Source organism: Oceanobacillus saliphilus, from assembly GCF_023522835.1.
GTDB lineage: Bacteria > Bacillota > Bacilli > Bacillales > Amphibacillaceae > Oceanobacillus > Oceanobacillus saliphilus.
The window spans coordinates 518125-575795 of record NZ_JALCZU010000002.1 but is presented as its reverse complement, the minus strand read 5'-3'; the positions used below and the strand labels follow the sequence as shown (position 1 = coordinate 575795).

General features: G+C 38.7%; 57 protein-coding genes and 1 other annotated feature (1 of these 58 running past the window's edge). Of the genes, 33 read left to right on the top strand and 24 right to left on the bottom strand.

The window, feature by feature from the left end:
- Together lplA and MN204_RS05925 are read left to right on the top strand one after the other, a co-directional pair.
- A protein-coding gene (gene lplA / locus MN204_RS05930) for a lipoate--protein ligase (RefSeq protein ID WP_249870150.1) crosses the window boundary here: on the top strand, window positions 1-760 show its 3' portion. 236 nt of this gene lie to the left of the window's left edge; only the last 760 of its 996 coding nucleotides appear in the window; the start codon falls outside the window, past its left edge; it ends in the stop codon at window positions 758-760.
- Between the two features lie 254 nt (window positions 761-1014).
- Complete coding sequence (locus tag MN204_RS05925; protein ID WP_249870254.1) at window positions 1015-1536, top strand: competence protein ComK; 522 nt, start codon at window positions 1015-1017, stop codon at window positions 1534-1536.
- Here MN204_RS05925 and MN204_RS05920 read toward each other — a convergent pair.
- Window positions 1481-1873, bottom strand: a complete 393-nt coding sequence (locus MN204_RS05920; protein ID WP_249870149.1) for a YhjD family protein — start codon at window positions 1871-1873, stop codon at window positions 1481-1483. The two genes, MN204_RS05925 and MN204_RS05920, sit on opposite strands and share 56 nt — an antisense overlap.
- A gap of 212 nt (window positions 1874-2085) precedes the next feature.
- Between MN204_RS05920 and MN204_RS05915 the strand changes: the two genes are divergently transcribed.
- The 7 genes from MN204_RS05915 to MN204_RS05885 all read left to right on the top strand — a co-directional run bounded on the left by MN204_RS05915 (window position 2086) and on the right by MN204_RS05885 (window position 14595).
- Entirely contained in the window at window positions 2086-2742 is a 657-nt protein-coding gene (locus MN204_RS05915; protein WP_249870148.1) for a TVP38/TMEM64 family protein, read from the top strand.
- Between the two features lie 55 nt (window positions 2743-2797).
- Window positions 2798-3349: a signal peptidase I gene (gene lepB / locus MN204_RS05910; RefSeq protein WP_249870147.1), complete on the top strand. Its 552-nt coding sequence runs from the start codon at window positions 2798-2800 to the stop codon at window positions 3347-3349.
- A 215-nt stretch (window positions 3350-3564) separates the two neighbouring features.
- Window positions 3565-7059: a helicase-exonuclease AddAB subunit AddB gene (gene addB, locus MN204_RS05905; protein WP_249870146.1), complete on the top strand. Its 3495-nt coding sequence runs from the start codon at window positions 3565-3567 to the stop codon at window positions 7057-7059.
- A complete protein-coding gene (addA, locus tag MN204_RS05900) occupies window positions 7052-10783 on the top strand; it encodes a helicase-exonuclease AddAB subunit AddA (protein WP_249870145.1) in 3732 nt (1243 codons plus the stop codon). The genes addB and addA overlap by 8 nt, the downstream gene beginning before the upstream one ends.
- A 186-nt stretch (window positions 10784-10969) precedes the next feature.
- Window positions 10970-12166 (top strand): DUF418 domain-containing protein, encoded by a 1197-nt coding sequence (locus tag MN204_RS05895; protein WP_249870144.1) that lies wholly within the window; start codon window positions 10970-10972, stop codon window positions 12164-12166.
- Between the two features lie 265 nt (window positions 12167-12431).
- Window positions 12432-12803, top strand: a complete 372-nt coding sequence (locus MN204_RS05890; protein ID WP_249870143.1) for a YisL family protein — start codon at window positions 12432-12434, stop codon at window positions 12801-12803.
- A 295-nt stretch (window positions 12804-13098) separates the two neighbouring features.
- Window positions 13099-14595 (top strand): alpha-amylase family glycosyl hydrolase, encoded by a 1497-nt coding sequence (locus tag MN204_RS05885; RefSeq protein WP_249870142.1) that lies wholly within the window; start codon window positions 13099-13101, stop codon window positions 14593-14595.
- 122 nt (window positions 14596-14717) lie between these two features.
- On the opposite strand, the gene MN204_RS05880 is transcribed toward MN204_RS05885, so the two are convergent.
- The 4 genes from MN204_RS05880 to MN204_RS05865 all read right to left on the bottom strand — a co-directional run bounded on the left by MN204_RS05880 (window position 14718) and on the right by MN204_RS05865 (window position 19359).
- Window positions 14718-15590 carry an SDR family oxidoreductase gene (locus MN204_RS05880; RefSeq protein WP_249870141.1) on the bottom strand — a complete coding sequence of 291 codons (873 nt, stop codon included), beginning with the start codon at window positions 15588-15590 and terminating at the stop codon, window positions 14718-14720.
- 96 nt (window positions 15591-15686) lie between these two features.
- A complete protein-coding gene (gene yppF / locus MN204_RS05875; protein WP_249870140.1) occupies window positions 15687-15884 on the bottom strand; it encodes a YppF family protein in 198 nt (65 codons plus the stop codon).
- A 73-nt stretch (window positions 15885-15957) separates the two neighbouring features.
- Entirely contained in the window at window positions 15958-18210 is a 2253-nt protein-coding gene (locus MN204_RS05870; protein ID WP_249870139.1) for a beta-propeller domain-containing protein, read from the bottom strand.
- Between the two features lie 282 nt (window positions 18211-18492).
- Window positions 18493-19359, bottom strand: a complete 867-nt coding sequence (locus MN204_RS05865; protein WP_249870138.1) for a DegV family protein — start codon at window positions 19357-19359, stop codon at window positions 18493-18495.
- Window positions 19360-19468: 109 nt separating this feature from the next.
- Between MN204_RS05865 and MN204_RS05860 the strand changes: the two genes are divergently transcribed.
- Together MN204_RS05860 and MN204_RS05855 are read left to right on the top strand one after the other, a co-directional pair.
- The gene (locus MN204_RS05860; RefSeq protein WP_249870137.1) at window positions 19469-20311 is read left to right on the top strand and encodes a YitT family protein; all 843 of its coding nucleotides are present in this window, start codon (window positions 19469-19471) and stop codon (window positions 20309-20311) included.
- A gap of 16 nt (window positions 20312-20327) precedes the next feature.
- A complete protein-coding gene (locus MN204_RS05855) occupies window positions 20328-20756 on the top strand; it encodes a hypothetical protein (RefSeq protein ID WP_249870136.1) in 429 nt (142 codons plus the stop codon).
- 153 nt (window positions 20757-20909) lie between these two features.
- Here MN204_RS05855 and MN204_RS05850 read toward each other — a convergent pair whose 3' ends face one another.
- From MN204_RS05850 to MN204_RS05835, 4 genes are all read right to left on the bottom strand, one after another.
- Window positions 20910-21173, bottom strand: a complete 264-nt coding sequence (locus tag MN204_RS05850) for a NifU N-terminal domain-containing protein (protein ID WP_249870135.1) — start codon at window positions 21171-21173, stop codon at window positions 20910-20912.
- Window positions 21174-21341: 168 nt separating this feature from the next.
- A complete protein-coding gene (locus MN204_RS05845) occupies window positions 21342-21536 on the bottom strand; it encodes a DUF3813 family protein (RefSeq protein ID WP_249870134.1) in 195 nt (64 codons plus the stop codon).
- Window positions 21537-21686: a hypothetical protein gene (locus tag MN204_RS05840; protein ID WP_249870133.1), complete on the bottom strand. Its 150-nt coding sequence runs from the start codon at window positions 21684-21686 to the stop codon at window positions 21537-21539.
- A gap of 133 nt (window positions 21687-21819) precedes the next feature.
- On the bottom strand, window positions 21820-22656 hold the full coding sequence (locus tag MN204_RS05835) for a Cof-type HAD-IIB family hydrolase (protein ID WP_249870132.1): 837 nt from the start codon (window positions 22654-22656) through the stop codon (window positions 21820-21822).
- Window positions 22657-22793: 137 nt separating this feature from the next.
- On the opposite strand from MN204_RS05835, the gene yjfP reads away from it, so the two are divergent.
- Window positions 22794-23555, top strand: a complete 762-nt coding sequence (gene yjfP, locus MN204_RS05830) for an esterase (protein WP_249870131.1) — start codon at window positions 22794-22796, stop codon at window positions 23553-23555.
- Between the two features lie 86 nt (window positions 23556-23641).
- Window positions 23642-23953 carry a metal-sulfur cluster assembly factor gene (locus tag MN204_RS05825; RefSeq protein WP_249870130.1) on the top strand — a complete coding sequence of 104 codons (312 nt, stop codon included), beginning with the start codon at window positions 23642-23644 and terminating at the stop codon, window positions 23951-23953.
- A gap of 183 nt (window positions 23954-24136) precedes the next feature.
- Here the strand turns inward: MN204_RS05825 and MN204_RS05820 are convergent, their stop codons facing one another.
- The gene (locus tag MN204_RS05820) at window positions 24137-24964 is read right to left on the bottom strand and encodes an undecaprenyl-diphosphate phosphatase (protein ID WP_249870129.1); all 828 of its coding nucleotides are present in this window, start codon (window positions 24962-24964) and stop codon (window positions 24137-24139) included.
- A 323-nt stretch (window positions 24965-25287) separates the two neighbouring features.
- Between MN204_RS05820 and MN204_RS05815 the strand changes: the two genes are divergently transcribed.
- Window positions 25288-25620, top strand: a complete 333-nt coding sequence (locus MN204_RS05815; protein ID WP_249870128.1) for a hypothetical protein — start codon at window positions 25288-25290, stop codon at window positions 25618-25620.
- Window positions 25621-25666: 46 nt separating this feature from the next.
- On the opposite strand, the gene MN204_RS05810 is transcribed toward MN204_RS05815, so the two are convergent.
- A complete protein-coding gene (locus tag MN204_RS05810; RefSeq protein ID WP_249870127.1) occupies window positions 25667-25846 on the bottom strand; it encodes a DUF2929 family protein in 180 nt (59 codons plus the stop codon).
- Window positions 25847-26033: 187 nt separating this feature from the next.
- Between MN204_RS05810 and MN204_RS05805 the strand changes: the two genes are divergently transcribed.
- The 6 genes from MN204_RS05805 (at window position 26034) to MN204_RS05780 (ending at window position 31310) form a co-directional block, all read left to right on the top strand.
- A complete protein-coding gene (locus MN204_RS05805; RefSeq protein WP_249870126.1) occupies window positions 26034-26684 on the top strand; it encodes a hypothetical protein in 651 nt (216 codons plus the stop codon).
- 95 nt (window positions 26685-26779) lie between these two features.
- Entirely contained in the window at window positions 26780-27736 is a 957-nt protein-coding gene (locus tag MN204_RS05800; protein WP_249870125.1) for a BMP family ABC transporter substrate-binding protein, read from the top strand.
- A 114-nt stretch (window positions 27737-27850) separates the two neighbouring features.
- The gene (locus MN204_RS05795) at window positions 27851-28789 is read left to right on the top strand and encodes a beta-ketoacyl-ACP synthase III (RefSeq protein WP_249870124.1); all 939 of its coding nucleotides are present in this window, start codon (window positions 27851-27853) and stop codon (window positions 28787-28789) included.
- A gap of 30 nt (window positions 28790-28819) precedes the next feature.
- Complete coding sequence (fabF, locus tag MN204_RS05790; RefSeq protein ID WP_249870123.1) at window positions 28820-30058, top strand: beta-ketoacyl-ACP synthase II; 1239 nt, start codon at window positions 28820-28822, stop codon at window positions 30056-30058.
- Window positions 30059-30265: 207 nt separating this feature from the next.
- Window positions 30266-30466, top strand: coding sequence for a YuzI family membrane protein (locus tag MN204_RS05785; RefSeq protein ID WP_249870122.1), 201 nt, complete (start codon window positions 30266-30268; stop codon window positions 30464-30466).
- 82 nt (window positions 30467-30548) lie between these two features.
- Window positions 30549-31310, top strand: a complete 762-nt coding sequence (locus MN204_RS05780; protein WP_249870121.1) for a YjbA family protein — start codon at window positions 30549-30551, stop codon at window positions 31308-31310.
- 233 nt (window positions 31311-31543) lie between these two features.
- Here MN204_RS05780 and trpS read toward each other — a convergent pair whose 3' ends face one another.
- Window positions 31544-32533, bottom strand: a complete 990-nt coding sequence (gene trpS / locus MN204_RS05775; RefSeq protein ID WP_249870120.1) for a tryptophan--tRNA ligase — start codon at window positions 32531-32533, stop codon at window positions 31544-31546.
- A 63-nt stretch (window positions 32534-32596) separates the two neighbouring features.
- Window positions 32597-32775: a binding site (T-box leader), on the bottom strand.
- Between the two features lie 340 nt (window positions 32776-33115).
- Between trpS and MN204_RS05770 the strand changes: the two genes are divergently transcribed.
- The 7 genes from MN204_RS05770 to pepF all read left to right on the top strand — a co-directional run bounded on the left by MN204_RS05770 (window position 33116) and on the right by pepF (window position 41167).
- A complete protein-coding gene (locus MN204_RS05770) occupies window positions 33116-33682 on the top strand; it encodes a Uma2 family endonuclease (RefSeq protein WP_249870119.1) in 567 nt (188 codons plus the stop codon).
- 266 nt (window positions 33683-33948) lie between these two features.
- Window positions 33949-35157 (top strand): putative glycoside hydrolase, encoded by a 1209-nt coding sequence (locus MN204_RS05765; protein ID WP_249870118.1) that lies wholly within the window; start codon window positions 33949-33951, stop codon window positions 35155-35157.
- 138 nt (window positions 35158-35295) lie between these two features.
- Window positions 35296-35895: a GNAT family N-acetyltransferase gene (locus tag MN204_RS05760; RefSeq protein WP_249870117.1), complete on the top strand. Its 600-nt coding sequence runs from the start codon at window positions 35296-35298 to the stop codon at window positions 35893-35895.
- Window positions 35896-36260: 365 nt separating this feature from the next.
- On the top strand, window positions 36261-36656 hold the full coding sequence (gene spxA / locus MN204_RS05755; RefSeq protein WP_249870116.1) for a transcriptional regulator SpxA: 396 nt from the start codon (window positions 36261-36263) through the stop codon (window positions 36654-36656).
- 549 nt (window positions 36657-37205) lie between these two features.
- Window positions 37206-37904: an adaptor protein MecA gene (mecA, locus tag MN204_RS05750; RefSeq protein WP_249870115.1), complete on the top strand. Its 699-nt coding sequence runs from the start codon at window positions 37206-37208 to the stop codon at window positions 37902-37904.
- Between the two features lie 154 nt (window positions 37905-38058).
- Window positions 38059-39252 (top strand): competence protein CoiA, encoded by a 1194-nt coding sequence (locus MN204_RS05745; protein WP_249870114.1) that lies wholly within the window; start codon window positions 38059-38061, stop codon window positions 39250-39252.
- A gap of 103 nt (window positions 39253-39355) precedes the next feature.
- Window positions 39356-41167: an oligoendopeptidase F gene (gene pepF / locus MN204_RS05740; RefSeq protein ID WP_249870113.1), complete on the top strand. Its 1812-nt coding sequence runs from the start codon at window positions 39356-39358 to the stop codon at window positions 41165-41167.
- Window positions 41168-41246: 79 nt separating this feature from the next.
- On the opposite strand, the gene MN204_RS21765 is transcribed toward pepF, so the two are convergent.
- From MN204_RS21765 to MN204_RS05725, 4 genes are all read right to left on the bottom strand, one after another.
- The gene (locus tag MN204_RS21765; RefSeq protein ID WP_498043938.1) at window positions 41247-41390 is read right to left on the bottom strand and encodes a hypothetical protein; all 144 of its coding nucleotides are present in this window, start codon (window positions 41388-41390) and stop codon (window positions 41247-41249) included.
- A 503-nt stretch (window positions 41391-41893) separates the two neighbouring features.
- On the bottom strand, window positions 41894-42787 hold the full coding sequence (locus tag MN204_RS05735; protein ID WP_368858646.1) for a ClpXP adapter SpxH family protein: 894 nt from the start codon (window positions 42785-42787) through the stop codon (window positions 41894-41896).
- 18 nt (window positions 42788-42805) lie between these two features.
- Window positions 42806-43192, bottom strand: a complete 387-nt coding sequence (locus MN204_RS05730) for a globin domain-containing protein (RefSeq protein ID WP_249870112.1) — start codon at window positions 43190-43192, stop codon at window positions 42806-42808.
- Window positions 43193-43608: 416 nt separating this feature from the next.
- Window positions 43609-44181, bottom strand: coding sequence for a CYTH domain-containing protein (locus tag MN204_RS05725; RefSeq protein WP_249870111.1), 573 nt, complete (start codon window positions 44179-44181; stop codon window positions 43609-43611).
- Between the two features lie 139 nt (window positions 44182-44320).
- On the opposite strand from MN204_RS05725, the gene yjbM reads away from it, so the two are divergent.
- From yjbM to MN204_RS05710, 3 genes are read left to right on the top strand one after another with little or no spacing between them, the layout of a single operon-like run.
- Window positions 44321-44929, top strand: a complete 609-nt coding sequence (gene yjbM / locus MN204_RS05720) for a GTP diphosphokinase (protein WP_249870110.1) — start codon at window positions 44321-44323, stop codon at window positions 44927-44929.
- Between the two features lie 51 nt (window positions 44930-44980).
- Entirely contained in the window at window positions 44981-45787 is an 807-nt protein-coding gene (locus tag MN204_RS05715; protein WP_249870109.1) for an NAD kinase, read from the top strand.
- Between the two features lie 19 nt (window positions 45788-45806).
- Complete coding sequence (locus tag MN204_RS05710; protein ID WP_249870108.1) at window positions 45807-46700, top strand: RluA family pseudouridine synthase; 894 nt, start codon at window positions 45807-45809, stop codon at window positions 46698-46700.
- Here the strand turns inward: MN204_RS05710 and prpE are convergent.
- Window positions 46693-47433, bottom strand: a complete 741-nt coding sequence (gene prpE / locus MN204_RS05705) for a bis(5'-nucleosyl)-tetraphosphatase PrpE (protein ID WP_249870107.1) — start codon at window positions 47431-47433, stop codon at window positions 46693-46695. The two genes, MN204_RS05710 and prpE, sit on opposite strands and share 8 nt — an antisense overlap.
- Window positions 47434-47774: 341 nt before the next feature.
- Between prpE and mgtE the strand changes: the two genes are divergently transcribed.
- Window positions 47775-49154: a magnesium transporter gene (mgtE, locus tag MN204_RS05700; RefSeq protein ID WP_249870106.1), complete on the top strand. Its 1380-nt coding sequence runs from the start codon at window positions 47775-47777 to the stop codon at window positions 49152-49154.
- Window positions 49155-49518: 364 nt separating this feature from the next.
- Entirely contained in the window at window positions 49519-50010 is a 492-nt protein-coding gene (locus MN204_RS05695; protein WP_249870105.1) for a CotO family spore coat protein, read from the top strand.
- Between the two features lie 55 nt (window positions 50011-50065).
- Here the strand turns inward: MN204_RS05695 and MN204_RS05690 are convergent, their stop codons facing one another.
- The gene (locus MN204_RS05690) at window positions 50066-50533 is read right to left on the bottom strand and encodes a CotY/CotZ family spore coat protein (protein ID WP_249870104.1); all 468 of its coding nucleotides are present in this window, start codon (window positions 50531-50533) and stop codon (window positions 50066-50068) included.
- 281 nt (window positions 50534-50814) lie between these two features.
- Here MN204_RS05690 and MN204_RS05685 point away from each other — a divergent pair, with 281 nt between their 5' ends.
- Entirely contained in the window at window positions 50815-51066 is a 252-nt protein-coding gene (locus MN204_RS05685; RefSeq protein ID WP_249870103.1) for a hypothetical protein, read from the top strand.
- Window positions 51067-51129: 63 nt separating this feature from the next.
- Here MN204_RS05685 and MN204_RS05680 read toward each other — a convergent pair whose 3' ends face one another.
- The 6 genes from MN204_RS05680 to MN204_RS05655 all read right to left on the bottom strand — a co-directional run bounded on the left by MN204_RS05680 (window position 51130) and on the right by MN204_RS05655 (window position 57541).
- The gene (locus tag MN204_RS05680; protein ID WP_249870102.1) at window positions 51130-51840 is read right to left on the bottom strand and encodes a YetF domain-containing protein; all 711 of its coding nucleotides are present in this window, start codon (window positions 51838-51840) and stop codon (window positions 51130-51132) included.
- 259 nt (window positions 51841-52099) lie between these two features.
- Entirely contained in the window at window positions 52100-52522 is a 423-nt protein-coding gene (locus MN204_RS05675; RefSeq protein WP_249870101.1) for a GNAT family N-acetyltransferase, read from the bottom strand.
- Window positions 52519-53037 (bottom strand): YjcG family protein, encoded by a 519-nt coding sequence (locus MN204_RS05670; RefSeq protein ID WP_249870100.1) that lies wholly within the window; start codon window positions 53035-53037, stop codon window positions 52519-52521. The genes MN204_RS05675 and MN204_RS05670 overlap by 4 nt, the downstream gene beginning before the upstream one ends.
- A gap of 94 nt (window positions 53038-53131) precedes the next feature.
- The gene (locus MN204_RS05665) at window positions 53132-53857 is read right to left on the bottom strand and encodes an alpha/beta hydrolase (RefSeq protein WP_249870099.1); all 726 of its coding nucleotides are present in this window, start codon (window positions 53855-53857) and stop codon (window positions 53132-53134) included.
- 146 nt (window positions 53858-54003) lie between these two features.
- Entirely contained in the window at window positions 54004-55821 is a 1818-nt protein-coding gene (locus MN204_RS05660) for an ABC transporter ATP-binding protein (protein ID WP_249870098.1), read from the bottom strand.
- Window positions 55811-57541 carry an ABC transporter ATP-binding protein gene (locus MN204_RS05655; protein WP_249870097.1) on the bottom strand — a complete coding sequence of 577 codons (1731 nt, stop codon included), beginning with the start codon at window positions 57539-57541 and terminating at the stop codon, window positions 55811-55813. The genes MN204_RS05660 and MN204_RS05655 overlap by 11 nt, the downstream gene beginning before the upstream one ends.
- Window positions 57542-57671: the final 130 nt, after the last annotated feature.

The window sequence follows — 57671 nt, the reverse complement described above, 5'->3', positions numbered from 1 at the left end:
TGAGCAAAATCTTAACTTCAGTTTTATTACAAAAGATGACGGCAACAGCTTCCAGAACTTTGCCAAGTTTACACAGCCTATGGTTGATGCCATGAATAAACTGGGAGTACCTGCCGAGATGCAGGGAAGAAACGATCTTGCTGTTCAAGGACGCAAGATTTCCGGTAATGCAATGTTCTCTACTAAAGGTCGTATGTTCAGCCATGGTACACTGATGTTTAATTCCGAACTGGAAGAACTGACAAAAGCTTTGAAAGTCAAGAAAATCAAGATTGAATCAAAAGGAATTAAATCGATTCGCAGTCGTGTGGCGAATATTTCTGAATTTTTTGAAGAAAAAATTACGATGGAACAGTTTAAAGAAATAATCCTGAAACATGTATTCGATGTGGAGGATTTAAAAGATGTTCCAGAATATGTATTGACAGATGATGACTGGGAGAAAATCCATAAAATTTCTAAAAACCGTTATCAGAATTGGGAATGGAATTTTGGTAAATCGCCAGCATTCAACGTACAGGAAACACATAAATTTGATGCAGGTCTAGTAGATGTTCGGCTAGACGTTAAAAAAGGAATAATCGAGAACTGCAAAATCTATGGTGACTTCTTTGGGATTGGTAATGTTAATGAGCTTGAAAACAGGTTAATAGGTGTCCGTCACCAACGTAAAGCAATTGAAGATGTACTGGAAGATTTTGATGTTTCACATTACCTTGGCAGAATTTCAAAAGAAGATTTTATCAATCTTTTGTATTAACCATCGGGGGCCCACTAGTAGTGGGCTTTTCATTTGGTTAGAAAGTCGCTTGTTGTATCATTTCTGAAAAATAGGATGAAAATCAATCTTAAATCATTGATAGCTGAGGCCAAGCGTTCGCCAAATTAATAATAAACGAAATGTTAATTTTTTCTAAAAATTTTGTTTAAATGTACCATTTTACCTAGTAATGTGCTAAATTTGTACGTAAGCCACTTTCTTTTTGTTTTTCTTTGGGAGGAAGATTAACATTGATGAAAAATTATTATTTTACTTCGCATGAAATAACACCTTTCACAATGGCGGTTATCGCAGATTGTGATGTGAATGGGGATCAGGTAACCCGTGTTCTGGAGGAAGATGCAGAATATGTTCTGGATGGAAACCCAACAAAAGTTATTGATGATGCCTGCCGATTTTTCGGGGCGAGCCTTAAGGGCAGGCAGGATGGAACAAAAGACATCAGCGGTATCACACATAAAGCTCCCATCTCCATTGACCCCTCAAGTGGAATGTACTTTTTTCCAACTACTTCACCAACAAGTCATAAATGTTCCTGGATTGCGCATTCACATATCGATAAAGTCGGAAGAGCACCAGACCAGCAGACAGAAGTTCTATTTAAAAATGGCAGGAGAGTTATCGTTGATATCTCGTATGGCTCCATGCTTAATCAGCTGCAGCGGACGGCACAGTTCCGGTACTTATTAGATAATCGGATTAGGTTTTTGCACCAGCATCTGCCTGTTGATATGGTTGCTGAGCCTTCCACATAAGCTCCTGTACAATGGCTTCCACCTTTTTACGGATAGCAGGATTAAAGTAATTTCGCTTCTCTTCCCTGCCCTGACAGATAAAGAGAAAAGATGAGAAAGAATCATTTTTATTCAATTGGACAATCTGCATGTTTTTTTCCCTCATCTTCCCTTTTAATTCCCTTCGTTCAAAGGACGCTTCCGATGCCATTTTCCCTAAAAGACTCATGTAAGGTTCTTTAATTTTAAATGCACCATTCTGAACATTACTGATATCCTGTCTGATGACGACCATTGCCATGGACAGGAATAGGAACCGTGAAGCCAATTCCAATTCTTCGTCTGTTAGATAGCGCATGATGATCACTCCTTTCGTAATAGAACGTTTGTTCCAGTATTTCTTATTATATGACAAAGTAAATAAAAATACACTAATAAAATATAATTGGAGAACAATAAAAAGAAAGTGGCCACTTAAATTGTTAAAATTATGTTATTTAGACCGATTACTTTAAAATATAAATAATAAGATCATAAAGCCGTTCACATATATGAGGAGAATTCATCTAAATGTATCTACTAAACATCACTTTTTTTAATTGGAGAACCATCCTTGAAGAAGAAGGAATGGAAGAGTTTATTCAGCAGCTATTGAACAAGTATGAAGGGCTCGGACCTTTGCCGGGCATTTTATTACCATTCATAGAAGCATTTCTGCCTTTTTTGCCATTAATCGTATTTGTTTTGGCAAATGCAGCGGCATACGGATTATTGGAAGGGTTTCTTTTTTCCTGGATTGGGGCAAGCAGTGGAGCAATTGTTGTGTTTTTGGTGATCCGTAAACTTGGTAACACAAAAATGCTTAAAAAGGTTCAAGGAAATAAGCAGGTGAAACGTATCACTGTGTGGGTGGAGCGTCATGGGTTTGGCCCTTTATTCCTGCTTCTGTGCTTTCCGTTCTCGCCATCTGCAATTATCAATGTTGTGGCGGGATTATCAAGAGTAAATACGTATCAATTCATTCTAGCCGTTTTGCTAGGTAAAACGGTGATGATTTTTTCGATAGCCTATATAGGGTCAAGCATAATGGAATTCGCAAAGAGTCCGCTTAAAACCATCTTGGTAGGAGTCGGTATCGTCCTTTTTTGGATGTTAGGAAAGTTTCTTGAAAAAAGATTGCAAAAAAAGGTAGTAAATAAGAACTATCCAAATATGAAGAAAGATTAAAACATCTTCCTCCTGGGTATTATAAGAGTAGATAACAGCCCTGGAGGAAGATACAATGAAAAAATATAATTATCGTAGACTTATCCCCATCGTCATACTTGCAGTTGTACTTGCGATAATATTACGCTCAACCATTTTTGCAAGTTATGTTGTTGACGGTGAATCTATGGAACCGACATTATATGATGGTAATTTGCTGATGGTAAATAAAATTGTTTACGATTTAAAAGGTGTCGATCGTTTTGATGTCATCGTTTTTCATGCAAATGAGGAGGATGATTATGTGAAGCGGGTAATCGGATTGCCTGGTGACCGGATTGAATACAAAAATGACCAATTGTATGTGAATGGTGACTATGTGAAGGAGGACTTTCTTGATGCATATGTACAAGCGAGCGATTCCAGGCCATTCACCAATAATTTCACATTGGAAGAAACAACGGGTGAAAATGTGGTGCCAGAAGGTAAGCTCTTTGTAATGGGCGATAACCGCCAAGATAGCCTGGACAGTAGATCATTCGGGTTTATTTCAACAGATCAGCTTGTAGGGAAAGTAGACGTTACGTATTGGCCACTATCACAGACAAAACTGAGTTTTGGCAAATAGCTATCTTTCAAATGGAGGATTTTACCAGACTTTTTGAACATCCTCTCTATAATAGAGCTTCTATCTTTGGTAAAATAGATAGAAGCTCTATTTTTTGGCAAGTAAAAAAATATAAACATTCTTACTTGCATACGTGCAACTAAGGCATCCGCCCAAAAGGCTTAGGTGCATGCCTAGTTTTCTAATAGAACACAAGATATGGGGGCTAAACAACAATGGGACTTCGATTTATTACGGGAAGATCAGGTACAGGAAAAAGTGGGCGAACTCTCGATGAAATAAAAGAAAAATTAATTCAAAACCCTCAAGGTTCACCGATTTTCTATATTGTGCCAGATCAAATGACATTCCAACAGGAATTCGCATTATTTAATGATGAGCATATAAAGGGAAGCATCAGAGCACAGGTGGTTAGTTTTTCTAGACTGGCGTGGAGGATATTGCAGGAGACTGGTGGAGGTACGAGACAGTTTATCAGTTCCGTTGGTATCCAGATGATGCTGCGAAAGATTATCGAAGAAAAGCAGGGAGATTGGCGAGTCTTCCAGAAGGCTGTGGAAAAACAAGGGTTTTTGAATCAGCTGGAGACAATGATGACAGAATTCAAACGTTATCAGGTTACACCTGACGTGCTTCGGTTGCAGATGGAGCATTTGAATCAATCTGTGCATAAATCGCCGGGTGAAACGGCATTGATGAATAAGCTTGATGATTTATTGTATATTTATGAAAAAATGGTGACAGTGCTGAAGGAAAACTACATTGATGCTGAAGATCAGCTTCAGTTGCTTGCAGAAAAAATAGGCGATTCTGCTCTACTGCAGGATGCGGATATTTACTTGGATGGATTTCACAGTTTCACGCCTAAAGAACTCATCGTTGTGGAAGCGCTGATGAATACGTGTCATTCAGTTACTGTGGCACTGACTCTGGACGATCCGGACGAAGAAATCTCGGAACTTGATCTATTTTATCAGACGACTGAAACCTACCATATTCTGAAACAAATTGCTAATGAAAATAGTGTCTCCATCCGTGACACAATTGTTCTTGAACCGGCTAGAGGGAGATTCCGCGATCGCCCATATTTCGCTCATTTGGAACAAAACTTTGATGTGAGACCATCTCCGGAATTTCAAGGGGAAGTACCGATTAAAATCGCTGAGGCGGTCCACCCGCGAGCAGAAGTTGAGGGTGCTGCCCAGGAAATTTTGCGAATGGTTAGAGAAGAACAGTACCGTTTTCAAGATATCGCTATCTTCATTAGGCAGACAGATGTGTATCATGACCTGATCCACACCATTTTTGATGACCATGATATTCCGGTATTTATTGATGAGAAGCGGACAATGCTTAATCATTCATTGATTGAGTTTATTCGGTCTGTATTGGACGTAGTGGAAGGGAACTGGCGCTATGACGCAGTTTTCCGCGTCCTGAAAACTGGTTTTATACCAGAAACAGACGAGATGGATCCTTTGACAAGTGATGCCATTGATGAATTGGAAAATTATGTACTTGAATACGGGGTCCGCTCCCGTGAACGATGGTTTGATGATGAAGAATGGAAGTTTCAAAGATTTAGAGGATTTGAAAATGCAGCCCAAACCAATTCCGAAAGAGAAACGCAGAAACGAATCAATAAATATCGTCGGCAGGTTACGAGAGCGTTAAAACCATTTGATGAGCAAATCAGAAATGCAACAACGATAAAACAATTATGTATCGCCGTGTATACGCTGCTTGAAAATTTGAATGTTCCACAGCGTCTGGAAAAAGTAAGAGAGCTCTATGATGACAACGGACAGGTTGAAAAAGGCAGAGAACAGGATCAAGTATGGAGTGCTGTTATCCAGCTGTTAGATGAAATGGTTGAAATGGCTGGGGAAGAAGAAATGAAATTATCAACTTTTCATTCCACATTGGATGCAGGATTTGAAACACTGAAATTTGCCCATGTCCCGCCGAGTATGGACCATGTCATTGTTGGAACGATTGACCGATCACGAATGAGTGGCGTCAAATGTGCCTTTTTACTTGGGGTCAATGATGGCATTTGGCCAATGAAGCCGCCTGCAGATGGTATGATCAATGAAGAGGAAAGGGAGATTCTCGCAGGAAATGGCATAAGGCTTGCAGACAGCGGGAAACGTCAGCTGCTGGATGATTGGTTTTATATGTACCTAGCATTCACAGTCGCAGAAGACAAATTGAGAATCAGTTATCCATTAAGTGATGAAGAAGGAAAGGCGAAAATGCCTTCACAGCTTATTAAGCGCGTGGAGAACTTATTTCCTGCCTGTAGTGACCATGTATTGCTCCAAGATCCGGATGAGCTTGTGGAAGCAGAGCGGTTCATCACGACACCAGTGAAAACGAGGTCTGCGCTGACCGCTCAATTGGCGAGAATCCGTAAAGGTTATCCGGTGAGAGCGGTTTGGTGGGAAGTATACAACTGGTATGTTGAAAACCAGCCGAAATACAGTACGACCTATACTATATTGCAAAGTCTGTATTATGAAAACAGGCCAATCAATCTGGCAACAAAAACGGTTGAGCAGCTTTATCCGCAACAAGTGAAAGCAAGTGTCAGCCGATTGGAATCCTATTATAAATGTTCGTATCAGCACTTTGCGAAATATAGTCTGAAATTGAATGAACGTCAAACGTATAAGCTTGATGCACCGGATATTGGGCAGCTTTTTCATGAAGCATTAAAAACAATTACAGAATGGATTCAGGTAGAAGGAAAAGATTTTGCACAGCTAAGCAAAAAGGATGCGAGTAACTATGCCCAAAAAGCGGTACATACGCTTGCGCCTGTTCTGCAGCACCAAATATTACGCAGTTCGAACCGATATAAGTATATCCAGCAGAAATTACAAGAGATTATTGCAAGAGCGACATTTATTTTAAGTGAACAGGCAAGGCAAAGCAATTTTTCGCCTGTTGGACTGGAGCTTGGTTTCGGTGAAAATGAACAACTGCCGCCATTAAGCATGCAGCTGCCAAATGGGTATGAGCTTTTATTGCGGGGAAGAATTGACCGCGTGGACAAGGCATTAATTGAGGACGCACTGTACTTGAGAATAATCGATTATAAATCAAGTGCCAGAGGCTTGAACTTAATTGAAGTCTATTACGGATTGGCACTTCAAATGCTGTCATACCTTGATGTAGTATTGACCCACTCAGAGCAATGGCTCGGTTCGAAAGCTTCACCAGCAGGGGTCCTTTATTTCCATGTTCACAACCCGATGATTTCAGGAAAGCGGAAAATGAGTGACGATGAAATCGAAGAGGAGCTTTTCAAAAAATATAAAATGCAAGGTCTCCTGTTATCCAATGAAGAAATCGTAAAAATGATGGATATATCGCTTGATACGGGTACAAGTCAAATTGTTCCAGCAGGACTCAAGAAAAATGGAGGGTTCAACAGCTATTCAAAAGTTGCTGATAATGAAACATTTGCAACACTGCAAAACCACATTCACAAATTAATCACGAATGCAGGTATTGATATGACAAATGGAGGAGTGCAACTGAATCCTTATCAGCATAAGCAGAATAATGCATGCACGTTCTGCCCGTTTCATTCTGTATGTCAGTTTGATCCAGTTTTAGAGGAAAACAACTATCGCAAACTGGCTGATATGAAGGATGATGACATTCTATCGAAACTTAGAGAGGAGGGCAATGCAGATGGTTAATTGGACAAAGGAACAGGAAGATGCGATTTATTCCGATGGCAGCGATATTCTCGTCGCAGCTGCAGCGGGGTCCGGAAAAACCGCAGTACTTGTAGAAAGAATTATCCAAAAGCTGTTATCGAATCAGAAACCGGTCGATATTGACTCATTGCTCGTCGTTACATTTACAAATGCTGCTGCACAGGAAATGCGAAATCGTGTAGGAGTTGCTCTAGAAAAAGCACTCGCAGAAAACCCAGCATCGATGCATTTGAAAAAACAGCTCTCATTATTGCAACGAGCATCGATTTCCACCTTGCACTCCTTCTGTCTTGATATAGTGAGAAAGTATGCATATATGATCGATATAGACCCATCTTTTCGAATTGCCAATGATATGGAAGGCGATTTAATAAAGCAGGAAGTACTAGACGATTTATTTGAAGAATGGTACGGAGATGAGACGGGAAACCAGGAGTCATTTTTTGCAGTAGTGGATCGTTTTTCCAATGATCGAAGTGACCTGGAAGTAGAGAATCTGATTATGGACTTATACACATTTGCAACACAAAATCCGTGGCCCGATCAATGGCTTGATCAGCTTGCTGAAGTGTATCAACTACCGGATGATTGGAAGGATACAGATTTACCATGGCTGACAATGATTAAGCAGGAAGTGAAAAACCAGTTTGAAGCGATCGAACAAGAGATGGAGCTCGCTCTGGCTATAACAAAGGAAAATGATGGTCCATACCATTACGCTGACACGATTGATTCGGATATGCTACTCCTGAGAAATGCACTTTCGCATATCGGCTCTTGGGATGAACTGCAATCTTATATGGTATCCAGTTCGTTTGGGAAACTTTCCGGGAAACGGGTGGATTGTGATGATTTAAAGAAAGAAAAGGTTAAAAACCTGAGGAAAAGTTACAAAGATCGCTGGGATGGCATGAAAAGTAAATGGTTCAACAGGAATTTGACGAGTCACATTGAAGATATGCAGGAAATGGCGCCAATCATTAAAAAACTAACAGAACTCGTTAAACAGTTTAAGGAGCGATTTACCGAGTATAAACGGGAAAAGGCACTTGTAGACTTTTCAGACTTAGAGCATTTGTGCCTGCAATTGCTTGTTGATGAGTCATCAACAAAAGACAATATCATTCCATCACCGGTAGCCATGCAGTTTAAAAAGCAGTTCAGTGAAGTATTGGTTGACGAGTATCAGGATACAAATCTTGTTCAAGAAACGATTCTTACATTAATCAGTGACAGAACAGGTGCAGGAAACATGTTCATGGTAGGGGACGTTAAACAGAGTATTTACCGTTTCCGACATGCAGAACCAACACTTTTCATTGACAAATATAAACGTTTTGCAAATAACGATGAAATTGCAAAACGAATAGATCTCGCGCGTAATTTCCGAAGCAGGGAGCAGGTTCTCACTGGTGCCAATTACATTTTTAGGCAGATTCTCGACGAAGAGCTTGGAGAAATTGACTATGATTCAGATGCTGAGTTGATTTATGGCAATAAGATGTATGATGAGATGCCTTACGATAAGCCATATCCTGAACTTCTCATTATCGATCGGGAAGCAGCCGAGGAGAAGGAAGATACATCCACCGGAGAAGAGAATTTTCAGGATTTGGAAAAAGCACAGCTTGAAGCACGGGCATATGCTGAAAAAATAAAAACATGGATCGGGCTTGGGGAAGGAAACGTTCCAATGAAGATTGTGGACAAGGAAACCCAGGGCCAGCGTGACTTGCAATACCGTGACATTGTCATCCTGATGCGTTCCATGACATGGGCAGCAACGATTGCCGATGAACTGAAAAAACAGGGAATTCCCGTCTATGCCGAGCTTTCAACCGGATATTTTGAAGCAATCGAAGTAAAGGTAATGATCAGTCTTCTTAAGGTGATCGATAATCCTAGACAAGATATTCCACTGGCATCTGTATTAAAATCTCCAATTGTCGGTTTAAATGAGGATGAGCTTGCTTCCATACGTCTGGCAGATAAGCAGCATTCATTTTACGAGGCAGCCGTGACGTATGAACAACTAAATTCAGACAGTACCGCAGAAAAGTTGAAACAGTTTCTTGAACAGCTCGGGCAATTTCGAATGGCATCCAGACAAGGTGCACTATCGGAGTTAATCTGGGATATTTACAGGGAAACAGGCTATTATGATTTTGTCGGTGGAATGCCGGGTGGACGTCAGCGGCAGGCTAATTTGCGTGCCCTCTATGATCGCGCCCGCGGCTATGAGACAACATCGTTTCGGGGACTATTCCGCTTTCTTCGGTTTATTGAAAGAATGGAGGAGCGGGGGGACGATTTAGGTTCTGCGAGAGCGCTAAGTGAGCAGGAAGACGTAGTCCGGATTATGACCATCCATAAAAGTAAAGGACTTGAATTCCCGGTCGTTATTATGGGAGCGATGGATAAGCAATTCAATCAACAGGACCTGAGACAGAAGTATTTGCTGCATAAAGACATGGGCTTTGCCAGTAAATATATTGATCCGATTAAACGTATCACCTATCCGACATTATTTTACCATGCCCTTCAGCAAGAAAAGTTAAGAGAGCTTCTCGCTGAGGAAATGCGGGTATTGTATGTGGCATTGACGAGGGCGAAAGAAAAGCTGATTATGGTTGGAACGGTAGCTTCTTTAGAGAAAAAGCTGCAAAAGTGGCAGAAAATGATTGACCATTCCGAATGGGTTCTTCCCGCTCATTTCCGAATGGAGTCGAAAACATATTTGGATTGGGTTGGCCCTGCGCTTATCCGTCACAAGGAGGCAAAAGGGCTTCGAACGGAAGAAATAGGTGATGCGGTAATGAATGAGATCCAGGCTGACCCATCCAGATGGGAAGTCTCCATTATTCATGCCAGTGAACTTACAAATCTGGAAGAAACAACACAGGAAATGAACATGCAGTTGAAGGAAAAAATTATAAATTGGCAACCGGTGGAAGTGGAAGATGAAGAACTTCAGGAATTCGTTGGAAAACGGTTATCTTACCATTACCCATATAATCAAGCAGCGAGTTCCAGAGCAAAACAGACTGTCACGGAATTAAAGCGTCAGCGTGAAATCAAGGATGAATATAGTGATGACCAACTTGTTCAATCGTTTAAAGCTCCCATTGTCAAGCGGCCTAATTTCATGCAGACAGAGAAAAAGGTTACGCCAGCGGAGAAAGGGACAGCCATGCATACTGTCATGCAGCATTTGCCGATGGATAAACCTTTAACGAAACAGGAAATTGAAGAATACGTGGAAGTTCTTGCAGATAAAGAAATTTTGACGAGAGTGGAAGCAGATATCGTAAACAGTGAAGCGATTGAGCAGTTTTTCCATAGTGATATTGCCAAGTTAATCATGGAGAGTTCCACCATCTATCGTGAAGTACCTTTCAGTTTAACGTTGCCTGCAAGTAAAGTATATGCCAATTGGAAAAGTGAGACAGATGAACAAGTTCTCATTCAAGGTGTAATCGATTGTCTTATACCGAAAGATGATGGGTGGATTATTCTCGACTATAAGACCGATACCATTGCCAAGGACGTTACAGAGAGTGTTCGCACACAACTCGTAACTAGATACGAAACACAAATGTCTCTATACAGACAGGCTTTAGAAGAAATATGGAAACAACCTGTAAAAGAGACCTATCTATATTTCTTCTCCAAACAATTATTGCTTAAAGTTCCGTCAGCCTGATAATATAATGAATAACCAGCTTTCTAATCGAAGAGCTGGTTATTTATTGTCTTAGGGTGTTTTTTACAGTTCACTTCATAATTTTTCTTGTTCTTGTTACTATAGGGAAACAAACTCCAAAAAATAATCACCAAAAATGTAAAATATAACGATATATATTGGCTGATTTTGGGAAGGAGAGAAATCGTGAATATTGAAGTAACACCGACAAATGAGAATAAGAGACTTGTCTGGATTGATGCAGCAAGAGGGTTTGCTGTGTTTGGTATTTTCATTGTTAATATTACAGCTTTTTCAGCTCCTTATTTTATACATGGAGGAGCGTTGGAAGCATGGAATTCCCCTGTTGATCGCTTTACTCAAGCTTTTATGGATATCTTCTTCCAAGCGAGCTTCTATACGCTATTTTCGATATTATTCGGTTTTGGAATTCAACTACTCAAAGACCGGCTTGTCGAACGAAAGATAGATGTTTATTCTTTCTTGGTCAGAAGACTGATCATTCTTATAGGTTTTGGAATGGTACATGCGTTTGTCATCTGGCATGGAGACATTTTATTATCATATGGACTGATTGGTTTGCTATTGCTGCTGTTTCTAAAGCTACGTGATTCGTATCTCCTAATTTGGGGTGCATTGTTTCTCGTGGGAAGTGTTGGCTTGCTGTCTCTTGCAATGTACCACACACGTCATTACTTGGGTGGATATAATGAGGCGATTATTGCACAGGCCATGGAAAATTATCAAAGCACTAGTATGCTCGTCATTTGGTCACAAAATTACAGTGATTGGACGTATGCCAACAGTGGGCTGGGATACTTGTTTCTGACTGCTGTATTGCTTCCTTTATTTTTATTCGGTATGTATATTGCACGTAAACGCTGGCTACATGAGCCTGAAAAACATCAAGCAGTATTAAAGAAAGTTTGGGTGGTTTCTCTTATCGTATTTCTTACTTTTAAATGGGGGCCTTATTTATTTGGCAATCCAATCTGGTTCTCCTATATGCAGGATAATATTGGTGGTACTGCCTCTGCACTTTTTTATATTGTTTCGATTACATTTCTTGCAAAAAGCGGGATGGGATCAAAGCTGATTCGGCCGTTTATCCCTGTAGGAAGAATGGCATTGACGAATTATCTCTTGCAATCTGTTATTAGCTTTATCCTTTTCTATGGCGTTGGTTTTGGTTTGTATGGATCCATCCGACCGGCAACAGGAATTGCTCTTGCAGTAGTTATTTTTACTGTACAGGTATTTTTTAGCAAATGGTGGTTTACCAGATTTCGGTTCGGACCAGTGGAATGGATATGGAGGAGCCTAACATATAACAAGATGCAGCCTTTCCGTAAAAAAACTCTACAAAGGAGTGGGCACGAATGAATGGATGGGGGGAGGAGAGAAATTGTGAAGGGAGGTATCGTTCCTAAGTAAAGTATCCATATATAGTGGTCAGGAATATAGGTAATTTTTTCTTTACATATGGGTGGTTAAGTATGAATAATTTTTTATTACATGTTATGATACGTATAGACAATTTTTAACAGATAGGTCATATATAAAACTTATCTACAACTTAGACTGGCACACTAGCTGGTGTTTCGAAACAAATTATATGAATCATTGAAAAAAAGGGGGGGCTACATAGATGACACATATGCACATAACGGCTTGGGTTTTGGGGTTTATTCTGTTTATAGTTGCAATCGTGATGCAAAGGCAGGGAAAAGCGAAGCCGGCAAAGATCATACATATGATACTGCGTCTTGTTTACTTGTTTACACTTTATACAGGAATAGACTTGCTCTGGGATTACATTCAAAACAGTGGCATGCCGATTCTTGCTGAAGCTATCACAAAAGGTCTTGTAGGTATCTGGATCATTGCTGCTATGGAAATGATTCTTGTCAAAATGGGCAAGGGCAAGCCGACGAAAGGTCTTTGGGTTCAGTTTTGGATTGCGTTAGTTATCGTATTGGTGCTCGGGTTTGTCCGCTTGCCAATGGGTATTCATTTATAATATGGTGATAGGATTGCCTCAGAACACGAGGCAGTCTTTTTTTTTCTAGCCTACGCGTGACGATAGTCCAGGAGGGTTTCAGGCTGAATTATCAGCCAGAGGATAAATAGCAGAAGGGATGTGCCGGCCGAGGTCCGAACCGTACAACATCTCCAATGGATCGTTGCAGTTTTCACTCCTCGGACTTTGCTCAACATGTGAAGTCTTTTCAACAATACGGACTTTGACATTGACTATTCGTGCTAATCGTTAATAATTAAATGAGAGTGATTACATAGATTGGTGGAGGATATATATGAAAAGAACAGCTTTTATGCTTATTGCAATTTTATCGATGGCTTTTACATCGTTTCTTCCTACCGTATCCGCAAACAGTGAGCGGGCACTGAAGGAAGAAATTATATATAATATCATGGTGGATAGGTACAATAATGGAGATTCGCGTATAGATGTGGCAGTAGATACAGATAATCCATATGCATATCATGGTGGCGACATACAAGGTATAATAACCAAGCTTGATTCGTTGCAGGAAATAGGAGTCACAACGATTTCATTATCTCCTTTGATGGCAAATGCTGATAACGGTTACCATGGATACTGGATCGAAGATTTTTATAGTATGGAAGAACAGTTTGGGACAATGGAAGATTTGCATACGTTGGTGGAAGAAGCACATCATCGAGATATGAAAGTAGTGATGGAATTTGTAACCAATTATGTTGCGGATACCCATCCGATAGCTGAAAATCCTGAAACAGAGGACTGGATTATGGAACAGGAAATTACAGATCCGGCATGGACTGAAAATACGGTTCAGTTGAATGTTGATCATCCGGAAGTAGAGGCCTATCTAATAGACGTCGCCCAATACTGGATGAATGAGATCAATTTAGATGGATTCACACTTCACGCCGTGGATCAGTCGACGATTGATTTTCTAAGGAATTTCACTAGCCATATAAAAGGTATCAACCCGGAATTTTACTTGCTTGGAGATTTCCTTGTTACGGATGAAAATAGTGAAGAGCTATTGGCAGAAACAGAATTGGATGCTTTTGAAAGTATGACATTAAGTGAGTCCATGACAGAGGTTTTTGCAGCGCCTGATAATTCTGTATCGGAAATTTATGAAACGTGGTTAACTCTATCCAATCAAAGCGGCTTATTATATATGGATGATTTCTACACACCACGGTTCACTCAGACATACTCCGAAAATCAGAGGAATTCTCTCACTACATGGACCTTGGCATTGACCTACATGTACACGACACCTGGAACACCAGTACTCACACAAGGTTCGGAACTACCGATGTATGGGGCTACCCCTGAGGAAGTCCAGCGGCTTGTACTATTTAATAGTGGTGAACCGGAATTAAAGGAATTCCATAATCGTATTTCATCATTAAGAACGCAATTTCCTGTCTTGCAGCACGGTGATTTTAACTTAGTCGGCTCATCTGGAGCTATGAGTGTATTTAAGCGTACATTGGATGATGAGACGATGTATATTGCCATTAATAATGGAAGTGAGTCAGCCTATGTTGACATTAGCGATATCGAGTCAGGAATGCAGTTGAGAGGCTATCTTGGGGATAATCTTGTAAGGGAAAATGCAAATGGCGATTATAGAATAGGATTACCTCGTGAATCTGCGGAAGTATACACCATACAGGAGGATGGAGGTCTAAACTGGCTCTTTATCGGATTTGTAAGTACTGTCTTCATTCTATTTATCGGTGGAATCATTTACCTGAGTAGGAAACAGAAGGAACGAAATATGCAATAAAACAAGGAGGCTCTCCGACAATCGGAGAGTCTTCTTGTTTTTACAGATAGGAATCCAACATGGCATCGGGGGTTGGACTGTCACCGAAGACTTGGTGACAGACAGCCAATGTTCATAAATGATTATCCATTAACAATAGTTCCTCCATTGACATGGATTACCTGTCCTGTGACATAGCTCGAATCTTCACTGGCAAGATAGACATATGCTGGTCCTAATTCCGCTGGCTGACCAGGTCGTTTCATTGGAGAATTGGCTCCAAATTCATCAACTTTTTCTTTATCGAAAGAAGCTGGAATCAATGGGGTCCAGATTGGTCCTGGTGCTACACCATTAACACGAATTCCTTTTTCCACAAGTTCACCGGAAAGGGATCTTGTAAATGAAGTGATGGCACCTTTCGTGGAAGAATAATCAATTAGCTGTGGATTACCCTTATATGCTGTGATGGAAGTGGTATTTATAATGCTGCTTCCTTCCTTCAAGTTTGGCAATACTGCCTTCGTTAGGTAGAACATGCTGAAAATATTCGTCCGGAATGTCTTTTCCAATTGTTCGCTCGTTATATCCATGAAGCTGTCCTGTGGGTGCTGTTCTCCCGCGTTATTCACGAGAATATCCACTTTTCCAAATGTATCAAGAACTTCTGTAACAGCTGCTTCACAGAAGGGTTGATTTCCGATATCACCATTGATCAAAATGCATTTTCGTCCTTCATTTTCTACAAGCCTCTTCGTCTCATTTGCATCGTCATGTTCATCCAAGTAAAGAATGGCAATGTCAGCACCTTCCTTGGCGAAATGAAGACTGACAGATCTTCCTATTCCACTGTCACCACCAGTAATGATAGCGACTTTATCTGTTAATTTAGCACTGCCCTTATAGCTTTTACGAATATACGTAGGTTCAGGAATCATTTTTGATTCAATTCCAGGCTGTTTATGTTGTGCTTGTGCTGGTGGTGTCTGTGTACCATTGGAATTTTCCATCTCCATAAAATTACCTCCTCGAAGATTGTTTAGTAACAATGTACCCGAATTATAGAAAATCAATCACCGAGGAACAAAAGGCAAAAAAGAAAAAGCCCTCATTCAGGACTTTTCCAATAGAGAAGATTCATGAGCGGACACGGCACCTTTTTCATGAAGACAGCTGTAAATGTTTTGATATGTTTTTATATCGATTTCTCCGTTTATATATTTCTTTTGATAATAATCCAATAGATTGTCAATGGTTTGTGGTGCAAATTTGTGCTCCATTTCAAAGGCGTCCAATAGTTCATTAAGCATAGAAAACCTCCATCATAAGTTTAATAGTAGCTATATAATCATATGATGGAGGAGGAATATTCATTCAATTTTTCTAATAACGATGTTTTTGTGGCGGTAAATCGACTGTCTTTACAATGCTATTGCTATCAAGGTTGTAGATGCTGTATTGATTATTGGAAAACGTATAGATAGAATCTCCAATGGATACAATGCGCTTGATTTCTGATTCGAAATCAGGATAATCCTGTTGACTTGTAGGCTGATGTGAAATGGTGTCATATAGGTTAATCCCGTTTTCGGTCGTAATATCGTAAAGGAAGGCACCTTCATACACAAAGGATTGATCTTCATAGGTGGCATCTCCCTGCGTTACGATTTTAGTTTCGTATAATACAGCCGGAAAACCGAAAAGATTACTGTCAGGATGCTTGAACAATACTTTATGGTTATAGTTCAGTTCACTGTAGGACCCAGCCCTGCCAATTATCTCATTGTCTTTTTCAACTGGGTTTGCAGGATCACTAACATCAAAAAGTGAAATTTTTAATCCGTCAGTACGTACTTGGGGTTCCGTACGATTTCCATTCTGGATGAGTTTCGTATTCTGTCCGAATCCGATAACATGGTTTTCGTCCAGTGGATGTAAATAATTACTGAACCCGGGAATTTTCAATTCTCCTAGCACAGTCGGTTTTTCCGGGTCTTCCAGATCGATGACAAATAATGGATCAATCTGTTCAAAGGTAACCATATATGCGACATTATCCATAAATCGAACGCTGAAAATCTGTTCGCCTTCAGCAAGATTTTCCACAGAACCGAGTGGATGGAGATCTAAATCATAGGTATATAAGTTATTCGTCGAAGGGACATCAGAATTCCACATTCCTCCCTTGGTTGTGGCCACCCGGAATGTTTCGTTTCTTTCGTCCATTGCAAATTGATTGATCAATGAGCCGTTAACAATTACCGATTTATGGTATTCAATATTCCCGTTGTCTATATGAAACTGGAAAATTTCAGTATCCACTTCCATTGGTTCTGCAATCATAATCTCGGCAGAGCCATTCGTACTGTTGGTTGAATGAGAACTGGCCTCGTTATATTTATTCATTGCAAGATATAAATGGTTTGGGGACATATATACATGGTTGGATGCACCTAAATATGTCTTGATGTCGGCTTCTTTTTCCATATCAGTTAGATCGATGGAAGCGAGGATAAGATAATTTGTGTCACTGCTGTCAGGAAAAAAGTACATATCCTCATAGGACACGGATTCTCCTGATTCACTTTTGGCAGTATCCTTCTTAAATGGCCTCATATCCATTTCTGAATCCTCCATAATTCGGTAGTGAGGATATTGATTGGCAATCAAATAAAGATGATTTCCAAACAGTCTGGAAGCAGTCAAATCACCTTCGATCGATACTTCCCTGATTTTTACCGGCTTCGTTTTGTCAGAAAGATCATAGATTCTTGCCGATAGGTTCTGCGAAATAGGAGGGTAAATCTCAATATCCAACCCTTCAGCCTCGTCTGAGTCGCTGGACTGTTCCATCTCTCTTAGGGTTTCATAGCTATAGCCTAAACTGATAAGAAGATTATCCTTCAAATAAATTTCCATTGTGTGAAAATTATCTTCTTCAATTTTACCAATCACCTGACTATTCGGTTCCTGGGAAGAAACGATGATAATATCATTGTCGCGCGAAAAGTATATAAACTCTCCATCCGTTTTTATTGTATTTCCTTCATCAATGCCTGACACTTGATTGTTCGTACCTGAAAAGCCATTGCTGCCCTCACCAACAGCTGAATCTGATGTAGTTAAAGACATATCGGATGATTCTTCTTGGACGTCGAACAGGCGGAATGATTTGTCTGTAGTTTCTGTACGTTCCTTCATTAACGTAAGCAGCTGTTCATGGTTTTCGATGCGTTGCAAATCAGAGACAGCGACGAAAGAATGGCTGAATGGATTGGAAAGATGTTTTCCATTTTTCGTCTGGACGTTTTCTGATATGTTAATGCTGTATTTCTCATTTGCGTTATAACCGTTTTCAGGAGCTTTTATCGTCAAAATCGTATTGGTTTCATTCCAAACCATGGCTGCAGCAATGGTTTTTCCATTCTCATCAACTACGGATACATTCGCTGCTGTAAACGAATGGGGATCCATTTCTTCCGGGAAATGAACTGTCCATTCCTTAAATGTGGAAGCATAGCTGGAAGCAGACATTATTTCAGGTTTCAGATTATTTGCTACTGATATCGTTACCAAAGTACTTAAGGATAATAAAACGACGATTGCAATCCAAATAAAAATTAATCTTTTTTTCAATACGTACACCTCACTTCAAAATATAATTGTTTAATCACTTAGACGAGAATGAAATGAAATTGTTACACATTTGAAATGAAAATGTTGGAAAAAATAAAAAGGTTATGGAGTTCATGTTTCGGGGAACCGAATATCGTACTGGATTTATCACGATCAGGATTAATTGCAATAGAAAAATTGGTTGTCACAAGTCTTAAGATGAAAGCCTTAGTTGTACTTATTGTTTTCTTAACTACTAAAAAAAGCCTGTCCCATATGAAGTAGGATAACAGGCTTAAATTATTATTTTATTGGTTTATTCGAGAAGAATAAAGCAATCGTTCCGGGACCAGCATGGGAGCCTACAGTTGCCCCGACCATATCAATGATGATATCATCCTGATTGACACCAAATTTCTCGCTAATCATGGAAGCAAGAAGTTCTGCTTTTTCGGGAGCATCACCATGACTGATCCCAATCGTCTGATTTTTAAAATCAGTGCCGCGTTCTTCCATAACCTCAACCATACGCTGTAATACTTTCTTTGCGCCGCGTATTTTTTCCAGTGGAATCAGTTTGCCGTCCTCCACATGGAGCAAAGGTTTAATTTTCAGCAATGTACCAACAAATGCCGCTGTTTTGCTGACGCGTCCTCCACGATATAAGTATTCGAGGTCATCAACGGTAAAAATATGTTCCATATGCGCTGCCTGATAGGTGGCTGCTTCCATGACTTCCTCAACAGATGCCCCATTTTTGGCAAGTTTTGCAGCGTGAATGGCAACAAGACCACAACCAATGGATGCGCATTTTGAGTCGATAATATGAATGGGGGCATCAGGATAAGTCTCTAAAACATCCTGTAACATCATTTTGGCAGTCTGGTATGTTCCTGAAAGTTCTGATGAAAAAGCAATGTAAATGAGCGGTTCGTTTGCTTTTGCATATTTAGTGAAAACAGCTTCAAATAGTTGAGGAGATACTTGAGACGTTTTCGGTGACTGACCATCTCTCATGGAATCGTACACTGTTTTTGGATCGATTGTTTGTCCATCCTGATAGTCTTTACCATCCAAACGAACAGTTAATGGTACCATTTCAATGTTATATTCGTTATAATATTTCTTTGACAAATCACTTGCACTATCAGCAAGAATTTTAATAGTCATTTTATCACCTGCATTCTAATTTACTTTATTATATTCAGTTTAAAGGTAATTAGAATTTTAGTCAAAGTAATAGTTAGAATAGTAAAAATGTGTAAAGGAGGTATTTTCCATGTTTATGATGGAAGCAAAACGAATCATCGTTGTCATTCTGGGTGCGTTGTTAAATGCAATTTCCCTTAATTTCTTTCTGATTGGGGCGAATGTGTATGCCAGTGGTTTCACAGGGGCAGCACAGCTTATGGCCAGTGTGTTCAACGACTTCATCGGATTTAATATTAGTACAGGAATATTATTGCTCCTGCTGAATATTCCTGTTTTATTAATAGGTTGGTACAAAGTAGGGAAAGGTTTTACGATATACAGTATTATTTCCGTATTCTTCACTTCACTATTTTTGCAAATTATTCCGGTAATAGCTCTTTCAAATGATATTATGCTTAATGCTGTGTTTGGTGGGGTAATCGCTGGAGTGGCTGTAGGACTGTCACTGAAAATCGGTGCATCCACAGGGGGGATGGATATTGTGGCTATGATTTTATCCCGTCTTAATGATAAGCCAATTGGGAACTACTTTTTAATTATGAATGCAGTGATCATCGTGCTTGCCGGTGTCTTTTATGAACCGGAAAATGCGCTCTATACGATGCTAACGCTGTATGTATCGACCCGTGTGATTGATGCCATTCATACAAGACATGAGAAAGTTACTGCCATGATTGTTACATTAAAAGCAGATGAATTACAACAAGCTATTCACAAAAAAATGGTGCGTGGAATAACAATTCTGCCTGCGAAGGGAGCATATACGAAAGCGGATAAGAACTTAATGTATCTTGTTATTACGCGCTACGAACTTTATGATTTGGAGAAAATCATCCATGAAATTGATCCGAATGCATTCACCAATATAATTGAGACAGCTGGTGTATATGGATTTTTCAGACGTGACTGATAAGGAGAGAAAACAAATGAAATATATGATGATGATAGTAGTGCTACTATTCATGCTCGCTGCCTGTGGAGATAACGATAGGAACAACAACAGTCCTGCAGTAGATAATAACGATAATGTAGGTACAGAGAATGCTGCTTCGGTTATGTTTCAGAACATTGATGTAAAGGTGGAGGGCGCAGAATTCCTTTTAACTGGTGAAGCATCCACTACTACAGATCAGTTTTTTTATGTGATCGATCAAGGTGACGATGTTTTAATGGAAGAAAAGAATATCCCACTGAATGAAGTGGCACCAGGAGGCTGGGTGAAATTTGAAATTAATGAAAAACTGCCAGTCATTATCGAAGGGAAAGAAGATACCCCAATCATCACGCTCTATGGAAAAGATGAAAATAATCAAATGGTAAACCCAAATTATATACCAATCGATATCGGCGAATAGGTGCCTGTCACTCCCTGATTTTTGTCGAAAAAGGTTATAAAAAAAGGGACAGAATGAATTTTCCATTCTGTCCCTTTTTAAGATGCCTTCAGAACGTGAAGTAGTCCTCCCAAGAGGTGTGCGATTCGTCATCACCTACTACTTATATAAAAATTAATATCCGTGTTGCTCAAATACTTCTAATACTTTAGGGCTTAGTGTATCCCATTCTGCATCAAACTGTTTATTGACAGTGATGAAGTTTTGATATCCAAAAACATTATCAACTTCTTCAATTTTCATTAAATCGTTCATGATTGCATATTCACTTGTATCGCCGGGCATAACGGAAACACTGCTTGTACCTTCGAAGATTACTTTATCTGTTGTAAATTTCATTGCATTCGGGTTAGGTGTTGCTTCCACGCGGATTCCCATTTATATTCCTCCTCATCCTACATACTTATCTATATAGTATCAGAAAAGCTTATTTTTAAAAAGCAAAAAAATGATCTCCCATCGCATAATATGACGAGAGAAGATCATTTTTTTGGCAAACCCTTTTCATCTTAACGATGATCCAGCGATCGCATGAAACATTCCAGGTTATTGTAATTGGTTATGCTGTTTCAACTGTTGTTCAAGTTGTTGCAATTGATTTCGTTCTTCAGGCGTAGCATCTTGATATGCTGACTGGATCGCATTCTGTGCAGCCTGCTGATCCTGTTGGCTGGCTTGGCCTTGCATATTCATCATATTTGTTACGGCATCTCTGGCTCTTTCGAATAGGTTATTTTGCAATTAAAACCCTCCTACAGTATGATTATCAGCTTCACCTTGTTTGCGTTCCGCTTCAGCTAATGTGGAACGGTAGGTGAAAATCTCTGCGTGCTTTTTTACCGCAGTGGCACCTTGATGACTAAAACGCTTTGATTTACTCCGCTTGCCCAAGACGAAAACCTCCCTGGAGAATAAGAATTCCTCAAACAGTTGCTGAAGTAAAGCAAAACAAAAGTGAACGTGGGTTACGTTCACTAATAGTATGAAACAGATTTCTTTTTTTATTGCAGGTAACAAATGGTGATTATACCGTTTTTACCTTGATATTCAAATACTCCTCGAGGAAAATTCCAATGCCATCCTCCTGATTTGTAAGGGTTTGATGCTTGGAAATGGATTTAAGTTCACTGATTGCATTTCCCATTGCTACACCTACTCCGGCATAATCAATCATTTCAAGATCATTGTCCTCATCACCAAAAGCAATGACTCTATTCTGTGGAATGTTATAATAGTCAGCAATCTTCTTAAGTCCAACAGCTTTATTCATTCCTTTTTTAATTATCTCAATGATATTCCAAGGAGCTCCCCATTTACGGTGCTCGATGATTTCAGCATGAAAATCATTCAAATGACTTCTTAATTCGTGAATATGATCTTCTTTTGGATGGATAAGTACAGAGGTAGGGTCCTCTGTCAATTTTTGTTTCAAATCTCCAATAATGAAGGGAGGTTCATTTTTTGTCTGCTGGAAAATATCAATAATATCCCTGTCAAAAGTATCAAGGTATACGTCGTCCATGACTTCTGCAAGTATATTATTTACATTCAGTTCATAACAGGCGTCGATAATGGTATGTGCGGTTTTAACTGGCATTGGAGTATGCATGGCGAAATCCCATGTCCGATCACTTGGATGGTGAATTAATGCGCCATTGAAATTGACCATCGGTGTATTAAGTCCAAGTTCCTTATAATAGTCGATACTTGCCCGATGAGGTCTGCCAGTTGCAATTACTACAACATGTCCTTCCTTCATTGCAGTTAAAACGGTCTGCTTTGTCCGATTGCTAATTTCTTTATTATCTGTTAATAATGTACCGTCTAAATCTAATGCGATTAAATGTTTTTCATTTTTCATAAATTCACCCCATCTTTGTTTAGTTTATTAATTATTGTTGTATATGTAAAGCAATATATAACTACATTGTTTGCAGTCAGCCGACAAGACATTTAAAATAGAAGGTAACATGTACAGTTGAGGAGATGACTAACTGAATGATTGGAATATATAAGGAAAAAATACAGTCTATACCTTGCTTAATCATCTTAGATAATGATAAAAAAGATCAAGCCCTTCCTACAGTTACTTTTTATCATGGTTTCACTAGTGCGAAAGAACATAACCTGCCCTTAGCATATTTGTTAGCGGAGAAAGGTTACCGCGTGATTTTGCCGGACAGTATGTATCATGGTGAAAGAGAGCCGGACGTTCCCACGTTAAAAAAACAGATTTCCTTTTGGGAAATAGTGATGCAAAACGTACAAGAACTGCAAATGATTAAAAACTATCTCGATGAGAACCAATTACTTCTGGATGAACGATTTGCAGTGGCGGGAACCAGTATGGGAGGAATTACAACATCTGCAGCTCTTACACAGTACCCATGGATTAAAACTGCAGCAATCCTGATGGGTTCCCCAAAAATAACTACATTTGCTAAAACATTAGTCGAAAGCTTTAAGAAGATGGGTAATCTTCCTGTAACCGATGAAATGATTGAAAGCATGTATGAACGTCTGGAAGAAATGGATTTATCATTACAACCGGAAAAACTTCATGAGCGGCCTTTACTATTTTGGCATGGTGAAAATGATTCCGTTGTCCCATTTGATCATTCCTACACTTTTTTCGAAGAGGCAATAGAACTGTATACGAATAAAGAAAACATTCGCTTTATTAAAGAACCAAACACCGACCATAAAGTGACCCGCTATGCTGTACTTGAAACAGTAAAGTGGTTTGACACACATTTATAATAACTTATGTAAATTGAATACAAATTATTTAATAAAAGTATAATTTATGTTTAAATAGAAGTAGGACATGATAGGAGGTAAATAATATGGAAGAATCTCAAAAAGAATACCTGATGGGAGCCCTTGAAAATGTTATTGACCCCGAACTGGGGATTGATATTGTCAACCTGGGATTAATATATGATGTAGATTTGAACGATGAAGGAGTCTGTGATGTAACGATGACTCTTACAGCAATGGGATGTCCATTATCCGCTCATATTGAAGCAGATATTAAACATGCACTTGCTGATATTCCTGAAGTAAAAGAAACAAATGTAAATATAGTATGGAGTCCACCATGGGGCAAAGAAAGAATGTCTCGCTATGCAAAAATTGCATTAGGAATTCCGGATTGACCATTTAATCCAAAGCTTTTCTTAGAAGGGTGATTAACTTTTGAGAAAAGCTTTTTTGTTTGCTTACTAGAAGTAGTATAAAACATCTCTATCTGCATAAGTTCCTAATTATCTAGTTAACAACATGATTGAATCACTAACAAAAAGGCTACCTTCATTCCTAAGGCAGCCTTTAATGATATCTTACAGGAAGAAAATTACTAATAAACCAACTACCAAACAATAATAAGCGAAATATTTTAAGTTTCCTTTTGCCATGATATTCATGAACCATCTTAGTGCAAAGTAAGAAGCGATAAACGCTGTGATAAATGCAACTACATAAGGAATCCATAATGTACTGAATGACGGATCATTTACAATTGCAGGTATTTCAAGAATTGCAGTTCCAAGACTGACTGGAATATACAGAAGGAAAGAGAAACGAAGTGCTGTTTCCTGTCTCATTCCAACAAGCATCGATGCAACGATGGTTGCTCCAGATCTGCTGATACCTGGTGTAACTGCAATTGCTTGGGAAAACCCAACAATTAATGCATCTTTCATTGACAGATCACCATCATTTTTCTTACCACGAAGGTTACGAATCATCCATACAGCAGCTGCTGTGATCAGCAAAGTAACCCCGACTACATTCATCGCATTTTCATTGATAACTGCTCCAATAGCGTCCCCGAACAGTACACCAATGACTCCGACAGGGATGGTTGCAACAATCAGGTAGATGATGAATCGGAAATCGCTTTTTGCGGCTTCTTCTTTTTTAGTGATGTAGAGCCAACCATTTTTTATTAAACGGATAATATCCTCTCGATAAATAACCAATATGGCAAGTAACGATGCAAAATTGACGAATATTTCAAAGGATAGTCCCGGCGTATCTATCCCAAAAAGTTCTCTGAAAATCATAATATGACCACTGGAAGAAATCGGAATTGGTTCTGTGACCCCTTGTACTAGCCCTAATATAAAGTATTGTATGATTGTCCATAATTCACTTAAGAAATCCATTGTATTCTCTCCTTAATTCTTTTACTCTCTACATCCATATACGTTGCAATAACGTCGTATTGTCAGCTTAAATCTGTATAACCAAAAATCAACAGGAAGCAAAAATGTTAGTAAATCACTTTTAGTGGTTTATGTCCCACTTAAAAAGTTCGTGAACTTGATAAAGTTTAGGAGGGGGATGAAAAAATTCTAATGATTGGGTTCTTCCTTTGTTAACGGATTAACGAACAATTTACCCCCAAAGTGAAAATTCGCATTATCCGCTATACAAGTCACCAACCTATAGCCCACTGAATAGGCTGATGGTGAGGAGGGTGAGAAAAATGAATCATGATACAAAACATATGTATGAACTTTGTAAAAACCATATGCATTCTTATGTTCTTGCACAAACGACAGATGGTGAGCAATTTGATGGAATTATTACAGGATTGGATGATGAGTACGTTTATTTTGCTGTGCCTTTGGATAGCCCCGAATCGGGTGAACAGGATTATGGTGATATGAGGGCTTTCGGTTATCCCGGCTACGGTTATCCAGGTTACGGCTTTCCTGGCTATGGTTATCCGCCCTTTGGCAGACCACGCCGCCGATTCCGACGATTGGTACTTCCCCTGGCGGCACTCGCAGCATTAAGTATTCTGCCTTGGTATTAAAAATGAAAACCCTTGCCATCTTTGCTGAAAAGGCAAGGGTTTTTCTTTAATTATTTTTTTCTGGTTTCAAAATGACTTCGCCCGTAATGATCGCTGTTAATGTGAAGAGAACAGCAAGCACCAATGCGTCTCCCATTACGAAAGGTTCGCCAGCCATACTTGTTAAAACGTAGGATATTGCTGAAGCTATTAATACTGACCAGATAAATGTCATTATGTAACGCATGTCAAAACACCTCACCTTTTTATTTCTATTATAACTGATTGAAAATGAATACTTGTCTCATTTAATTGTAACATTATTTTCTTGTCAGAACGATTCTTATCTACCCATCTTTACTATCTTACCAAAATCTTTTTAGAATTAAAAGGCATGTCATAAAATAAAAAATGTAAATGAAGGAGAATTCTAAATGTCTGTTCTCGTTGTTAATTGTAACCAATGGCTAGGTTACCATGTTGTAAATGTACTCCTCGAAAATGACTATAACGTTCGAGGAATAGCCGGAAATGAAAAAGGACATTCTCAAGATAACGAAAGTATGCTGATGGAGGATGACCTCAGTTTATTCTTTGGAAGAAACAGTTCCTTTACAATGATCGCTCCGGATGAAAATAAAACATATGATATTGGAATTATAGCAGGTGATTATGAGCATAAACTAAATCAAAAGGTAGGAAAGCTGTTCGTCATTAATCCCAGAACAGAGCAAATCAGATTGATAAAACACGGTAGTTGTACAATAATTAAGGTTCCTTTACTTTTTGGTGAATGGATGCCTATGAACGAGGAAGGAATTTTCCTATTAAATGAATTTATTCCTTTTACTTCAGATTATTTCAAAGAAACAGCAGTTTATGCAGGAGATTTCGTGAGAGCACTCATACAATGGCTAGAGATTCCGGCATTACCATCCGTTTTACATGTTTATTCCAGTAAATATGAACGAAATACAGACACAATACTTGATAAAGCAATCTATCTACGGGACAATATGCCTATAAGTGAGAAAGTGAAATCTGTAGTGAACCATTATCGTTCATTTAGAAAGCTTAATAATTGACACAAACTTTTAAGAAGTCCATTATTTACCAATAATTATTATACAGTTAAAATAGGAGAGAGGCAGTTTTGATATTGCAGAATGGAGTGTCTACCATGAAGAAAATCATCAACGTACTATTATATACAACACTTATATTTATTCTCTCTGGTTGTTCTTATTTTGAAACAGGTCAAATTCAGAATGCAGGTTTATTGATTGACACTTCCATTGATGATAGCGCCTGGAGTAAAAAAGGATATAAAGGATTACTTCAAATTGAGAAAGAACTTGAAATAGAGGTTTTTTATAAAGAAGAAGTCGTTACCAAAGCGGACATAAACAATGCGGTTGCAGAGCTTGTGCAGGATGGTGTCAATCTAATTTTTGGCCACAGCAATATGTACGGAAGCCATTTTATGGAAATAGCAGATTTATACCCTGATGTTCACTTTGTATATTTTAATGGAGGGAACTATGCCGAAAATGTTACAAGCTTAAATTTCAGTGCACATGCCATGGGATTTTTTGCGGGAATGGTAGCAGGTGAAATGACTACGACAGATTCAGTTGGTATTATTGCAGCATATTTATGGCAACCTGAAATTGAAGGATTTTTTGAAGGAGCTAAATATCAGAATCCAAGTGCTGAAATTGAATTCGATTATATGAGTAATTGGAATGATACAGACACTGCTTTGAATATTTATGACTCGATGCGTCAACGAGAAGTAGACGTTATTTATCCAATTGGTGATACGTTCAGTGATGCCATCCTAAAAAAGGCTGAAGAAGACGGGATTTATTCTATCGGATATATATCCGATCAGCTGGATATGGCGCCGAAAACAGTTCTGACAAGCACGATTCAGCATGTGGACAAGCTGTACACATACACAGCCGAACAGTTTAATGATAATAATTTAGAAGGATCTATCATGACTTTTGATTTTCAGGAAGGTTATATTTCACTAGGTGAATTTAATGACAGTGTTCCAGAATCGTTCCAACAAGAGATGGCAGGACACGTTGAAAAATATATTGAAACAGGATTACTCCCTAATGAAAGGTAAATATCGGATTGGAAATAATCAATTCCTCTTGCTAAATAAATAAATTTACATTAAAATTAGTACCAAGTCATAATAATTGATAATAACGATTGATATATAAGGGAGCGATCAAACATGGGTGTTGGTATATTAGGTACAGGTCATTACCTTCCGACAAATGTAGTTACAAATAAAGATTTGGAAAAAATCGTAGACACTAACGATGAATGGATAAGAACAAGAACTGGTATTGAAGAAAGAAGATTAGCAACGGATGATATCAATACTTCGGATATGGCCTATCATGCAACGCTTGGTGCACTTGAGGAGGCAAATGTGGACGCAGCTGATATTGATTTAATTTTAGTGGCCACGGTGACTCCCGATACGCCTTTTCCATCTGTAGCTTGCATGGTGCAGGAACGTATTGGCGCAACAAAAGCTGCAGCAATGGATATAAGTGCAGCATGTTCAGGCTTTATGTACGGATTGGTTACAGCAAAACAATTTATCGAAACAGGTGCCTACAAAAAAATTCTTGTCGTTGGTTCCGAAAAACTGTCTAAAATCACAAACTGGGAAGATAGAGGTACATGTGTCCTTCTAGGTGATGGTGCTGGTGCTGCAGTAGTTGGTGAAGTAGCAGAAGGTAAAGGGATTTTATCATTTGAATTAGGTGCAAACGGTACTGGTGGCAAGGATTTATACCAAAACGAGGATAATCATCTAGTGATGAATGGTCGTGAAGTATATAAATTTGCAGTTAGACAAATGCCGGAATCAACGGTTAATGTCATCGAGGAAATAGGATACAGCAAGGAAGATGTTGATTATCTTGTTCCGCATCAGGCTAATATTCGAATCATGGAAGCTGCACGTCAGCGTCTCGGTATCTCAGAGGATAAAATGGCAACCACGATTAAAAAGTATGGTAACAATTCTTCAGCATCGATACCTATGGCTTTGTCAGAGTCAGTAAAAGAAGGTAAAATAAAAGATAACGATTTAATCGTTTTGGTAGGTTTTGGCGGTGGCCTTACATGGGGCGCAGTTGCTATGCGCTGGGGAAGATAAGTCATTTAGTTGCGGAAGGAGGAAAAATAGATGGAAAAGAGAAGAGTAGTCATTACGGGATTAGGTGCTATAACGCCTTTAGGTAATGATGTAAATACAATGTGGGAAAATCTCTTAGCCGGAAAGTCCGGAATTGATTTTGTAACAAAAGTTGATAAAGATAATTATCCAGCCAAAGTAGCCGCAGAGGTGAAAGACTTCGATCCAACCCATTTTATGGACAAAAAAGATGCTCGTAAAATGGACCCTTTTACGCAATACGCGGTAGCTGCATCTAAAATGGCTGTTGAAGATGCTAAGCTTACGATTGACGACAGCAATGCACATCGTGTGGGGGTATGGATAGGCTCAGGTATTGGTGGAATGAAGACATGGGAAGAACAGCATACTAAGCTATTGGAAAAAGGTCCTAAAAGGGTCAGCCCTTTCTTTGTACCGATGATGATACCGGACATGGCTGCCGGTCAAGTATCCATTCAACTAGGTGCAAAAGGGATTAATTCATGTACGGTAACAGCTTGTGCATCTGGTGCCAATTCAATTGGTGATGCATACAAAGCAGTTGAACGTGGAGATGTTGATTATATTATTGCAGGAGGAACGGAGGCCCCGATTTCTGATATGGCTTTCGCGGGATTCTCTTCGGCAAAGGCATTATCAACGAATAATGATCCAAGCAAAGCATGTCGTCCATTTGATGAAAATAGAGATGGATTTGTAATGGGTGAGGGTGCTGGAATTTTGATTCTGGAAAATTTAGATTCTGCACTGGAACGCGGAGCACATATTTACGGTGAAATAGCCGGATATGGTGCAACAGGTGACGCTTATCATATTACAGCTCCGGCCGAAAATGGGGAGGGAGCAGCACGCGCTATGCAACATGCGCTTAAAGATGCAGGAATCTCTCCAGAGGAAGTCGATTATATTAATGCACACGGTACAAGTACAGAACTCAATGATAAATATGAAACCGCAGCAATTAAAACAGTTTTCGGTGACCATGCCAAAAAACTGGCAGTATCTTCTACAAAGTCGATGACTGGACATTTGCTGGGAGCTGCAGGTGGTTTAGAGGCAGTCATTTCGATCAAGGCAATTAAGGATGGCGTCATCCCTGCAACTACCAATTATGAAACTCCTGACCCAGACTGTGATTTGGACTATGTTCCAAATGAAGCAAGAAAGCAGGATGTAAATGTGGTCGTCAGCAATTCACTTGGTTTCGGTGGTCATAATGTAGCACTTGTATTTAAGAAATATCAATAACAACATAGAAGCTGCTCAGCTAATTGCTGAGCAGCTTTTTATATGGATGGGGAAATTTTCTCTACTACCTGCATACGTGTAATTAAGAAAATTATCAACCAAAATCAAGCCTTCGCACCTGAATAATCAATTTTCCTGACATTCTTTCCGCAGGCCAATCATAAAATATATAAAGTAAGTGGACAAGCACAAATGAGGGGATCTTAAATGGGCCATGTGTTTTTATTTTTAATCGGATTTGGACTAGCTGTTACAGGTGGAGTTACGATTATTGCCTATATGAACTTCCTGCCTGCAGGCTTGTCCTGGCATGATTACTTTATATTTATAAGCGGACGGTTGGAATGTTATTTTTTCCCATTGGGTATTTTAATTATGGGTGCCATCTTACATCGTTATCAGAATTAAATTTCATACAACTTCTCGAATATTTTTCTCCGTGATGGTCATAATGTATTCTAAATCGGAAAATGAAAAGTGAGGGTTGTTTATGTTATATTTACACGATGTTTGGGTGAATTGGTTTGAAGGTGAAGAGAATGGCTACAGTGTTTGTCATTTCCATGAGTGGAGAAAAGAAGACAGCATAGAGCTAATGGATCAAGTGCCTTTATTATACATAACAGAAACACTATACAACTACATTGAGAATGATATGCATGATCTTCCGAGAGCTTTGCTTGATTCGATATATAAACGGGCCTACACACGCAAGGGGCAAAAAAGATCTGTTGTGGAATATGCTTGTATTGTTACGGATGGAAATGATATTCTCGCAATTGATACGATCGGCTACTCAATCCCTATACGAAAAAGCAGATTAATCCCACGTCAGGAGCAGCTTGTATTTGACATGATAGAGAATACAAAAGCCCAATCCTTTAAATTTGATGACAGTGAATATCAAAAAGAATATCATATGCTATCCATGCCTCCAGAATTTGTGTTCGGACTTACAAGGAAGGAAAGGCAACTGAAGCAATTGCTCATGATAGGACTTGATCAACTGAAAACAACGAATAATAGGGAAGAATTGCGCTACTGGCTAACAGAGTGGGATCCCAAGCAATATCCTGCAATTCGATATATGGACGAAGATAGAGTGTGGGAAACGTTATATAATGGAGTGAAAGCGGGCTGGAGTGAAGCTCATGAAGATTTATGCGCAAAACTAGTACGCGGTCAACCTTTTTTGGAAAAGATGTGGGAAGCAGAGATTGGGCCGGAGCATAATACATCGAATCAGAAATGAGAAGTTGGAAATACCGAAGTTCACAGAGAAAATGCTGAAGTTCACATGAAAAATGCCGAAGTTTATGTCAAACAGGCCAAAGTTCACAAAGGAAATGCCGTTGTTCACAAATACAGGCGGAAATCACTTAGCTGATCAACCTCATTTTGACTGAAAAGGCTCTTAATCAAATAGCACGATTCAAATAGAAATGCGCCTGAACGATACCGTCTGGCGCATTTCGTTGTATACCTTTATTTTTTTACTCTGCCAAGGCCCATCGCTTTTTTCGCTTTAGCAACCGTTTTGTTGGCAGTAAAGGAAGCTTTTTCTGCACCTTGATCCAAAATATGATCTAGTTCTTCCGAGTTAATCAGCTCTGCATATTTATCCTGAATTGGTTTTAGAACGCTGATGACAGCATCGGCGACACCTTGCTTGAACTCACCATAACCTTTTCCTTCATATTTGTCTTCAAGAGACTTGATCGATTCTCCCGTACAGCTGGAATAAATCGTAAGCAGATTTGAAACACCTGGTTTATTTTGCTTGTCGTACTTTACAATTCCGTCTGAATCGGTCACGGCACTTTTAATCTTCTTTTCAATTTTCTTTGGTTCGTCAAGCATGGAAATGAACCCTTTTTCATTTTCATCTGACTTACTCATTTTCTTCGTTGGTTCCTGCAGAGACATAATACGTGCTCCGACTTTTGGTATACGTATCTCTGGGACTGTAAAGATATCATTAAAGCGGTTATTGAAGCGCTGTGCGAGATCTCTTGTTAATTCAAGATGCTGTTTCTGGTCATCCCCGACTGGTACGACGTTTGTATTATATAGCAAAATATCAGCAGCCATAAGGGAAGGATAGGTCAATAGAGCAGATGATACAGCATCTTTTCCTTCCGATTTATCTTTGTACTGTGTCATCCGCTCCAACTCACCGACATAGCTGATTGATTGTAGCATCCAGCCTAGCTGGGTATGTGCAGGTACTTCTGACTGTACAAAAAGGGTAGAGGCTTTTGGGTCGATCCCAGAAGCAAGATATAATGCCGCAAGTGAGCGGATGTTATTTCTTAATTTAAGACGTTCCTGGGGTACTGTAATCGCATGCTCATCGACGATACAGAAGTAACAGTCATAATCCTTCTGCACTTCAACAAACTGCTGGATTGCTCCAAGGTAATTCCCGATGGTTAACGTACCACTGGGCTGAATTCCGGAAAAAATTGTTTCCATGTCTTTTCACTCCATTTTATATAAATAATTTTAAACATTAAAAAAAGCCCATTCTTCCTCATACAAAGGGACGAATGAACCGCGGTGCCACCCTAATTACCCTGCAAATGCTGCAGAATCACTTTAATCGTTAATTAGCTCGAAAGTCCAATTCCTTTTTACCTTGATGCTTGTTTCCACTAACCACAAGCTCTCTAAAAATCAGTGGGCAAAAAGTACTATATCTTTGTCATTGCTAATGATATTGATTTTTTATTATTATATATAGTCTTTTAGGGAAATGCAAGGAGGACACCTATTATATCCAGTACATCAACAAAAAAAGTTCTATTGTCGAATTTGGATAGATAAGCTAGGAGTGATTGAAAGGAACTATTTTTAATCTAACTATTTATCCAACACATAACGGGCAGTATGTCTCCTACTTCAAGACTATGAGACAAAGTCAAAGACGATAAATGGGGGATGAAATAAAACCTCCACTGAAGGCGTTTCACTTTATGACTGAATAGTAAGATGTAGAAGCAAATAATACATGGTAAAATAATAGTACCAATACCGTGTGAAGAAAGGAGAAATGAGATGAATCAATTTGGTGATGATTCTGTGTCAGTGGAAGAGTATTTTCAAATACGTGAAAGCTCTGATGCATTACTTGAATATATAGACGGATTTGTTTATATGTCACCTTCACCATCGACGAAGCATCAACGTATATCCAGTAGGCTACAGATTAAATTTGGGAATTTTCTTGAAGGGACGTCTTGTGAGGTGTTTTCTGCACCGTACGATATTGAATTGGAAGACGATACAATTGAAGGTACAAAAATTGTTATCCCAGATATTAGCATCATTTGTGATAAAAGTGGTTTTACCGATGCTAGATATGTTGGTGTTCCAAAACTCGTTGTTGAAATATTAAGCCCTTCGAATCAATCGCATGACTTGATTACAAAACTTAATCTCTATATGAGTTATGGCGTAAAGGAATATTGGATTGTTAATCCCATGCTGAATACGGTAACGGTATATGCCTTAAATGATGAGAAAATGTATGAACAATATGACATGAAAACAGATACAGGAGAAATAACTTCTAAAGTCTTTGACGGTTTTCGTATTGATTTAAAGCATATTTTTGAGGAATGATTTTAGCAATTTCTAAACGTGTAAATACCAACTTAAAAAGCGGGATAATCACCTGCTTTTTGAGTTTATTATAATCTATTTTTATGTCCGGTGTCGCACTCTATATCTACTGTTATACTGAAAAACATCAACACTGACGAAAAGAGCTATTACTTCATATATAAATTAATAAAGGGACAAGTTTTTGACTCTGGTTACTTTTTACCATTTAAATAATGAAGTTTTTCCTTTATACTTAGATTATTAACTAACGGGAGATTGATTATATGCAAAAATGGCAGCACATGGTGATCGCACTCATAGGAATTTTCCTTCTCGTTACACTTTTACCAGTATACTCAAGTGGGGAAGAAACAAAAACAGCAAACTTACATAAAGAAAGACAAACGAATATTGAACTTATTGAACCTTTAACTTACATGGCACGTTTTACATATGATTCAGGTTATGATTTTGAATATCCTGACGCAGTAAGAGGGATTTATGTTACGGGAAACTCAGCTGGTTCGAGTCGCTGGGAAACACTTCTTGAGCTTGTCGATAGTACCGATTTAAACGCAATGGTAATAGATGTTAAGGAGGATCATGGACACTTGACATTCAACCCGGAAGAAGGTTCTCCGTATGAAGAGATTGCAACGAGTTTTATATCTGACCCAAAAGGGATGATGGATACGCTTGAAGAAAAGCAAATCTATCCGATTGCTAGAGTGGTAGTATTTAAGGATTCCGTACTTGCTGAAAACAGGCCGGATTTATCTTTTACGCAAAATGGCGAAGTATGGCTAAACAATAAAGGGGAAGCGTTTGTGAACCCTTTTGAAAAGGAAGTATGGGAATACAATGTCGAAATAGCCAAGATGGCAGCTGAAATGGGATTCCAGGAAATCCAGTTCGATTATGTGCGTTTTCCTGAAGGATTTGAAACAAAAGACGAAGAACTGGACTATTCACAAGGTGACTATAAAGATCTCGACATATCCAATGTGAAGAAGCGGGTCGAAGCTGTTACAAACTTTGTGGAATATGCAAGAGAAGAATTATCGCCTTATGGTGTCGATGTCTCCGTAGATATCTTTGGATACGCTGCAACGATTGAGGAGACACCAGGAATTGGCCAAAACTTTTCGAGAATAGCGGACAATGTCGATGTTATTTCTTCTATGATTTATCCGAGCCACTGGACATCGTATTTTGGTATTGAAAAACCTGATGAGCATCCATATGAATTGGTTACGGAATATGCAAAAGTTGAGAATGCGGTATTGGGAGCACTCGATATTCCACCAGTATCCAGACCATGGCTTCAGGATTTTGAAGCTCCGTGGTTATATAGTGGACCGACCAAACAATACGGCAAGGCTGAGATCGAAGCGCAAATTAGGGCCCTGTATGAAAATGGTATCGATGAGTTTTTGCTCTGGAATGCGGGCAACACCTATACTGAAAATGTTGATTATATGATTGGAAAGTAACGTATAGTTCTGGAATAAACTGCACCCGAATTGGTAAATATCTAATTTGGGTGCAGTTTTTTGTCGTCTATACCTTATTTAACAAATGAACGTTTTTTCGTTATACTTAAAAAAATGAATGCAAAGAGGAGCAGAAAAATGAATTGGTATGAGAAATTGAATGAGTATTTTCCAGTTGAAGAAATGAAATCGAAAAAACATATTGATATACTGCTTGATGAAAAAGGCGATGTCTATTTTAAAGATGAAAGTCCAAACCATGTCTTAATGTACGCTGAGTTTGATACGTTTTTATTTATTGATTATCTTTGGGTATCATCCGAAACAAGAGGACAGGGAATCGGGCATCAATTAATTGAAAAACTAAAGTCTAAAGAGAAGCCAATTATTTTGGAAGTAGAACCTGTTGATTATGAAGATACAGATACTGAAAAAAGACTCCATTTTTATCATCGGGAAGGCTTTACACACGCAAAAGCCATTGGATATAATCGCCGCTCTTTGGCTACAAATGAAAAGACCCCTATGGAAATATTATATTGGTCACCAAGTGATGATTCGGAAGAAGTGATTTTCGAACAGATGAAAAAAATGTATGTTGATATTCATACATATAAAGATACAGAAATATATGGTAAATCTTATCAGCCGGCAGATGAGGTATTAAGCTATGATGAAAATCGCGAGTCGGAAAACATTCTTGAAGGTTTAAACAAGCCTAAAACGGAAAAAGCATAAAAATAACTTGTCAGCAGTTATGCTGACTAAGTAAAATCACGAAACTTATCGTTGTCAGAAAAAGAAATAAAATTGTAGTAGCGCAACGTGTCAAAAAGTCTTCAACAGAAATAAAAACTAAATTGATATTTTTTTCAATTAGAAGGTTTAATTGAAATTGAAGTGGGGTATGTTATGTAATAAATGCGGATAACAGTTAAAAAACATTATTAATTACCTTATATTTCTTGAATATCCTCTACCTTTTGGTTGACAATTGTAGTATAATTATACATATAGGTAATTTAAACTTATTTTAATTTAATAAGTGAAATAATGTTCTCTATTATCAACATAACATACTTAAAAATGAGGAGTGAAGTTTCATGGTAACACTTTATACCTCACCAAGTTGTACTTCTTGCAGGAAAGCAAAAGCATGGCTGGAAGAGCATGACATACCGTTTACAGAGCGTAATATCTTCTCGGAACCACTGACACTTGATGAAATTAAAGAAATATTGCGCATGACTGAAGATGGCACGGATGAGATTATTTCCACGCGTTCAAAAGTATTCCAAAAGCTGGATGTAAATATCGAACAATTGCCGATGAAAGATCTATTCAATTTGATCCAAAAAAATCCTGGATTATTGAGACGACCAATTATATTGGATGAAAAACGTCTGCAGGTTGGATATAACGAAGATGAGATTCGCAGATTTTTGCCGAGAACTGTCCGTACTTTTCAGTTGCGTGAAGCACAAAGGATGGTTAACTAGTCCTTTTTGAAAACGTATATAACATTTATATATTGAAGACGCACGTTCCTTTTGGAACTGCGTCTTTTGCTTTGACAGGTAAAAAATAAATTTGCCTGTCTACAGAAGTGTAACAAAGTCATTCGTCCAGCGACTTAATCATTTGCTTTCGTTTTCTAAACTTCTACGCCCAATCTGTCAGATTTTAAAATAAAACAGTTTGTCTAAATTAATGGTGACAAAACTGTAAAAATAGTTTAAAATATCATACTAACTATCCTATTTGTTTCCTTGGAATTCAGCAGTTTTTTTAATTGCTTTTTATAGGCATATTAATTTCCAAGATGCAGTAAACTATCATACAATAGTAGTAAGTATACGAGTAGAGATGGTTAAAGTTGTAATTTAAAGGGTAATAAAATTTATATGCAGACAGAACGTTCATGATTATAATTAATGGTGAAGTTGTCTCTTCCATTTAAACTGTTTTTCCTTAAAAGTGACCTCAGGGAGATTCTCTAGAAGGATGAAACAGCTACTATTTTTTTTAATCTGAAGGGAGAGAAAGAAATGGAAATAGAAAGAATTAATGAAAATACAATAAAATTTTATATTTCTTATATTGATATTGAAGATCTTGGGTTTGAACGTGAAGAAATCTGGTACAACCGCGAACGTAGTGAACAGCTTTTTTGGCAAATGATGGAGGAAGTAAATTATAAAGAAGACTTTAGTCCTGATGGGCCATTATGGATTCAGGTTCAGGCTATGGAAAAAGGGCTTGAAATAGTAGTTACGAAAGCGAAAGTTTCCAAAAATGGACAAAATCTGGAACTGGAAACAGAAGAAGGTAATAGTCTTGAGCTTCCAGTTGACGAGAAAATTGAAAGTTTACTTGAGGACAAATTCGGCAAAAATGTTAGTTCAATCCGTTCAGAGGAAGAAACGGATGATTTGATTGATGAGAACTTATGGATTATTGTGGAATTTGATGATTTTGAAGATTTAATCCAATTAAGTCATTATTTCAGCGAATTGGCCGATTTTGGCGAAGAAACGCTTTACCATTATAACGACACGTACTATTTGTATATGGAATTTTCTCACGATGTGCTTGATGATCAGAAGCAGGAAGACGTAATCAGCCAGGTACTCGAATTTGCCAACGATTCGGATATTTCGGTACATCTGTTGGATGAGTATGGTAAGAAAATCTTTGAAACAGATACATTTTCACAAGTGAGATCCTATTTCCCTGTTGAAGTGTAGGCATTCTAAAAAAAGAATGTCTCTTTTTTTTGTATATAAGTACTTGCATACGTGCAGTTAAGGCATTTGCTTAGAATTTTTGGCGAATGTCAAGATTTCTAAGCAGGATTTTACCCATCTTTGTCGAATTATAACCGGAGAAAGAGGTGGTTTTATGCTGCAGGCAAAAAATAAAAATGGAAGTGTTCTTACACTTGCTTCATTGAAACGTGAAGCTATTGAAAAAATAAGAGGGGAAGGGGAGACGTTTTATTGTCCGGTTTGTGAAAATCCTGTCATTATGAAAGCAGGAAATAAAATGGTACCGCATTTTGCCCATCAATCCAGTTCAGATTGCCCCTCACGTGAAGGGGGAGAAGGAATTTATCACGAGCAGGGTAAACTTTTGCTATACCATTGGTTCAAGAAATATAAAATGGAAGTCACATTAGAAGCCTATTTGTCAGAAATCCAGCAGCGGCCGGACATTCTGCTATCCGTAAACAGTAAGAAAATTGCCGTTGAATTTCAATGTGCACGCATATCAACAGAAGAAATAAGGCAGCGTAATGAAGGATATAAAGCGGCTGGAATTTTCCCAATCTGGATCGTCGGCGCCAATAATTTTACGCGTTACGGTGCAAATAGTTTCAGGATTGACCAATTTACATGTCAGTTCATCCATCAACACACTTCTGAATCACCGCAAATCGTATACTACTTTCATCCCCACACTTCACAAATTGCCATTATCAGTCATATTTTGATAGCCAGAAATTCAAAAGCTATTGGTAAAATAAATGTTAAAGCACTTGAACAGATGAAGTTCCAGGAAATGTTTCAACTGAATTTCTTCTCCCAAAAGGAAATGTTAGATCAGTGGATAAAAGAGAAACGGAATTTTAGATTAAGGCCAGTAAAGAGGTTGTATGGAAATGAATTGACCTGGCGCAAATGGCTATACGATAAAGGCTTTCATACGCAGAACCTTCCATCCGTAATTTTCCTTCCGGTAAACTCCCAGCATCGAATGAAAACTCCCTTATGGAACTGGCAAAGTAAGATTTGTATGGAAATAATCGATCCAGTACCGATCGGTGGAACCTTCAGTATCCAAAACTGTAAACACATTTTTAAAAATCAAATTTTAAAACCTTCGCTATTTCCGCTCATTTCATCCATTGAAAATCCGATCGATCAATATCTTCATCTATTAGAACAATTGAATTACATCCAGAAAATTTCCGCAACGACTTTTAAAAAAATCCAGCACTTACAACGATATAAAACTATAGAAGAAGCAATGAATGGCGATCAATTACTTTTACAACAATTATTTTCCCATAACTTGGACAAAATACGAGCATGAATCAATCATGTTTCGTTATACTAACTAATATACGGCTTTTTGAAGGTATTTTTAAGAAAGTCTAGAAATAATAGTATATAGAGTGCTAAAGGAGGAATTATGCATGGCCAAATCTACAAAAGAATTGCCTAAGCGCAGTGAAGTACCATTAGATTCTACATGGAGACTAGAAGATATCTTTACAACAGATGAACAATGGCAGGCAGAATTAAAAGAATTACAACAAGAAATTCCAAAAGTAGAGCAATACAAAGGGAAATTGTCCGAATCTGCTGATACATTATATGATTTGCTTAAACTGCAGGATGCGCTATCTGAACGCCTTGGCAAATTATATACATATTCGCACATGCGGTATGACCAGGATACAACCAATTCATTTTATCAAGGAATGAATTCACAGGCAGAAACTGTCCTTACATTTGCATCAAGTGCAATGAGCTATATTGTACCTGAAGTGCTTAAAATGGATGAGGAAAAAATTAATCGTTTTTTGGAAGAAAAAGAAGAACTGAAATTATACAAAAAAGTATTGGATGAAATCAATCGTCAACGTCCACATGTTTTGAGTGAAAGGGAAGAGGCTTTACTAGCGGAAGCTTCAGAACCTATGTCGAGTTCAGCTACAACATTTGGCATGCTGAATAACGCGGACCTGACTTTTCCGGCAATCAAAAATGAGGACGGGGAAGAGGTGGATGTTACACATGGTAGATATTCCACATTCCTGGAGTCAAAAGATCGCCGCGTAAGAGAAGATGCCTTCAAAGCGGTATATGATACGTATGGGAAATTTAAAAATACCTTTGCATCAACATTGAGTGGGAATGTAAAAACGCATAATTTCTCAGCGAAGATCAGAAATTATGAATCTGCCCGCCAATCGGCATTGGATAATAATAATATTCCGGAGCAGGTATACGATAATCTGGTGGAAGCTGTTCATGAAAAATTACCGCTGCTCCATCGTTATACAGAGTTGCGTAAAAAAGTATTGGGTGTTGATGAACTTCATATGTATGATCTGTATACCCCACTTGTAAAAGACGTGGAAATGAAGGTTTCCTATGAGCAGGCAAAAGACTATGTTTTAAATGGACTAAATCCATTGGGTAGCGATTATGCAGCCATCCTGAAAGAAGGCTTTGAAAACCGCTGGATCGATGTGGAAGAGAATAAAGGTAAACGCAGTGGCGCATATTCCTCTGGAGCATATGGCACAAACCCTTATATTTTGATGAACTGGCAGGATGATGTAAACAATACATTTACCCTTGCCCATGAATTAGGTCACTCCGTTCATAGCTATTTAACAAGAAAGAACCAGCCGTATCGATATGGGAATTATTCGATCTTTGTAGCTGAGGTTGCCTCCACGACAAATGAAGCCTTGCTGAATGATTATCTGTTGAAAAATCTTGAAGATGAGAAGCAAAAGCTATATATTTTGAATCATTTTCTCGAAGGATTCCGTGGAACTGTTTTCCGTCAGACCATGTTTGCTGAATTTGAACATGATATACATGTAAGAGCACAAAATGGGGAAGCATTGACTGCAGATAAACTGACTGAAATTTACTATGAGCTTAATAAAAAATATTATGGTGAAGCAGTTGTTTCCGATGAAGAAATCGGTTTGGAATGGGCGAGAATCCCTCACTTTTATTACAATTACTATGTATATCAATATGCAACAGGATATTCTGCTGCAACGGCCCTTGCAAGCAATATTCTAGAAGGCACAGATGGATCGGTCGATCGCTATCTTGATTTCCTTAAAGCAGGAAGCAGTGATTATCCAATTGAAGTACTGAAAAAAGCAGGCGTTGATATGACATCCAAACAACCAATATTGGATGCACTTGATGTATTTGAAGAAAAACTGAATGAAATGGAGAAATTGCTGTTAGGTTAAGAAGGTAGGGTGAGTTATTGCATCTGAATCAATTTTAACAGTTAAAAATAGGGGAGCCAGCTCATTGTAGCCGGTTCCCCTATCTTGATCTTCTGTAAACGTTTCGATGTGACATGGAGTACAAAGTTAGATAAATCGATAAGAAAAATAAAGGCAATGTGAAATAAAGCGGAATGAGGTTCATAAGTCCAAGTAAGTTCAGGAAGAAAGCAAAAACAGACAAAAACAAAAAGAATACAGGAAAAAAATCGCGCAATGAAACCCCTCCCTATCTATAGATAGATAATATGCTTTCAAAAATCAATCAGGCTACAGTTTTCAATTGGAGATTTCCGCAAGACGTCCCTTAATGGACCCCCGCGCTTTTGTTCTTAGACTTATCCACATTCCGCTCTTTAGATGTATATGTTAATAAAATGTGTAATAGAAGTGAACTTTTTGTGAATGTATGCACATAACTGTTGAAAAAGAAAACACTTCTTGCTATTATAAGAATGTAAGTTAAATACAAACAAATACCCCTTTTGTTTGATCATGAAACTTTCTCCCATCCCCCTTTGTATATATACAAAGACGGAATAAGGATATACGCTGCCCCGTATATCCTTTATTTTTTTGCTTTTTTTAGCAAGTTCCTGTTAGCTAATGGACTCACGGAATTAGGAAGTCCGGATTCAGCGCTTTTGTTCTCAAGAAAAAAAAGCCCTATAACAAGGCTTTCTAAAATTAGCTAATATATTTCCAGAAAGAGCCGTATTTTGCAGGGATTCTTTCGACGACTTGTCTGAACTGAAGTTTTTTCATTTCTTTTTCGGTCTTGGACAGCGACCAGTCATACACAACGGAGATCTCCTTGGAACCAACAACGCCATAATACTCCATGAAGTACTCCAAAGGTGGTTTTACAGACGGTATGGGGGTGCGCTGCAGCATCTCTATTAAAACAAGTTCATAAATATCATACGGATAAAGTCCTGAAATCTTAATGCCTTCTTCTTCGATAACTTGATTAAAAAATACAATGGTTGGAATATAGTCCACTTCCATTTCCCTTGTTAATTTCAAGTCACATTGGAATGCTTTTTGTGCGGAAGCAGAAAAGAGATCTTTTTCAAATTCCTCAATATCCAGGTTGGCTTCCTTAGCACATTGGATGAGTACTACTTCATTTGAGATATCCTGCTTTTTCAAGAATAAGTTCTCCTGTAGTTTACGATAAAAGAGCTTTCCAGCTTTTTTCCCCTGAAGTTCGGCAGCTTTGATGGCCAGCGATGCAATCCAAGGATATGTGACAGGATTGTCTTCCCATAAATCTCCATCACAGCTCATTCCGGTCCGTTTTGCAGTTTTCTCCCAAATCTCTTTTAATCTTCTCGGTTTATCAAAAGTATCTGAATTTAATGAAGTTAAGTGTCCGCTGACAATTTGGCGAATCGTGAAGAACCTCCCATATTCAACAGACAGCTTTTTAAGATAAGGTTCCAGCGACCAGCACTCTGCACAAAGTGGGTCGATAAATACATATATCTCTATCGGTTTTTGGACATAATCAAAATAGCTATAATTGGCCGATGTGTTTGTGTGATTAGAGCTTGTCAGCCCAGTTTGATTCCAACTCACATCGAATTCTCCTTTCTCTTATTCCGGCGTGTTCATCATGTGGTTTGCAGTAAGGGTCAATTTTTCAAAAATAGCTGTACGATATGGTTCTTTGATTTCTGCTTCGTCTAATGCCTCTGCCATACATGCAAGCCAGGCGTCTCTTCTTGAAGGTGTGATTTCAAATGGCAAATGCCGCCTTCTCATCATTGGATGGCCCCGCTCTTCTTCATAAAGTCTTGGACCCCCGAAAAATTGTGTTAAGAAAAGACTTTGTTTCCTGGCGGTTTCCGTTAAATCTTCTGGGAAAATGGGAATTAATTTAGGATGCTTTGCTACTCGTTTATAAAAGGCATTCACTAACGTTTCGATTGTTTCGAATCCGCCAATGGCTTCGTAAATGTTGCGCTGTTGAATCTGCTCCATAACAACTCTCCTTAGTAAATAAGAGGGTATGACAATTTGGCTATCGTTTTATCCTGCTGAAACAGCGTCTTCCAGCAATCAGGAACGTCTAGGCTTCCTGTAACCTTTGTTCGATAAGACAAGCGGCTCAAATGCGAAGGGCGAATAGGAACAGCTCTTGCGCATAACACGGGCAATCTCTATGGAGGCATGTTTTATTCCCTCCAAAGCATAAGATTCTCGGTGGCTAACACCTCGTTCATCTTAATCTTGGTAGATGTTCGGTTAACATCATCGCGCTTGTACGGCAACATTCGAACCATTTTCACCCCTAACCCGCGTATTCGTTTTATTTCATTTTGTTTTGTCTTTGTATATATTCTAGCAACGGATGATTGGATGAGCAACAAAATTGATTTAGGAATAGTTAAATATACCTATTTTCCAATAGAATGGAAAAATCTTTCAATCTTGTTTGGCGTATTTTTTTTCTCAATAGCATGTTGTTCAAGAACTTGCTGAAATATTCGGATTCCACTTTCCTTTGACGTAGCTTCCAGTTCGAATTCATAGTCTTCCATTTCAAGATACGTACTGTAATCAAGCACAAGCAAGACATCGTGGTAGGCGATTTCTCTTCTTAATGTTGTCAGATTTCCACAATATTGGAGTTTTTCAAGTTGCATATTTTTTTTCAGTAACTGTTTTTCTGTATGTTCTTTCGGAATGATATTTCCTTCAAGCCAGCTTTTAGCCTCTTGATCTGTCAGCCAATCGTGCGTTTCAAGCAGTCCCTCTGGATGCGGTTCTTTCAATGTTAATTGAAATTTTCCATCTTTTTCTCTTATTCGAAGTGCACAACCAAAACGTTTCAGTGCGAAATCCTCTGTTTCAAAGTAGTGATTGATTTGCTTTTTTCCTTCTTCTGGAAAGGGGAGGCTGTGAAGTAACCGCTCGTATTCCTCCTTCGTCAATAAGTTCTTATATTCAATTTCTATTTCCTGTGTCATGAATTATGTCCCCCAGTATTAAATAAGTAGGTAGATTTATTATGGCTAAAGAATAACGTCAATGCAAAGATTAGCCATTTTCAGTCTGTATGGTAAAATAGATATGGCTATTATTTGAAATAATGTAAGGGTGATTTTAATGAATTGGGAAGCTATCCTTGCTCCTTATAAACAGGTTATCGAGGAATTAAAAGTAAAACTTAAAGGAATGCGGTCACAATTTGAACATGAAGAAAGTCATTCTCCGATTGAATTTGTGACGGCGCGAGTCAAGCCGGTTCCCAGTATTCTCGAAAAGGCGGAATTAAGAAACATCCCCCTTCAGGATATCGAAAAAGAGATTCAGGATATTGCAGGTGTTCGTGTTGTTTGTCAATTCGTGGATGATATATATACAATCGTTAACATGCTGAGAAGCCGCAATGATTTTAAAATTGTGGAAGAAAAAGATTATATCGCAAATAAGAAAGACAGTGGGTATCGTTCTTACCATATGATTATAGAATATCCAGTGGAAACGATTCATGGTCAAAAGATGGTTCTCGCAGAAATTCAAATCCGTACACTGGCCATGAACTTTTGGGCTACCAATGAGCATTCCTTAAACTATAAATATGAAAGCAATTTGCCAAAAGAGGTACAATCCAGATTACAGCGTGCAGCAGAGGCTGCATTTAAGCTGGATGAAGAAATGTCCAAGATCAGAAGTGAAATACAGGAAGCACAGCGGATTTTTCATCGGAAATAGATAACACATAGGACAATTGGAAGAGAAACGCCATATAAGGGGAGATTATAGATGAAATTTAAAATTGTATCAAAAGGTGATGAACGTTCTAATAAGCTTAAAGCAACGATAAAGCAGTACTTGTCTGATTTTGATTTGGAATATGATAAAATTGAACCAGATCTAGTTATATCTGTCGGTGGAGATGGAACATTTTTGGAGGCTTTTCACAGATATTCGCATCGTTTGGAATCAACAGCTTTTATTGGCGTACATACAGGACATTTAGGTTTCTATACCGACTGGACGCCTGACGAGGTGGAAAAATTAATTATCGAAATCGCAAAAACCCCTTACCAGACAGTGGAATATCCTTTGCTGGAAGTGATCATCCGTGGAAAAACTGGCGGAAAAGAAGATCGCTTTCTCGCCTTGAATGAAGCAATGATTAAGACCGCTGATGGTTCTTCCGTTGTTTTTGATGTAGAGATCAAAGGCGAGCATTTTGAAACATTCCGGGGAGATGGTATCTGCATTTCTACACCATCGGGAAGTACGGCCTATAATAAGGCGCTGGGCGGAGCAATTCTCCACCCATCTCTGGAAGCAATTCAAATAACGGAAAACGCATCCATCAATAATCGCATCTTCCGTACAATTGGTTCTCCGTTAATTTTGCCAAAACACCATACATGCTTTCTAAAGCCGATGGTAAATAGCAGTTTTTTGATTCAAATCGACCATTTCACAAAAAATTACCAAAATGTAAAATCGATTCAATGCCGCGTGGCAAAAGAAAGAATCCGTTTCGCAAGGTTCAGGCAGTTTCCTTTCTGGAACAGGGTACGTGACTCATTTGTATCGGATGATGTTAATTAGATTGCGAGGCTGAAATAGAATGAAGTGGATAATCGAAAAGCAACATCACGGAATGATTATCCGGGATTATTTGCAAACAATTCAACGGTTTTCCAGACGAATTATCATCGCTATAAAACACGACGGTGGTAACATTAAGGTGAATGGCTTAACGAAAACGGTCCGATACGAATTAGCTCAAGGGGATATTTTAGAAATTGATTTTCCGAAAGAAAAAGTGAGTCAGGCATTGAAACCTGAAAAACTAAATTTGAATATCGTTTATGAAGATGACGCTGTTATGGTGCTTAATAAACCTGCCCGTATGGCTGTAATGCCATCACCGAATCATTTGTCAGGAACGATGGCCAATGGACTGCTCGGTTATTATCAGGAACAGAACAGAAATGATTTTACAGTGCATGTTGTGACAAGGCTGGATTCGGATACTTCCGGACTGGTTCTTATCGCAAAAGACAGGTACAGCCATTCGCTGCTTTCTGCTCAACAGCAATCAGGCAATGTGAAACGTAAGTATATGGCAATTGTCCAAGGTATTCTTGAAAACGAAGCGGCAACGATTGATGCCCCTATTGCCCGGGCACCACACTCGATTATTGAACGGGAAGTAAATGAGAAAGGGAAACAGGCGATTACCCACTATAAAAAAGTAAAAAATCTCGTTGACCATACGCTAGTGGAAGTTGAATTGGAAACAGGCAGAACACATCAAATCAGGGTCCATTTTTCTCATCTGGGCCATCCGCTGGCAGGAGACGATCTGTATGGCGGATCATTACAGATAATTGGAAGACAAGCCTTGCATTGCTGCCTCGTAAGCTTCGAACATCCGATTACAAAGCAAAACATCCAGCTGCAATCCAATCTTCCGCAAGACATGGAACACATGGCAACAAGGTTAAATCTTAATTGAAGGCTTTAAATTTTTCTTCAAGCAGTGGCTGTTTTGATGGGACGGCCACTGTTTTTTCTTCCGGTAAACGGTATGCAGTTAATTTATTTCCGAAAACACATCCCGTATCAATATTAATCGTTCTATTGATGATTCTTGGTTCTTTTACAGGTGTATGCCCATAGACGATTAATGTTTGACCGTAATAATCTTTTGCCCAGTCTCTGCGAATGGGCCTTCCATCAGGATGAAACTCACCAGAGATATCTCCATACAATACAAAAGTTTCCGCTTTTTTATCCGTACGGCCGATGAGACTTTCCTTGATGCCAGCATGTGCTACGATAACGTTCAATTCAGGGAGTTCGAGATAAAGAGGTGCATGCTCATAAAGTGTTATAAATTGTTTGCGGATAAGCTTCTGCTGCCGATTATTAAGAGCGCGGTATTCCGCAGCGGTAGTTTCAAGCCCGTGTTTTTCCTGAACTTGATTGCCAAGGAAAAACCGATATAACTTATTACAGTGATTTCCCGGGACATAATGTGCCTTTTGCTGTTCCACGACCATTTGGTAAACAAGTTTAATCACAGCTAATGAGTCAGGGCCACGGTCTGTGATGTCCCCTACAAACACCGGGATTCTTCCTTCAGGATGAAGATAGCTATCGTTTTGGAAAACATATCCCAATTTTAAAAAGAGTGCATGCAGCTCATCCATACAGCCATGAACGTCTCCTATTACATCAATTTTCATAAAAAAACCCCTTTTAATAGTTGCATTATTAGAAAATAGTATTTATCATAATTCAGTTAGAGGATCACAGAATAACCTTTTCTCCTCTATATGGTTATTCTTATCCAGTTTACAGGATATTATTTTATATTGGTAGTTGAGAAAGCAGCAAAACGTTCTTACTACTTACGTGGGAAAGGTTTGGTGTCTATGGATGTAAAAAAGTACAAACTTTTCCTCGGCAACTAATTTTCTCACATTTTCAAAACGAGAGGAAAACGATTCTGTTTGAAAAAAATGAGGAAGGGAAACTATTTAGAGCAATTGCCGTTTAGAACAGGGAAGGAAAAGAGGGAAAAAGGATGAGTCAAGACAGGTATGAGAAACAATACGAGGAAAAATATAAAGAACATTTTCAGTTAATACAAACCTCTTTGACTGATGAAAATATGGAATCATTCCGTCTGGATTTCTTGGAAATGCATCCATATGACCAGGCGATGTTTTTTATGGAGCAGCATAAGACAGGCCGGTTAACTATTTATACGTATTTATCTCCGCAAGAACTGGCCGAAGTGATGATCAATATTGAATTGGAAGATGTGACAGCGTTCTTTCCGGAAATGGATCCGCGATATGCAGCGATGGTCTTTTCGGAAATGCCTGCCGATGATGCGGTTGATATTTTAAATGAACTTGATAAAGAAGAGGTTGTCAGCTTTCTGACAATCATGGATAAAGAATCGGCAAACGAAATAAAACAACTGCTCCATTATGAGGAAAAAACTGCCGGTAGTATTATGACTACCGAATATGTTGCCATCTATAAAAATCAAACAGCTAAAGAGACGATGCAGCTGCTTAAAACAGAAGCACCGAACGCTGAAACAATTTACTACTTATTCGTACTGGATGAGGATAAACGTCTCGTCGGAGTTATCTCCATCAGGGATTTGATTATTGCAGAGGATAATATAGTCATAGAGGAAATAATGAGTACGAAAGTAGTTGCTGTGTCTGTTGCGAAAAACCAGGAAGAAGTCGCACTGATGTTCAGAGACTATGATTTCCTTGCATTACCTGTTGTTGATTTTCAGAATCATCTGCTGGGGATTATAACGGTCGATGATATCCTGGATGTTATGGAAGAAGAGGCAAGTGAAGATTATACGAGAATGGCTGCCATTTCAGATACGGAGCGGAAAGATGATACGGCATTCACATCTGCAAAAAAGAGGCTCCCGTGGCTTATTATACTATTGTTTCTCGGCCTTTTTACTGCCAGCCTGATTGGGAGATTCGAGGCAACCCTTAACCAGGTAGCTGTGCTCGCCATCTTTATTCCTTTAATTGCAGGGATGGCTGGGAACACGGGTACACAGGCTCTTGCAGTTGCGGTCCGTGGGATTGCGACAGGGGAATATGGCAATCAGAGCAAAATGCGGCTGATCATGAGGGAAGCTTACACTGGATTAATTACAGGTACAGTATGTGGAATATTGATTACAATCGTCATTTATGTTTGGCAGGGAAATCTGTATCTTGGGTTACTGGTCGGTTTTTCCATCCTAGCTTCATTAGTCGTTGCCACACTGGCCGGATCATTAATACCAATGATTATGCACAGATTTAATATCGATCCAGCAGTAGCCTCCGGGCCTTTTATTACAACGATCAATGATATTATCTCCATACTGATTTATTTTGGAATGGCAACCACATTTATGGGCTATTTAATATAAGTAGCAATTGAGCATCATCCGATATAGGGAGGATGCTTTTTGTTTCGCCTCATTCGACAAAATTGGGGGAGTGACAGTCTAAAAAAGTGGAGGCGACCGTTCAGAAGCTAATAGACTGGACTGCACCGCAGGAGATATAGGAAACACCATGAGCTAAAGCGAATGGATGTTGACTTATCGTACGGAGGTGTCAGGAAGTCTGCCAGCTTCTGGGAGCCGGAACTAGCCGCACCTCGTATGCTTTCACTACTTTCAAATTCATTCGACAAAATTCGGAGAGTGACAGTGAACCATAAGTAATCATAACATTTTTCTGGGTGGGTTCATATAATGGGTTGAGGAAAGAGGAAGGAGAGATTGTTACATGGCTGAGAAGAAATTCGCCAATAATCCGTTGCTCTATATTCATCAACCGGATATTGGAACTACGCAGGCCCCTATGCAGCACAAATATATGAGCAATAGGAGAAAAGCTAAGGAAGAGAATGCCGATGGAGAGACGAAAGCCGTTCAGAAAAGAGTCAACAGACGTACATCGTCGTTTCAGCAGGAACTGGGTACAGAAAATACAACAGTAGTTGAAGAAGAACAAGTGGATCATGTTTCAGAGGATACGGATACAGATAAACGCAAAAATTTCAAGGAAATGGATATACCGGAGAAAATCGATTATTTTACGAGCAGGCCAGAATTTGCACCCCAGGTCAGATGTGAAATAAAAACAAAGGGGAAAATCTATCGAGGTGTCATCACAGGTTTTGAGGAGAATACGGTATACATGAAAGTCTCAAACAGAAAAACTCCAGTTCCAATTTCAATAGAAGATATAAACGATATTCAATTACTTGGATTTTAAAGAAAAACACCATTAAGGAGAATGACTCCTAATGGTGTTTTTAACGAAGCAAGCATTAGTTGAATGCACTAATAGCTGGAAGGCAAGTTACATGACAGAAGCAATCCAAATCAACTGTGATGCAAATACCGGTTGCTTCCAAGTTTTTGGTGCTTTGGTCTGTAGGATCCTTAAGATGGTCATGCCCGCATGTTTCGCCGTCTTTCAATAGTAGCTCAAGCACAGCACAATTTTTATCGTCTACTTTTTTCACTCGGAAAATGAAGCTGGCCACGATATCACCGATTTTACGATTTTCTCTTGGTGCTCCAAACCCTTTAAACGGTTTACAGTCTTTGCAATATAAAATTACTGGTACTGTATCTAAACCATTAACCGCGTCAGTCTCACCAAGTAAGTCACTGATTGACTGCTCACAGCTCGTGTCACAGCAATTTTCCACGATATCATTTTGTGCTTCTACGATGTCTTTTAAAATATCGGCTACACAGTTACCTGTATCGAATTTTTTTCCACAACCCATGAAAAATAACTCCTTTCGCTAAATGAATTTACTTTCCTTATAGGATATGTGTCATGTCTTGGATGGTGTGGGCATATGTATAATTTTAGCCCGGTATGACTGCAGGAGGAAACGTAATGACCAATGCATATAATAAAGGAGAACGAATACTATTTAGCTGATGAAAACGTTTCGTATTCATTGAAAAAGGGTATAGATGAATAGAGATGTATGATAACACCCATAAAAAGAACCATTATTGCGAATTTATATTGTAATTTTAGCTGATAAGGGGTGAGAGTATGGGATATATATTACCGATTGACCATTATCAATACCAAGATTATCATAAGCGGGTTGCACCACAAAAAGATAACAAGCATTATATTGAAGGCCCATTTAAAGTAATACTCAATAATCAGCATGAAGAAATTTCAAACAAGTATGACGCATTCAATAGAACATTAAATCAAAAATTAAAGCCGCGCAATGCCTCGGAACAATTATTTGGTAAGTTGACAGGTAAGGGGAGGCACTTTAGTGATCAGGCATAACAAGTTTAATTCTAAATAAAAACACTCACTATTAACGAATAGTGAGTGTTTTTACGTATATGCTTATTTAGAGTCATACTTTTGATGATTTCTATTTGTCATGGGGTGTACGATAAGTTCGCTGTCTTTTGAATATTCCACGTAAAATATATCCTCTATATCGTTATAACCCTGTTCCCTTAATTTACCTTTCAACCAAACCTCAGTTAGATTTTTCTCTTTCAGATTATCGTAAATAATTTCCCCATCATTAACTAAGGTTATAGGTATATTAACTTCCTGTGGAGAAAGCTTCATATCTTTTCTAGTTGGTGTCTGATAATCCGATTTCTTTAAAACAGATATCGTGCCATTTGCTTCTAAAATTCCAACCTCGACTTCATCTAAGGTGAATATATCTTTTGCACGGAGTAGATGTTGCAGCTGGTTAAGGTCGAGCTTATTTTCTTTCATCGTATCACGAATAAGCTTTCCGTTATAAATAACAATGGAAGGACTTCCTTCAATTAAGTTTCGAGTTCCTTTATACTTCTGGGTAACAATTTCTGTAATATACATTAATACAGCATAAAGGCCTACCACAAAAGCAATTTCCGGGATGCCGGCATTAGGGTCGAATAGCGCATTACCAACGAGTTCTCCTAGCAATACAGCGGCAATAAAATCAAAAGGTGTAATCTGGTTAATTTGTGATTTTCCGAGAAATTTTGTCACTAAAAATAAAATAAAAAAACCAAATGTTAATTCAAAAAACATGGAAGAAAAGCCAGACATGGTTACCAATCCCTTTACAAGAACATTCACGTTTTAGATTAACCATAATGGGTTTAAATATGTATGGAAATAAGTTCTGGAGAGAGGAAGTCGGCTTTTGCCTTTGCTGGAAGTGGCTGTATATATGTAGGAATTCATGCCTGATAATAATTATACTGTCTACACATTAAAAAACACTTGCAAATTATTCGCAAGTGTTTTTGGATTTATTTATAGGTAGTAGTTCATATATTAGTTAAACGCAACCACTGTTTCTGCATTACAACTCTTTTATCATGGTGACATGCGGGATTCCAGCATCTAGAAATTCACCAGAGACGGTTTCATAACCTAACTTTTTGTAGAACGCTTCAGCATGTGTCTGTGCGTTGAGTTTGGCTTTTTTATAGCCTTTATCTGTAATAACTTTTTCCATTTCAAGAATCATATACTTTCCATGGGAATGTCCACGGTATTCTTTCAGCACGCAAATACGCTCGAGCTTTCCGTATTCTTCAACAAACCGGAGTCGACTGGCAGCTATTGGTTTTTCGTTATCATATGCGACGAAATGGATTGCTGTAGCGTCATGCTCATCCAGTTCTTCCTCGGCCGGTACATGTTGCTCGTCCACGAATACGTTCATTCTCACTTGATAAGCATGCTCAAGTTCTTCTCTTTTATTAGCTATCTTTACGTTCATACCTTTTCCTTTCCAAATACAAATGTTTCATATACTGTCCATGATTCATTCTCAAGTTGATATAGTAGCTGGAAGCGATCGATTGTATCTTCAAAATGAAATTCTTCCATTTCCAATCGGCCAACGACATCTGAAAATTCATCATGCATGAGGTCCTGCGCAATTGTAATATGCGGTACAAATGGATGTTCCGAATTGTCCTTGAACTTACCCGTATGCATTTTCTCCTGCATATCCATTAATGCCTGGATTGGTTCTACTTTAAAATAGATTGTATTTGTTACCGGTGCAAATGTTCTAACCTTGTCGATATTGATTGTAAATGGTTTCGTTTCATTTGCGATAATTTTTAGTTCTGTAATTAATTCATTGATTTTCTCATCATCTGCTCCAAAAGATTCTTTCAGAGTAATATGTGGTGGAATCAATGAATAGTGAGGGTCATAGCGCTTCCTGAATGCGTTTGCCTGATCCTGAATCGGTTTTGACGGAAATATAGCAATCCCATAATTCATAAGAAAACCTCCTGCATCATGATTTTATTAATGATGGCTTATCAATTAATATATGGTTTTATACAGTATAGCAAAAAAAATCAGATAACAAAAATTAATTAAACATCGTTGTTAAAACCCGTGTCATGTCTTTTTGCCAATATTTCCATGTATGCTTACCGGATTCAATTTCATGGTAATAATAGGTGGAACCTTTTAATTCCAGCAGCTTATTCAATTCGCGGTTTGGCTCAAGGAAGTCTGCTTTATTTCCATCTGTCATAGTTACGGCGGTTTCTTTGTCGCCAATCGTATGATAAATATCGATGGCGTGAAGATTTTCAGCATTTTTTACAGTATCCAATACGTTGTCATCAACGTAAGGGGATTGCATCATGACTTTACCGAACGTATTGGGATATTTAATGGCAGTCATCAGTGCCAGTGTTCCTGCCAGTGAATCGCCCATTAGAGCCCTTGATTGACCCATATGATATGTTGGGATTAATTCATCCAAGAATGGCACGACTTCATTAATAAGGAATTTTGTGTACGCTTCATTTTGTTCGCCGCTTGGATGATATTTTTCCCTGCGGTCATGTTTATCCTGATAATGGATGCCCGCAAATACGGTATTCGTTATTTCATGGCTGTCATGGAGTTTGTCACTTAACGTGGCAACTCTGCCCATTTGAAAGTAATCATCCCCATCCTGCATGATACAGATATTATATTTATAAAGAGGGGAAAATGACTCCGGCTGGTAAACTTTTATCTTCATTGTCTCATTTAAAAAGCGGCTTTCGATTTCTTTTTCTACCATCTTTCCTTTTCTTCCCAAGAATAAACACCTCAATCATCTAGTCTAGTTATCCATGCCTGCGTTTACTATTAGTCTATCACTATAGAGTAATATCTGTCACGCCCAGTAAAATTCTCGGGAAGCAATGCCCATTCGACAAAAACCGGGGAGTGACAGGCACCATCTTACTTCAGTTGGCCTTTATATAGGTCGTAATAGTGTCCTTTTAGGTTGATTAGTTCGTCATGGCTTCCTTTTTCAATAATTTCCCCATGTTCAAGCATTATAATCGTATCCGCGTCCTGGATGGTGTTGAGGCGATGTGCGATGACAAAGCTTGTTCGCCCTTCCATCAGTCGTTCTAATGCATCTTGAATCTTCAATTCGGTAATCGTATCAATATTACTTGTGGCTTCATCTAGTATGAGAATGGAAGGCTCTGCAAGCAATGCTCTGGCAATTGTAAGCAATTGTTTCTGCCCCTGGCTAATACCGCTACCGTCCTGGTCAAGAATCGTGTCATAGCCATCAGGGAGCCCTATAATGAAATCATGTGCATTGGCATCCTTTGCAGCATGTTCCACTTCTATATCCGATGCCTCCAACCGGCCATAACGAATATTATCCCGGATGGTACCGTGGAACAGGAAGGCATCCTGCAAAACAAACGCCATATGTTTGCGGAGACTGCTCCGTTTAATATTTTTCAAATCCACCCCATCGAGCGTGATCTTGCCACTATCATAATTATAAAATCTGGAAATCAAATTAATAATCGTTGTCTTTCCAGCACCGGTATGACCAACAAAGGCAACCGTATCACCTGTTCGTGCTTCAAAACTAATTTCCTTCAGTATAGGCGTATTCTCATAACCGAAAGAAACGTTATCAAATTTTACATTACCCTTTGTCCCAGAAATGTCAATAGCCTCTGATTCGTCCATCTCTTCCTGTGTTTCATCCATGATACTGAAAACCCGCTCGGCACCGGCAATGGCTGACAGCAGTAAATTGAATTGGTTGGAAAGTTCATTAAGCGGTCGGGTGAACTGCCGTGCATATTCTGTGAAAATAACAATGATACCAACAGTTACAAGCTGCTGATCGGTAACAATAACAAGAATACCGCCAATCAATGCAATGAGCCCGAAGCTCAGGAAGTTCAGCATATTCATGATTTTCGGGATAAACCCAGCAATCGTAAGTGCCCAGAATCCGGTTTTCTTCAGTTCATTATTTCTCTCTTCAAATTGACGAATTACCTTGGCCTCCTGTGAGTAGGTTTTAACGACATGCTGACCGGATACAATCTCTTCCACATAACCATTTACTTCACCAAGGTTTTTTTGCTGCAATTTATAGAGTGGACCTGTTCGTTTCGTAATCCATTTCATCGAAAAAAACATGGCAGGGATCACTGACATCGTCACGACAGTCAATATCGGACTCAAATAAAGCATGACCGCAATCGTCCCGACGAGGGTCAATACACTGGAAAAAATCTGAATAACGGATGTATTTAACGTGTTATTTACGTTATCGATGTCATTCGTCAACCGGCTCATTAATTCACCGTGCTGCCGCTTATCAAAGAAGGAAATCGGTAGGCGATGGAATTGCTTAAAAAGATCTTTGCGCAACGTATAGACCGTATTTTGCGCAATGCCTATCATCCAGAAATTCTGCAAAAAGATGGCTAGGGAATGAAATAAATAAACGATGATTAGTGCAATCAACAGCATGCCGAGCCCTGAAGTTTCCTGGGTCACAATAAAATTATCTATTGCCATACCAACAAGAAACGGTCCGAGAAGCGCTAATCCAGAGCTTACGAAAACCGCTAGAATAACGAGTGAAAGCTTGAATTTTTCAACCGCTAAATAATCCCATACTCTCTTTAAAGTAGCTCCCATATTTTTGGCCTTTTTCTTATTGTCTACAGTGACGTTATCCAACGGGATTTTCTCATACTGGAAAGGAGCCTTTAATGATCTACTTGACATGTGCATACTCCTTTCCAAATTGAGATTCTACAATAGCTTGATAAAGGTCAGATGATTTTAAAAGCTCATCATGTGTTCCAATATCGAGCGTTTTTCCTTCATCGATAAGTAAAATACGGTCCGCAACGCTTGCCGTGGAAACTTTTTGAGTAATGATAAAAATCGTGCAGTTATACTTTTCGAGAGCAAGGAGCAATCGTGATTCTGTCGCCAGGTCGAGTGCACTCGTACTGTCATCGAGCATTAATATTTTCGGTTTTCGGATCAGTGCACGGGCAATCGATATCCGCTGCTTCTGACCGCCGGATAAATTAACCCCTTTTTGACCGACCCTTGTTTCATATTGATCCGGAAGCTCCATAATGGTGTCATGAATCTGAGCATCCTTTGCAGCCTGAACAATATCTTCAGTAGTGGCATCTTTTTTACCCCATGCGATATTATCTGTTATGCTCCCTGTAAAAAGGAGGGGACTTTGTGGTACATAACCAATGCTTCCCCGAATCTGGTCAAATGAATAGGAGGTAATCGGTTTATCATCCACGAGTATTTCACCGTCATCTACGTCATATAGGCGTGGCATAAGTTGAAATAATGATGTTTTACCTGCACCGGTTGCTCCGATAACTGCAAGCTTTTCACCACTATTTACAGTGAATGACATATCTTTTAGAGTCGGTCTATCTGCTCCAGGGTAACTGAATGAAACCCGTTTATACTCAACTTTTCCATTCGTAACTGCCATCGACCGATCTGCTTCTAGATTGTCCAACAGGTCCACATCGAGGGAAAGGACTTCATCCACACGCTGTGCAGAAGCTTTTGTTCTGGACAGTGCCATAATAATAAAGGAGAACATCGAGATGGCCATCGCTACACGCAACGCATAGTTCACCATTGTAACAACCTCCCCGACATTCGCCTGACCGGCAATGGTTTGAGAGTTGCCATACCAGATAATAAAAATAATACTCATGTTCATCACAAAAAGCAGAACCGGCATCGAGGATTCAACAAAACGGAATGTCTTACGAGTGGAATCAGCCAAACCGGTATTCGCTTCGGTAAATCTCGCTTCTTCATAATCACGTTTCGTAAAAGCTTTAATCAAACGCATTCCAGCAAGGTTTTCCTGCATAACTCGGTTTACACCATCCACATTGCCCTGCACTTTGGAGAACATGTTACTCGCAATTTTTAAAACCCATAATAGGAAAAATATAAGCACGGGAACAGTAATAAGAAACACGATCGCAAGCTTTGCATTTACAACAAATGCCATGATGACACCACCGAGTACGGTTAATGGTGCTTTTGCCATAATGCGGAGGGCCATAAATATGGTATTCTGAATTTGCCTGATATCATTTGTAAACCGGGTCACAAGTCCTGATGTTGGATACTGAGTCAGGTTGGCAAAGGAAAATTCCTGGATTTTCTCAAATAATTTCTGGCGAATATCATAACCAAAAGCAAAACTAACATGAGAAGAAAAAAATGAATTTGTTATACCTGCAACTAATGAAAGGAAGGCCATCCCAATCATAATACTGCCCCACATGACAATATTATTGATATCCTGGTTCATAACGCCTTGATCGATCATCTTTCCAAGAAATAATGGAAGCAGCAGCTCCACGGCCAGTTCAATGAGCATCAGCAAAAATGCTATAACAGCTTGGAGTTTATAGGGCTTTAAATAGGAAAGCACATTTCTCAAAAGTGATTCACCCTCAATCTCAGATAAAAAGCAATTTTTTAACTATTATAAGGGGAATATGGGATATTATCCAGTATCTTATTTCGAGTTTCGAAATTATTCTATGCATATAATTTGTGAAAGCTAGGCG

Excerpts from the sequence above, each read along its gene's own strand:
- MN204_RS05925 (WP_249870254.1), top strand. The coding sequence starts at position 1,015 with ATGAAAAATTATTATTTTACTTCGCATGAAATAACACCTTTCACAATG.
- MN204_RS05920 (WP_249870149.1), bottom strand. The coding sequence starts at position 1,873 with ATGCGCTATCTAACAGACGAAGAATTGGAATTGGCTTCACGGTTCCTA.
- MN204_RS05915 (WP_249870148.1), top strand. The coding sequence starts at position 2,086 with ATGTATCTACTAAACATCACTTTTTTTAATTGGAGAACCATCCTTGAA.
- lepB (WP_249870147.1), top strand. The coding sequence starts at position 2,798 with ATGAAAAAATATAATTATCGTAGACTTATCCCCATCGTCATACTTGCA.
- addB (WP_249870146.1), top strand. The coding sequence starts at position 3,565 with ATGGGACTTCGATTTATTACGGGAAGATCAGGTACAGGAAAAAGTGGG.
- addA (WP_249870145.1), top strand. The coding sequence starts at position 7,052 with ATGGTTAATTGGACAAAGGAACAGGAAGATGCGATTTATTCCGATGGC.
- MN204_RS05890 (WP_249870143.1), top strand. The coding sequence starts at position 12,432 with ATGACACATATGCACATAACGGCTTGGGTTTTGGGGTTTATTCTGTTT.
- MN204_RS05885 (WP_249870142.1), top strand. The coding sequence starts at position 13,099 with ATGAAAAGAACAGCTTTTATGCTTATTGCAATTTTATCGATGGCTTTT.
- MN204_RS05880 (WP_249870141.1), bottom strand. The coding sequence starts at position 15,590 with ATGGAGATGGAAAATTCCAATGGTACACAGACACCACCAGCACAAGCA.
- yppF (WP_249870140.1), bottom strand. The coding sequence starts at position 15,884 with ATGCTTAATGAACTATTGGACGCCTTTGAAATGGAGCACAAATTTGCA.
- MN204_RS05865 (WP_249870138.1), bottom strand. The coding sequence starts at position 19,359 with ATGACTATTAAAATTCTTGCTGATAGTGCAAGTGATTTGTCAAAGAAA.
- MN204_RS05860 (WP_249870137.1), top strand. The coding sequence starts at position 19,469 with ATGTTTATGATGGAAGCAAAACGAATCATCGTTGTCATTCTGGGTGCG.
- MN204_RS05855 (WP_249870136.1), top strand. The coding sequence starts at position 20,328 with ATGAAATATATGATGATGATAGTAGTGCTACTATTCATGCTCGCTGCC.
- MN204_RS05850 (WP_249870135.1), bottom strand. The coding sequence starts at position 21,173 with ATGGGAATCCGCGTGGAAGCAACACCTAACCCGAATGCAATGAAATTT.
- MN204_RS05835 (WP_249870132.1), bottom strand. The coding sequence starts at position 22,656 with ATGAAAAATGAAAAACATTTAATCGCATTAGATTTAGACGGTACATTA.
- yjfP (WP_249870131.1), top strand. The coding sequence starts at position 22,794 with ATGATTGGAATATATAAGGAAAAAATACAGTCTATACCTTGCTTAATC.
- MN204_RS05825 (WP_249870130.1), top strand. The coding sequence starts at position 23,642 with ATGGAAGAATCTCAAAAAGAATACCTGATGGGAGCCCTTGAAAATGTT.
- MN204_RS05820 (WP_249870129.1), bottom strand. The coding sequence starts at position 24,964 with ATGGATTTCTTAAGTGAATTATGGACAATCATACAATACTTTATATTA.
- MN204_RS05815 (WP_249870128.1), top strand. The coding sequence starts at position 25,288 with ATGAATCATGATACAAAACATATGTATGAACTTTGTAAAAACCATATG.
- MN204_RS05810 (WP_249870127.1), bottom strand. The coding sequence starts at position 25,846 with ATGCGTTACATAATGACATTTATCTGGTCAGTATTAATAGCTTCAGCA.
- MN204_RS05805 (WP_249870126.1), top strand. The coding sequence starts at position 26,034 with ATGTCTGTTCTCGTTGTTAATTGTAACCAATGGCTAGGTTACCATGTT.
- MN204_RS05800 (WP_249870125.1), top strand. The coding sequence starts at position 26,780 with ATGAAGAAAATCATCAACGTACTATTATATACAACACTTATATTTATT.
- MN204_RS05795 (WP_249870124.1), top strand. The coding sequence starts at position 27,851 with ATGGGTGTTGGTATATTAGGTACAGGTCATTACCTTCCGACAAATGTA.
- fabF (WP_249870123.1), top strand. The coding sequence starts at position 28,820 with ATGGAAAAGAGAAGAGTAGTCATTACGGGATTAGGTGCTATAACGCCT.
- MN204_RS05785 (WP_249870122.1), top strand. The coding sequence starts at position 30,266 with ATGGGCCATGTGTTTTTATTTTTAATCGGATTTGGACTAGCTGTTACA.
- MN204_RS05780 (WP_249870121.1), top strand. The coding sequence starts at position 30,549 with ATGTTATATTTACACGATGTTTGGGTGAATTGGTTTGAAGGTGAAGAG.
- trpS (WP_249870120.1), bottom strand. The coding sequence starts at position 32,533 with ATGGAAACAATTTTTTCCGGAATTCAGCCCAGTGGTACGTTAACCATC.
- MN204_RS05770 (WP_249870119.1), top strand. The coding sequence starts at position 33,116 with ATGAATCAATTTGGTGATGATTCTGTGTCAGTGGAAGAGTATTTTCAA.
- MN204_RS05765 (WP_249870118.1), top strand. The coding sequence starts at position 33,949 with ATGCAAAAATGGCAGCACATGGTGATCGCACTCATAGGAATTTTCCTT.
- MN204_RS05760 (WP_249870117.1), top strand. The coding sequence starts at position 35,296 with ATGAATTGGTATGAGAAATTGAATGAGTATTTTCCAGTTGAAGAAATG.
- spxA (WP_249870116.1), top strand. The coding sequence starts at position 36,261 with ATGGTAACACTTTATACCTCACCAAGTTGTACTTCTTGCAGGAAAGCA.
- mecA (WP_249870115.1), top strand. The coding sequence starts at position 37,206 with ATGGAAATAGAAAGAATTAATGAAAATACAATAAAATTTTATATTTCT.
- MN204_RS05745 (WP_249870114.1), top strand. The coding sequence starts at position 38,059 with ATGCTGCAGGCAAAAAATAAAAATGGAAGTGTTCTTACACTTGCTTCA.
- pepF (WP_249870113.1), top strand. The coding sequence starts at position 39,356 with ATGGCCAAATCTACAAAAGAATTGCCTAAGCGCAGTGAAGTACCATTA.
- MN204_RS05730 (WP_249870112.1), bottom strand. The coding sequence starts at position 43,192 with ATGGAGCAGATTCAACAGCGCAACATTTACGAAGCCATTGGCGGATTC.
- MN204_RS05725 (WP_249870111.1), bottom strand. The coding sequence starts at position 44,181 with ATGACACAGGAAATAGAAATTGAATATAAGAACTTATTGACGAAGGAG.
- yjbM (WP_249870110.1), top strand. The coding sequence starts at position 44,321 with ATGAATTGGGAAGCTATCCTTGCTCCTTATAAACAGGTTATCGAGGAA.
- MN204_RS05715 (WP_249870109.1), top strand. The coding sequence starts at position 44,981 with ATGAAATTTAAAATTGTATCAAAAGGTGATGAACGTTCTAATAAGCTT.
- MN204_RS05710 (WP_249870108.1), top strand. The coding sequence starts at position 45,807 with ATGAAGTGGATAATCGAAAAGCAACATCACGGAATGATTATCCGGGAT.
- prpE (WP_249870107.1), bottom strand. The coding sequence starts at position 47,433 with ATGAAAATTGATGTAATAGGAGACGTTCATGGCTGTATGGATGAGCTG.
- mgtE (WP_249870106.1), top strand. The coding sequence starts at position 47,775 with ATGAGTCAAGACAGGTATGAGAAACAATACGAGGAAAAATATAAAGAA.
- MN204_RS05695 (WP_249870105.1), top strand. The coding sequence starts at position 49,519 with ATGGCTGAGAAGAAATTCGCCAATAATCCGTTGCTCTATATTCATCAA.
- MN204_RS05690 (WP_249870104.1), bottom strand. The coding sequence starts at position 50,533 with ATGGGTTGTGGAAAAAAATTCGATACAGGTAACTGTGTAGCCGATATT.
- MN204_RS05685 (WP_249870103.1), top strand. The coding sequence starts at position 50,815 with ATGGGATATATATTACCGATTGACCATTATCAATACCAAGATTATCAT.
- MN204_RS05680 (WP_249870102.1), bottom strand. The coding sequence starts at position 51,840 with ATGTCTGGCTTTTCTTCCATGTTTTTTGAATTAACATTTGGTTTTTTT.
- MN204_RS05675 (WP_249870101.1), bottom strand. The coding sequence starts at position 52,522 with ATGAACGTAAAGATAGCTAATAAAAGAGAAGAACTTGAGCATGCTTAT.
- MN204_RS05670 (WP_249870100.1), bottom strand. The coding sequence starts at position 53,037 with ATGAATTATGGGATTGCTATATTTCCGTCAAAACCGATTCAGGATCAG.
- MN204_RS05660 (WP_249870098.1), bottom strand. The coding sequence starts at position 55,821 with ATGTCAAGTAGATCATTAAAGGCTCCTTTCCAGTATGAGAAAATCCCG.